Below are 57671 nucleotides of genomic sequence, written 5' to 3'. Positions count from 1 at the left end.
CGGCTGCTCTGCGGCTGCGGTCGCGACGGTCCGGGCTGAGAGTCGCGGCCCGGGTGAGCGCGGCGACGGCACCGGTGAGGTCGCCACGTTCTCGTGTCCGGTGGGCCAGCCGTTCCAGCAGGGAGGCGACGTGCTCGTTCGGCTCGATCGCCGCTTCCGCGAAATGCCAGATGCGGCGGTCCTCGTCTCCGTCGGGCCGAGTGGCGAGCATCTCGTGAGCTTTGCGTTGTTCTGCGGCCGTGGACAGCTCCAGGACGGCGGAGCGGATGAGCGGATGGCGGAAGGTCAGGCGCACCGTCGCTGGATCCAGGTTGATCAGTCCGGCTTCGCGCGCGTCCCGCAGGGCTTCGGTCACCACTTGGCCGGGTAGCAGCGACTGAAATGCCGCGATTTCTCCGCTGCCGTCCAGGGCCGCCAACAGCAGTATTTGTCGACTGGTCTGAGGGAGGTCGGCGACTCTGGAAGCGAAGATCGCCTGGAGGCGCTGGCTGAGGGGAAGGAAGCGGGGCAGCGGTGCGTATCCGGAGATCTGGTCCGCGGAGAGGGCGGTCGGCAGTTCCCAGAGGATCAAGGGGTTGCCGCGGGCCTCGGCCAGAAGGCGTCGGCGCACCGGGGAGGGCAGGTCGGGGAAGCGGTCCGTAAGCAGCGCGGAGGCCGACTGGTCGTCCAACGGGGCGAGGTCGTGGACGCGCGGAGCTCTCGGTTGGTGAGTGTCCCTCGTGACGGCCAGCATCCCGATCCGGGTGCCCGCCAGATCGAGCGAGCGCAGCACCATGGCGCTTCCGGAGTCCAGCCAAGGAAGGTCGTCAATCGCCAGCAAGAGGGGCCGGGGGCGCGAGGCGTGCCGGAGCATGGCCAGGGTGGCGTCGGCGATGGCGCGCTGCCGCGGCGCCGGCCCGGAGGCCAGGCCCAAGGCGGTCGTGAGAGCGCCCTGGTGCCGCTCGGGAAGGCGGGTGAGTTCGTCGAGCAGGGAATGGAGAAGCTGATGGAGCCCCGCGAAGGGCAGGTCCCCTTCGAAGGGCGTTCCGCAGGCCCGGAGAACTCGGAATCCGCCGGCCGCCGCTCGGGTCGCCGCGGCGTGCAGGACCGCGCTCTTGCCGACTCCCGTCTCTCCGGTGATCATGAGGGATGCGCCGCCCTGGTCGGCGGCGGCCTCGACGAATCCGCCGATGGCAGACAGATCGCCGTCCCGGCCGTACAGCACGCTCGCCTCCTCCCGCGCCCTGTCGCCAGGGTAGGCCCGACGGCGACCCCGCCGATTCCGTCAAATGACGCAGATCGCGGTAGGCATGCCTCACCCTGTCCGGGGTTCGTCCCCGTTCAGCGCGTCCCGCAGTCCGGCTCTGGTCGTCACGCCGAGCTTGGGATAGATCTGGTAGAGGTGCGTGCTGACCGTGCGGGGCGACAAGAGAAGCCGCTCGGCGATCTGTTTGTTCGTCAGACCCGCTGCCGCCAGCATCGCGATCTCCCGCTGCTGCGGTGTCAGCGCGTCGGGGCCGCCGGCGTCGAACCTCCCTGGCGTGCCGCCGACCGCCCGCAGTTCCCTGCCCGCCAGGGCGGACCACGGCGCGGCACCCAGCCGTTGGAAGCCGTCGAAGGCATCGCTCAGCTGCCTGCGCGCCTCCACGGTGGCGCGGCTGTTGCGGAGGCGTCGTCCGTAGGACAGCTGGATCCGGGCCTGCTCGAAGGGCCACTGCTCCGCTCCGGCGACGGCGAGCGCTTCTTCGAAATGTTCGGCGAACCGGCTCTCGCGGGCCACCATGCCCGCGGCTCCCGAGGTGACGAGCGCCAGGCGTGGGGAGAACGCGGGGATGTCCAGTTCTTGGAGGGCGGCGACATGCCGGGCGGCCTCGGTGAGTGAGCCGGACCGCTCCGCCGCCTCGACCAGATCGAGAGCGGTCCACAGGGTGTAGGGGACGTAGGGCCGCAGTGTCCCGGCGGGACTGATCGCGGATGCGTGGGCGAAGGCCTGTTGGTACCTTCCTCTGCCCAGCTCACGGAGGGCGTCGATGCCGTGAGCGTAGGCGAGCAGGAGTCCGACCCCGCGCGGCGCGGCCCAGCGGGTCATCGCCTCGGCGGCGGCCTGGGCGTGGTCGAAACGGCCCTGCGCGGCGGCGATCACCGCATCCTGGTGGACGAACAGCCATCGGAAGAGCGCGTAGCCGTGCTCGTCACAGAGCCGCACGCCCTCCTCGCACAACTCCAGTGATTCGTTCCACAGGCCGGCGAAGAAGTCGTCGTTGGCCAGGACGACCTGGGTCTGGAGCTGTGAGGTGATCGCACCGCCTTCCCTGCCGTGCTCGATGACCTTCCGCATGGGCCCGCGGCAGGAACGCGGCCGGTCCACGTAGGCTCCGGCCACGACGACCCTGGCCACGTAGGCTGTATCTGGCTCCTGGTTCAACCCGCTGATCAGGTCGTCGAGTTCGTCGAGCACCGGCAACGCCTGATGGGCGGGATCGCCGAACGTCTTGGCCAGCACGATCAGGTAGCGCGGAGGCGGCGGCTTGAAGCGCTTCAGCAGGTGGTCGAGCGGCTGCCACAGCTCGGCCCGGCCGCTGAAGACACAGATGGCGATGAAGAACCACAACGCTTCGATCAGCCCGTGATCATCGCCGTCCAGGATCTCGCGGATAGCGATGGCGCCGAGGACCATCCTGTGCGCGGCGTCGACGTCTCCCTCACTGTTCATCAGGTACGCGGCCGTCGCGACGGCCGCCGCCAGCGTGGCGGCGCCGCCGGGGTCGGCATCCTGGGCGTCGGCCAGTAGGCGGGGCACGCTGGCGATGTCGCCCGTCATCTCTGCCCCGACATAGGCAGCACGCGCCAGTCTGCGACCGCGATCCGCGCCCGAGGGGGCGAGATCCGCCGCGCGGAGCAAGGCGGAGACCGCACCGACGGCGTCGCCTCGACGCAGGGCCCGGTCGGCGGTCTGTTCCAGGAGCGCCGCGATCGACTCGTCCGGAGCCTCGGCCGCCTCGGCCAGATGCCAGGCACGCCGGTCCGGCTGGTCCGGCATCTGGGTCGCGATCGCCGCGTGCAGGCCGCGCCGCTCCCGGTCAGTGGACATCGCGATCACCGCGGATCGCATCAGCGGATGCCGGAACGTGAGGCGGCCACGCTCGGCCTCCACCCGGATCAGTTGGGCGCGCTCCGCGGGGGCGAGATCGTCGATGGCGCCCGCTCCGAAGGCCGCGACGAGGATGCCCAAGTCACCGGTCGCGTCGAGCGCCGCGAGGAGCAGGGCGTTTCTGGTCGCGGCGGGGAGCGGATCTACCCTGGCCGCGAAGAGGTGCTCCAGCCGCTGGCTCAGCGTCGGTATCGGGGCCGTCGGGCGTTCATGGCGCCGATCCACGACGCGCGCGGGCAGCTCGAGCAGCGCCAGTGGATTTCCCGCCGCTTCCTCCAACACTTGCTGGCGAACGCGCGGTGCCAGTCCGGGGAACCGCTGATCGATCAGGTCGGCCGCGGCGGCCCGGCCGATCGGCATCACTTCGAGGGTCGTGACCCCGCCGCCGTCGAAGAAGCTCGACTCGCCTGTGCGGAAGGCCGCGAGAAGGCCGATCCGGGGTCCGTCGAGACGCCGCGCGACGAACGCCAGGACGGCCGCGCTCATGCGGTCCAGCCACGGCAGGTCGTCCACGATGACCAGGAGTGTGCCCTCTCCTCGGGCGAGCATGAGCAGTGACAGCACGGCGTTGGACACGGCCAGCCGGTCGGGAGGCGGCCCGTCGTCGAGTCCAAGCGCTGTGGCCAGCGTGCCGCGCTGGGCAGGGCTCAACTCATCAAGCCGTGGGAGGAACGGCGTCAGCAGGCGATGCAGGGCCGCATAGGCCAGATCCGTGTCACCTTCGACTCCGGCGGTCCGGATGACCGGGATCCCTCGCGTCACGGCCGCCTCTTCGGCGGCTTCCAGCAGCGCGGTCTTGCCTACACCCGCCTCGCCGTAGAGCACGAGGGCATCGCCGTTCGCCGCGACTCGCCGTACGAACTCCCCGACGACCTTCAGTTCGTGCTCGCGGCCCAGCAAGGTGCCGTCCCCATACGACCGGTCCGCATTCCCTCCGGCGAGCGTCACAGCCGGCACGCTACCGGCCTCCGGACCGTCGCACCACGGGTGGGATCGGGCGGTCCGAGGGGCTCGTCCTTCACGGCATGACTTCGCGGCGCCTGGTCATTCGTCTGCCGTGTCGGTGAGGGCGTCGCGGAGGGCGGCTCGGGAGGTGATGCCGAGTTTGGGGAAGACCTGGTAGAGGTGGGTCGAGACGGTGCGTGGGGACAGGAAGAGGCGGGCGGCGATCTCCTTGTTGCTGTGGCCGGCGGCGGCGAGCAGGGCGATCTGGTGCTGCTGCGGAGTGAGGGCAGCCAGGCCGGTGGCGTTCTTGGGGACGGTGGCGCCGGTGGCGCGGAGCTCGCGATCGGCTCGGTTCGCCCAGGGAGTGGCGCCGAGACGGCGGAAGGCCTGGGTGGCCGCGGTGAGGTGGCGGCGGGCGTCGACGGCGCGCTTCGCGCGGCGCAGGTGGGTGCCGTAGCCGAGTTGGACACGGGCGAGGTCGAAGGGCCAGCGATCGTTCCCTGGGTCGGTGATGGCGGTTTCGAGGGCCGCGGTGTCGGGGTCGGCGTCGGTGATGGCCGCACCGGCGAGGATGACCAGGCGGAGCCGTGGGGACAGCCGGCCGAGGTCGAGTTCATGGGCTGCGGCGATGTGCGCCGCGGCTTGGCCGGGACGTCCGCTGTGGAGGGCGGCTTCGACGAGGTCGCCGAGTACCCAGAGGGCGTGTGGGTTGTAGGGGCTGAGGGTGCCGGGCGGGCTGATGGCTGCGGCGTGATGGAAGGCGGCGTCGAAGTCGCCTTGGCCGAGGGCGGTCAGGCCACGGATGTGGGAGGCGTAGGCGCCGATGATTCCGGCGCGGCGGGGCCCGGCCCAGGCGTCCATGTGATCCGCGGTGTCGGCGGCGCGCTGGAAGTCGCCGCGGGCGGCGGCCAGGAGGGCGTCGATGAGTCGGCCGGGCCAGGTCAGCAGGCCATAACCGTGGGTGTCGCAGAGTTTGAGTCCTTCGTTGATGTGCTGCTGGGCCTCGTCCCAGCGGCCGGTGTGGAAGGCGTCCTGCCCGAGGAGGAAGAGTGCTTCGATGGCCGAGGTGACGGCTCCGCCCTCGCGGCCGTGCTGGATGACGCGCTGGAGCGGTTCGCGGCAGGCCGACAGCCGGTCGAGGTAGGCGACGGCGGTGCCGGTGCGGATGATGCGGGCGTGGCTGACTTCGTGGTCGAGGCTCTCGACGGCGGCGTCGGCGCGGTCGAGGAAGTCCGAGGTGAGGCGGGCGGGGTCGCTGAAGGTGCGAGAGAGGATCGCCAGAAGTTCGGGCGGGCGCGGCCGAAGCCGGTCGACGGCCTCGATGAGGGGCGGCCACAGCTCGGCTCGACCGCCGAAGAAGCAGACCATGAGCAGGGTGTAGAGCACCTCGATGACGACGATGTCATCTCCTCGGCAGGGGTCGAGGTGTTCGCTGACGGCGGTGGTGAGGAGGCGGTGGGCGGTGTCGACGTCGCCGTCCCCGTGCAGGAGCTGGTAGGCGCGGGCGCCCGCGACCGAGAGCATGTCGTCCGGGCCCGGCTGGGCTTGGCGGGCCTGGTCGAGGAGGCGGGGGGCGTCGTGGAGGTCGCCGGTGACGATGATGCCGAGATAGGCCGCTTCGGCCAGGCGTCCGCTTCGGCCCTTGCCGACAGGGCTGAGGTCGGCGGAGCGCAGCAACTGGGTGACGGCGCCGACGGAATCGCCGCGCCGCAGGCTGGCGATGGCGACCCGTTTGAGGAGGGCGGCCACCTTCTCGTCGGGCTCCTGGGCGGCCTCGGACAGGTGCCAGGCGTGCCGTTCGGGCCGGTCGGCGAGGCGGACGGCGAGTTCGGCGTGGGCGAGACGGCGCTGCTCGCTGGTCGACAGGTCGACGACGGCCGATTGGAGGAGGGGGTGGCGGAAGGTGAGCCGGCCGGTCGGTTCGTCGGCGTGGACGAGTCCGGCGCGTTCTGCCGGGCCCAGGCCGTCCTCGGACCGGGCCGCGGCGATCGCGCGGATCAGTCGCAGGTCGCCGGTTCCGTCCAGTGCCGCCATGAGGAGGAGGTCGAAGGCCTGCGCCGGAAGCGCCAGGACCCGGGAGGCGAAGACGTCCTGGAGGCGCCTGCTCAGCGGGAGCGCGGTGGGGAGGGTTCCCGCGACGGCGTGAGTGAGGTCGCCGAGGGAGACGGGGAGTTCGAGCAGGGCCAGCGGGTTACCCAGGGCCGCCTCCAGCAGGCGGCGCCGCACGCGGGGCGTCATCACCGGGTAGCGGTCGGCCAGCAGCTCCGCCGCGGCCTCGTCCGACAGCGGCTCCACCAGGAGGATGGGGAGGTCGCCCTGGTCGAAGAAGTGGGCTTCGCCTGTACGGTGAGCCGCGACCATGCCCACCCGCTGTCCTGCCAGACGGCGGGCTACCATGCCGAGCACGCTGGCACTCGCCCGGTCCAGCCACGGCAGATCATCGATGATGATCAACAGCGGACGTCGCGCGGACGCCTGGTCCAGCAGAGCCAGGACGGCGTTGGCCACGAGGAGCTGGGCCGGGGCCGGCCCGGCGGCCAGTCCGAGCGCGATGTTGAGGGCGTCGCCGAACAGGGGGCTCAGCCGGACAAGCTCGTCGAGACACGGGTGCAGGAGCTGGTTCAGAGCGGCGTAGGAGATCTCGACCTCGAACTGCGAGCCGGCCGCCCGCAGCACCCTGCCGCCGGCCTCGTCCGCGTGAGCGGCGGCATGATCCAGCAGCGCTGTCTTTCCCACACCGGGATCGCCTGCCAGCAGCAGCGCGCTCCCTGCTTGATTGCCGATTCCCGCGATCAACTCCTCCAGCCGGCGGGTCTCAGCCGCTCGGCCGACCAGCGGCCTCGGCCCTGCGGCGGCCCGATCCTGCCCCGCGCCGAACCTGTCCATCTTGCGACCTTCCGTCATCGGCTGAAACCTGTCCAGCCTCCGGTCACGAAGGAGACGACACCTTCGGCGAAAGCGGCCGGTTCCTCGATATGGCCGAAATGGCCACTGCCGTGGAGGGTGAGGAGCCGGGAGTCCGGGAGGAGCCGGTGGAGCTCGGCCGCCCAGCGGGGACCGCAGATGAAGTCGTGGGCTCCGACGATGACGAGCGCCGGGATCGTGACACTCTTCAGGTCGTGTCGGTCGTCGAACGGTTCAGGCCGCTGGTCGGTGTCCAGCCCGGAGATGTAGGTGCCGGTGATCGCGTCCCGGAACGGCCGGTACTCCTCCTCCCGGGCACGGTGGTCGGCGACGTAGGCGGGAAACAGCGCACGCGCGGCATGGGTGAAGGCCGCGTCGTCACCGATCGTGGGGACCGACTCCCAGACGTCCAAAATCTCCGGGCGGGCGTCGGGACGCTCGGCGAGGAGCGCGCGCAGACTCCGGTCAGCCTCGGCGAAGTGCTCCGAGCCCGCTGACGGAGCGCTCTCGTACAGGACGATCCCGGCGAGGCCGCCGGGCCGGTGGACGGCGTGGTACTGGGCGACGAAGCCGCCGTGGGAGTGGCCGAGCAGGTGGACCGGGCCGCGGCCGAGGTGGCGGAGGAGGCGTTCGAGGACGGTCGAATAGCGGTCGCGGGTGTAGCCGTGCGGGTGGGCGGGCAGCCGGTCCGATCGCCCGGTGCCGATCGGCTCCAGGTAGACCATGGTCAGGTGTCTCTCCAGCTCCGGCATCCGCAGGTAGTCCCACGTGAAGCCGGGCCCTCCCGGATGCGCCACGCAGATCGGGCCGGTGCCGTGCACGTGGAAGGCGACCGTCAGGCCTTCGGCCGTGAAGGAGTGGAGGCCCTGGGACAGAGGCTCTGGGGTGGATGCGGTCATCAGGACTCCCGACTCGAAATCTGGGGGCAGGGACACCGGCAAGATGTCGGCGCGACCTCAAAGTTCGATCGGCAGGAGGTGATCTACATCACACTCGCTCCTCATGGGGCCAGATGCCCAGGAGCTCCGCGGGAACGGCCGCGGGCCGGAGCGGGCGCGGGTGGTGCAGCCGCAGCTGAGTCACTCTGCCGCCGTCCAGGTGCATGATCCAGGCGACCGACGGCGGGCAGTGCGCGGGATCGTCCGCAGGATTGTCGATGACCATCTCCCAGACCGCCAGCGTCCGGCACGCGGCCACGTTGACCGGCCGTTGCCGCACCCCGGCGGACAGGTCGCGGTCCATCGCCCGTTCCAGCAGCGCAGCACCCCCGATCCGCGCGGCTCCACTCATCAGAGCGACCTCGGCGGACCACTCACCTCGCAGGAGCGCGCCGAACCGCCCGCTCTCTGCGGCGGTCAGGGTGTCGCGCGCCTCCGCCCAGCTCGCCTCCGTCCGTGATCGAAGACCGCTGTACGCGCTCTGCGCCGTGCCGGCGAGAGCGTCGAGGAGCTTGGCGCGGGCTTGGCTCAGCCGGCTGCGTACCGTGCCCACCGGCACGCCGCACACCTGGGCGATGGCCTCATAACCGGTCACGCCCTCGCTGAAGTGACGCAGGATCAGCGGCAGCCGCAACGTGGGAGAGAGCGCCTCGATCGCCTCCCACACCCAGGTCCGCGTGGCGTGGTCGTCCAACGCCCGGCCCAGATCGGCGTCGTGGCCCGCCAACGGCGGCTCAGCCACGGGCTCGACCCGCCGCGCCTCGCGCAGCAGGCCGCGGCACCGGTTCCGCACGATCATCCGCAACCAGGGGCCCACCGCCTCCGGGTCACGGATGTCCCCGATCCGCCGCAACGCGGTGAGCGCCGCGTCCTGCACCACGTCCTCAGCGTCGGGACCTGACCCCAGAAGACTCAACGCCACCGCCCGCATGCCCGCCCGGTGCCGATCCAGGAGCACACCCACCGCGGCGGCCTCTCCGGCCTGGGCGGCCAGTACCAGCGCCGCGTCACGCTCTCGAAGGTCCGTCATGTTCGACATCCTCGCGTTCCTGTCCCGCTCCCGGAGGCGGGCCCCGCTCCGGCGCGAGGCCCGCAGCCGTCGATCAGTCCGTCGCCTTGGCCGCGGCTTCGATCTGCTTCGCGGTGATGTCGGGGTGGCTCATCATCGGGACGTGCGAGGCGCCCTTGACCTCGATGACGTGAGACTTGGCGCGCTTGTAGAACCAGCGCTCCAGCGCGGGCGGGATCGCCTTGTCCTCGGTCGCGACGATCGCCCACGACGGGATCGTCCGCCAGGCGGCGGCCGTGGTGACGTCGGTGAGGGCCTGCTGGGCGAACGGCCGCTGCGTGATCTGCATCAGGTCGGTGGTGGCCTTGGGCAGATCGGCGGCGAACGCGGCCCGGAACTTGTCGGCCCGCAGGTACAGGTCGACACCGGCCCCGCCGTCGGCGAGCGGATAGGGAACCCCCTGGACGGAGTCGCCGATCAGGCTGCCGGGGAACTTCCCGAGCAGGTCTCCGAGCTGCTCCCCCTCGTCCGGCGCGAACGCCGCGACAAAGACCAGCGCCTTGACCGCGCTGTTCCCGGCGGCGGCGTTGGTGATGACCGCCCCGCCGTACGAGTGACCGACCAGCACGATCGGCCCCTCGATCGACTTCAGGACGGACGCGAGGTACGGCGCGTCCGTCGGGAGGCCACGCAGCGGATTCGCCGGAGCGATGATCTTCGTGTAGCCGTCCTTGCGGAGCCGGTCGATGACGCCGTTCCAGCCGGACGCGTCGGCGAAGCCGCCATGGACGAGCACGACGGTCGGCTTCACCTTCGTGTTGCCGGTGGCCGACGCGGTCGAAGCGGGCAGCGCGAGGAGCGCCGCCGCGGTGGTCACCGCGGCCCCGGACGCGAGAATCCGGCGACGGGTGAACAAGAGACGAGAAAGCATGACGGGACTCCTTGCAAGGGGAATTGCGTGATCCCGTCCCGCCTGGAGCCAGCAGGCAGGACGGGCAATCGGGTGGTGCCGGAGGAAACGGCGGGCTCAGACTGTGATGCTGGTCGCGGCCTGAGCGATGACGGCCGCGACGGCGGCGGGGTTGGACACGTAGACCGCGTGGCTGCCCGCCACCTCGGTGACCGTCGACCCGGCCCTCTCCGACATCGCCCGCTGGGCGGGCGGCGGGATCATCCGGTCATCCGCGGCGACCAGGTACCACGACGGCTTGATCCGCCAGGCCGGCTCCGACACCGCGCCCGCGAGCGCGTCCACGCCCCACGGCACCTGCGAGTCGGCCATGAACGCCGCCAGGCTGTCCGGGACGTCCGCGGCGAACGACCCGGCGAACTTCTCCCTGTCCAGGAACAGGAAGCCGTCCTGCGGCGGCAGGATCGGCGGCACCGGCGCACCGGGCGGAGGGTCGGCGATCAAGGTGTTCACCGACTCGCCCTTGTCCGGCGCGAATGCCGCAATGTAGGCCAGGGCGGCGACGTTCGGGTGGGTGCCGGCCTCGGTGATCACGACACCACCGTAGGAGTGCCCGACCAGCACGGCCGGTCCGTCCAGAGCGTCCAGGGTCCGCTGGGTGACGGCCACGTCGTCGGCCAGGGACAGGGTGGGGTTCTGCACGACATACACCCGGTAGCCATCGGCGGTCAGGTGTTCGTACACCCCCTGCCAGCCTGATCCGTCGACGAAACCACCGTGCACCAGCACGATGTTCTTCACTTCGCTCACGACACTGCCTCCGATCCCCCGGGATTCCGACCCGGCTCGATGGGGAGATGACCGGAACGCTAAACCTCCTGCTGCCTCCACCGAATGCGCCAAATGACGTAGACCGCGCAATAGCCGCAGCAGCTACGTCAACTGACGTAGCCCGCGCAGAACGGGACTGCGGGTCAGCTCAAGCTTCACCCCGTCAGTCAGCGGTGAACGCTGAACAGACTTCTGCAGACTCGCCCCCTGAAGCACTCGAACCACCTGCATGGGCTACGGTGCCCCTTGCGGTGCTTGCCCGCCGCCAGACATCGGCCGTGCCTCTGCGGGTGCTTGTGGGCCTAACGAGGCTTCGCATGGGCCTTGCGCGTGATCGCCGGATGGGCAACCGGCTGAGACATCACATCCGTCCGCTCGATGACTAGCGGAGAACCGACAGGGGCGAGGGGCAGGAGAGGCTGGGAGCTCTCCCCCAGCTCCCAGCGACATCACCGCTACGCGCGGCGCTGACCCTTGTTGAGGCTGCCGGAGTGCACCGTTGGTGACACCCGTACGCGCTCCACACGATGAGGAATGACATACAGTCCCAGCACTACGGTGGCTCAGAGCCATCGCGGGCCGTCAGGGGTGCACCTGACTCCCGGAAACTGGCACCGCCCGTGGCTCCTGCCTCATGTCTGGCCGCTCTCACGTCATGATCTTTCCCAATAACTTCCCAGACAGCAGCCGCATCGCGCCGCGCGATAGCATCATGCCTGGTCAGGGCCGCAAGGGGACGCTCGTGATCATCCGACTCCTAAGGCGGGTGCCGCAGGTTCGGATAAGGCTCGAGGCGCCAAAAGCAAAGCGTTCTTGGCCAGTGGAAACAATGGTCAAGGGCTTCGGCGCTGTAGGGCTGTCGTCGATCGTCTGCGGGCAGTCCCTTCTGATGCCTTCTCATGGGGGCACCCGTTGGCGTGAGCCTGGTGATCAAATTTCCGAGGCAATCTCGGGCATTGCTCCGTGCGGGAGTATGGGTGAGCCAGTGCTTCGGAGCGGCCGTGGCGGCTGAGGACAGGTGGTCAACGCTTGGCGTTGGAGGATGGGCGGTCCTACTTGTCGCTCGATTGCCAGCCCAATTTGTCGTGGCTCACGATGCAATTGGCGTAGATGCGCAGACGCATGCCGATGCTGTGTCCGACCCGTTCCTCCGCGTGGGCACCGGGACGCCGGCGTTGAGCCACGCGGAGACGCAGGAGTGGCCCAGGTGGCGGGGGCGGGCCGCGAAGCAGGCTCGTTCGTGCTCATTTGGAGGCGGGCGCAGCGAGATGGACAGCGATGAAGGGATTGTGCGCTGGGTCCCGTGGCTCGGGAGATGTCGTACGGGCAGCGCTTCCGACGGCATCGACGGCGTCACAGGCCGCATCAGATCTGCACGCATCGGTAGGCGGTGTCGGCTGCCCGTACATGGACCATGCCGGCGGATCGCGATCGCGTTCCGCAGGTACTCGTCCGCTGCGCCGCGGTTCTCCATCGATTCCACGAATGGGTGCAAGACGTCACCGCCGGGCGGGAGCGGGCCCGGGGTTCACATGGCGCGAGCGGTCGCTCCGGAAGGTGGCGGCGAGGTGGTGGGGTGGTCACTCGGTGGGGTGGGCCGCGTCCAGGAGGCGGCGCAGGTGCAGGCTGTCCGGGGCCAGGGCGGTGATCAGGCTGGCGGGGCCGGCCAGCGGGGTCAGTACGGCTTGACCCGCTGCGGGGTCGTCGCCGAACAGCCGGACCTGGGGCGGTTGGCATTCCAGGTCGGGGTCGACGATGAGGATCTGGCCGGCGGCGCGGTGACTGGCCAGGATCGCCGGACCGTCCCAGCCGGGGGCGTCCGGGCCGTAGGCGGTCTGCTGGTCCAGCAGGAGGTGTCCATCGCGGTGGACGATGAGGCGGATGGCCAGCCGGCCCGGAGGCTCGCCGAAGCGCCCGAGGACCTGTTCCTCGCGCAGGACGAGGCGCGCGGTGGCGGCCAGGTCGATGGTGCAGGTCTGGCGCAGGTTGCTGCCGGCGGCGGAGATCAGCGGCTGGGGCAGCCAGTGCAGGCTGGCTCGGTCGGCCACGGTCAGGTGCACGTCGTAGGTGGCGGGCTCAGGGGTGGGGCCGCGCAGGGCGATCGCGGCTGAGGCGGTGGTGACGTGAAGGTGGGCGCCGGGTTCGGCGGTGGCCTCGACGCGCAGCCGGTCGCCGCCGAGAGGGGCGTTCATGGCGCCGAGCACGCACACCCGCGCCTGGTCACCGTGCGAGTGAAGGCGGCGCAGGTGGAACGGGCCGTCACCGGCCAGGGCGGACAGTACGGTGCCCTCCCCGGCGCGGGTCGCCGTGACGCGGGCGGTGGCGCGCACGCCCGGCACAGCCGGCACGGCGGCCACACCTCGCACGCCAGGCACGCCCGGCACAGCCGGCACGGCCGCCACACCTCGCACGCCCGGCGCGCCCGGCACGGCGTGGGACGCGAGGGTCATGCGGGGCCCGGGACGCGGGCCGCCAGGCGGTGCAGGACCCAGTCCACCACGGGCCGGACGCCGTCTTCGGTCTTCAGGGCGGTGAAGGCGACGGGCAGCTCCCCGCGCTGCGTCCTGGCGTCGCGGGCCATGGCTTCCAGGTCGGCGCCGACGTACGGTGCGAGGTCGGTCTTGTTGATGACGAGCAGGTCGGAGGTGGTCAGGCCGGGCCCGCCCTTGCGGGGGATGTCGTCGCCGCCGGCGACGTCGATGACGAAGATCTGCGCATCGACCAGGCCCTTGGAGAAGGTCGCGGTGAGGTTGTCGCCGCCCGACTCGATGAGGATCAGGTCGAGCGGGCCGAGCAGTTCTTCCAGGTCCTCGACGGCTTGGAGGTTGGCGGAGATGTCGTCACGGATGGCGGTGTGCGGACAGGCGCCGGTCTGCACCGCCTTGATGCGCTCGGCGGGCAGTACGGCCTCACGCAGCAGGAACTCGGCGTCCTCGCGGGTGTAGATGTCGTTGGTGACGACCGCGATGGACAGTTCCTGGCGCAGTGCGCGGCACAGGGCGGCGACGGTCGCGGTCTTGCCGGAGCCCACCGGGCCGCCCAGGCCGATGCGCAGCGCGCCGTGGCGGCCGCCGGGGTCATGGCCCTGGCCTGCGGAGACGTCGTGGTCATGGTGGAGGTGCATGGCGCTCCCGTGGTCGGACGACAGGCGTTCGTACAGGTGGGTCAGGAGGCGAACAGGCGGGCTGAGCGGGTCACGTGCTGTTCGGCGGTGATGTCGAGCAGCGGCGCCGAGGCGGCCGGCAGCGCCGCGACACCGTCGGCGTGGACGCGGCCCGCCGCCTCGGCGGCCTGCCGCGCGACGTGGTCGAGGTCGGCGGCGAGACGGGCCAGGACAGCCGTGGCGTCGAAGGGGTCCAGGCTCAGCAGGCGGACGGTCGCGGCGGCCGGGCCGCTGACGCTCTCGTAGGCCGCCACGCAGGCGGCGTCGTACGGGCTCAGCCCTGCGGCGCGGGCGGCCGCTCCGAGCACCACGGGCTGATGGGCGCCGCGCGGACGGGCAGCGGCCAGGGCGTCGAGCTCGGCGCAGGGCCAGACGGCTCGGGCGGCGCGCAGCAGTTGCCGTCCGAGCGTGCGCGCGATCTGCCGCAGGGCCGGAGAAGGCGTGCGGGCGTCGGCGGCCTCCTCCAGCAGCAGCGGGTCCAACCCGGCGGCGGCCGCGGCCGCGAGCCCGGCCGCGGTCAGCCCGCTGGTGTGCAGCCTGCCTCGGCAGAACGCCTCCAGGCCGGCCGCGTCACGCACGCGTCCGGCGGCGACGGCCGCCTCGGCGCCGCCGGAATGAGCGTGCCCGCCGGCCGGGAACCGGCCGTCGGCCAGGACGAGCAGCGTGGCACGGCTCATCGGCGTGACTCACCTTCCTTCAGTGAGATGACGGGTCAGAACAGGAAGTAGAGCTGCGCCATCGGCAGTTCGGTGGGGGGCTCGTGGTAGTCGATGCGCCGGCCGTCGATCCGTACCTCATAGCCGTTGGGGTCGACGTCGATGACGGGGGTGGCGTCGTTTCGGCGCATGTCCTGCTTGAACACCCTGCGGGTGTTGCGGATGGGCGTGAACGACTTGTCCACCTCGACCCGGCCGGGCAGGCCGGCCGCGATCGCCTGTTCGCTGACGAAGTTGACGGAGTTGGCGCCGGGGGCTCGGCCCGTCGCGCCCCACATCGGGCGGGGCAGGATCGGCTGTGGGGTGGTGATGGCGCCGTTGGCGTCGCCGACCTGTGCGTACGCGATCTGGCCGCCCTTGATCACCCGGTGCGGCTTGACGCCGAAGAACTTCGGCTCCCACAGCACCAGGTCGGCCAGCTTGCCCACCTCGACCGAGCCGATCTCGTGGTCGATGCCGTGCGCGACGGCCGGGTTGATGGTGTATTTGGCGACGTAGCGGCGGGCGCGGTGGTTGTCGGTCTCGTCGGCGCCGCCCCGGTCGCCGTCCAGCGGTCCGCGCCGCTGCTTCATCACGTGCGCGGTCTGCCAGGTTCTCGTGATCATCTCTCCGATGCGTCCCATCGCCTGGGCGTCGGACGACATGATCGAAATGGCGCCCAGGTCGTGCAGGAGGTCTTCGGCGGCCATGGTGGCGGGCCGGATGCGCGACTCGGCGAAGGCCCGGTCCTCGGGCACCTGCGGGTTGAGGTGGTGGGCGATCAGCACCATGTCCAGGTGCTCCGGGACCGTGTTGTGCGTGTAGGGGCGGGTGGGGTTCGTGGAGGCGGGCAGCACGTTGGGCAGGCCCGCCATTCTGATCATGTCGGGGGCGTGGCCGCCGCCGGCGCCCTCGATGTGGAAGACGTGGAGCGGTTGATCGCCGATGGCCGCGATGGTGTCCTCGACGGTGCCGGCCTCGTTCAGGGTGTCGGCGTGCAGGGCCAGCTGTACGCCGGTCGCCCGGCACACCTCCAGGCAGCGGCGCAGGACCGCCGGGGTGGCACCCCAGTCTTCGTGGATCTTGAAGCCGAGGATGCCGGCCTTGACCTGGTTGTGAAGGGATTCGGTGGACATCGTGCTGCCCTTGCCGAGCAGCCCGATGTTGACCGGGAAGGCGTCCAGCGCCTTGAACAGCCGGTCGAGGTGCCAGGCGCCGGGCGTGACGGTGGTGGCGGTCGTGCCGTCGGCGGGGCCGGTCCCGCCGCCGATCAGCGTGGTGACGCCGGAGGCGAGCGCCTCCTGGATCTGCTCCGGGCAGATGAAGTGCACGTGGGTGTCGACGCCGCCCGCGGTGAGGATCTTGCCGTTGCCCGAGATGACCTCGGTCTCGGGGCCGATCAGGAAGTCGGTCGCGACGGGATGCCCGTCGTGCAGCCGATCCATCGTCTCGTCGTTGTAGGCCTTGCCCAGCGCGGCGATGCGGCCGTCGCGAAGAGCGACGTCGGCCTTGACCACGCCCCAGTGGTCCAGGATGAGAGCACCGGTGATGACGGTGTCGGGCGGTTTCGGGGCGCCGGGAGTCGCGCTGTCGCGTGGCGCGAGTGACTGCCCCATCGACTCCCGGACCACCTTGCCACCGCCGAAGAGGATCTCGTTGCCGCTGCGGCCAGGACCGCCGGCCCAGTCCTCGGTGATCTCGATCCACAGATCGGTGTCGGCCAGGCGGACACAATCCCCCGTCGTCGGGCCGAACCGGTCGGCGTACTGTTCGCGCGTGAGGGGCTCGGACATCAGAGGTTGCCTCCGACCTTGCCGTTCAGGCCCGCGACGTGGCGCCGGCCCTCGATGGGCACCAGCTCCACGTCCTGGGGCATGTTGGGGGCGAAGCGCACCGAGCCGCCGGCGGGGATGTTCAGCCGTTTGCCGTAGGCGGCGTCACGGTCGGGGTGGATGTCGAGGCGGGAGTTGACCTCGTAGAAGTGGTAGTGGGAGCCGACCTGGATGTGACGGTCGTCGGTGTTGGTGACCCGTACGGTCGTGATCGGGCGGCCGTCGTTGAAGCTCACACCCCCCTCGGAGGAGAAGTCGATCGCGCCGGGAGGGCCCTGCCTGCCTGGCCCGGCCACGAGGGCCGACGGCCCGGCGGCGGGTGGGCACGGCGGGGGCTCGGGGTCGGGTGGGCACGGCTGCGGCAGAGCCCCGCACGGCGACGGGTCCGGGTCGGATGGGCACGGCAGAGTGGTCGCCAACGGGATCGGCTCGCGGAGGGTGACCATTTTGGTGCCGTCGGGGAAGGTGGCCTCGATCTGGAGGTCGGCGATCATCTCGGCGACGCCTGGCATGACTTCGTGCGGCATGAGCACCGGCGGCTGCTGCTTCGCCATGAGGTCCGCGACGGTTCTGCCGGCGCGCGCCTCTTCGAGGACCCAGGAGGTCAGGATGGCAACCGCCTCCGGGTAGTTGAGCTTCACTCGCCCTCTGCGCTTGTGGGCCACGTCCGCGGCCACGTGGATCATCAGCCGTTCTTGTTCATGCAGGGTCAGGTGCACCCTCTCACCTCGGTTTCACTTCTGCCCCCAGGCCCTTGCCTTCGGGGCCGACGGTGCGGATCGACCGGTATGGCCGGTGCTGGGCCCATATCGCTGTCCGCTCTTGCGCCGAGAGGTTGCCCCTTTCGCGGATGCGCCCGAAACAGGCGCCGTGAAGGGGTTCTATGGTCACCGCCCGGTTGCGTGCCGAGCGTAACCAATTCGACACTCTGCGCGATATGGCCTGAAGGGGAAGGGTGCCTCGCGCCGAAGCCACACCGACACCTCGCCCTGCTGACCGACATGACCAGCTCCGTCCCGGCCACCACACCGCGTTCGCACCGCGACCGAACACGAGCCCGCCCGAGCGAGCGCCACCGTCACGGTGGAGCCGACGTAGTGATCGACGAGGCCGGCACAGACGGCGAAAGGAAAGCGATGCCGTCGCATCGGGCCTGACAGGACCGAGAATGCCACCGACTGCCGGTCAGTTCGCGCGGAACAGCCAGCCCATGCGCGGGCCCGAAATATCAGCGATGTCGATTTCTCTTGCAGAAGAGAGACGCGCACTGACCCGTGGCGCCGCCCAGCAAGAAGCCAACACATCCATTCCATCGATTCCCCGAGCCATTCTCATGGCCAATGACGTGGAGGAACCTCACCGAGGAGCGTTCCACCGCCACAACCCAGCGCAACGGCCTCATGACGTCAATATGACATAGATCACATGGGGCGACAGGGCGCCCTGCCGAGAGGCAGGCCAAGCATGTTGATCAGCTCAAATGTCGCTTCTTCTCCCACCCTCGTCACTCTCGGTTCGAAAATGACGTCGGCTTTACGGGTTGACCCTTTCTGTAGATCTCTTCAACATCATCCGTGAACCTTATATCCGCCTTATGACGTAACGGCCCGCCCATCGGAACGGGCCCGCGTCAGCGTGCCTGAAAGGTGTCAGGATGCAGGGTTGGCGTTTTTGGAAGCGGGCGATCGTCGCATTACTGGTCGCCCTGACCATGGTGGCCTTCGATGTCAGGGTGCCGCTCGTATTGAGCCAGGAGGCATCGGCGGCCGTCTCGGGCCCCGAATCCGAACCGTCGGTCAAGGGTCACCCGGTGCCCGTCCCGAAGACGGCCGAAGGCGCGGAGAAGGATCAGCCGAGAGTCAAACGATCCGATCCCGTCTGGCCACGCCCCGGCCACGGCGAGGCAGCGCTCACCGGCAAGGCGGTCCAGGTCGGAGACCTGCCGGTCGCCGTGGCCGCGACGAAGAAGACGACCTCGGGCAAGGTGCGCGTCGAGACGCTGCCCGCCGACGCCGTCAACCGACTTGGCGGCGTCGGCATAGCTGCCAGGGTGACGCGCGTCGAGGGATCAGGGGCCGTACGGGCGGAATTCTCCTACGCGAGCTTCCGCGACGCCTTCGGCGGCAACTTCGACAGCAGGCTCGGCCTGCTCAGGCTGCCGGCGTGCGCGGTGACCGTCCCGCGTCCCCGCGACTGCGTCGTGCGCCCGCAGCCGGTGACGGCGCACAACGACCTGGCCGCCGGCAAGCTGATCGCCGATGTCCAGCCCGACCCGGCCACCGGGGAGGGCCTGCCCGTCGCGGTGGCGCCGAGCAGCCGTCCCAAGGCAGCCGAACTGGCCGGGAAAGCGTTCCGGACGGGCTCCGTGTACGTGCTCGCCGCTGGAGTCGCGGGCGCGGACGGCAACTTCGGCGCAACCGACCTCAAGCCGTCGGGCAGTTGGCAGGCCGGCACCTCTGGCGGCGGCTTCGACTACAGCCTGCCGTTGCCCGAAGCCCCCTCCCCCGCGGGCAACGGCCCTGAGCTGTCCCTCCGCTACGACTCCTCCTCCGTGGACGGGCAGGGCCGCTGGACCAACAACCAGTCAGGCACGGTCGGCGTGGGCTGGGACCTGAACGCCGGATTCATCGAGCGCAAGTACCGTCGCTGCTACGTCGACAACTTCTACCATCCGGAAACGGCCGAGCTGATCTGGACCGCCGACGAGATGGGCGTGGGCGGCAGGGCGGTGTGCTGGGAATCGCCCGACGCCAACGACAATGACCCCACGACCACCGACATGAGCGGATCCGAGCTGGTCATCAACGTCGGCGGGCGGTCCGCCGCCATCGTCAAGGACACCTCGGGCGGCTGGAAGACCGTTCCCGAGCTGGGCTTCAAGATCGAGCAGCTGACGGGTGGCGCGGACAGCCAGCCCTATTGGCAGGTGACGAGTCAGGACGGCACGGTCTCCAGATTCGGCTACCGCAAGGACGCCCAATGGCAGCTCCCGTACGTGGGCAACGACGTCGGCGAGCCCTGCTACGACCGCTACTACAACGACGCCATCCCACCGACCTGCACCGGGGTGTGGCGCTGGAATCTCGACAGAGAGACCGACCGCAACGAGAACGTGGTCGACTACTCCTACACCCGCGAGACCAACTACTTCTGCCTGCCCTCCTGCGCTCACGAGACCTACCGGGTGCTGCCGTACGACAGCGGCGGCGTGCTGGCCAAGGTCGAGTGGGGACACAACTCCCAGCTGGCCGGTACGACGCCGACCTCCCGGACGGTCTTCACCACGGCGGCGAGAGACGGCGGCGACGTGCCGACCGACCTGCAGTGCGCCGCCCCCACGCCCTGCGACAACGGCGCGATCGCCTTCTTCTCCACCCGCAAGCTCACCTCCGTGACGGCCGAGTCGGCCAACCCCGCGACCGGCGGATGGGATCCGGTCGAACGGCTGGACCTGCGCCACACCTGGATGTACACGAGGACGGACTTCGGTCCGCCACGCGATCCCGTCATGTGGCTGGACACCGCGCAGCAGACCGGGCTGGCCGCGAGCCCCACGATCACGCTGCCGCCCTTGGACTTCGACGCCGCCATGCTGGCCGGCCGCATGGATTACGACGACATGTCGGACTGGACGGACCTGCTGTCGTGGCGGATGGTCCCCCACATGAGCGGTTTCGCCAACGGCATGGGCGGCCGCACCGAGGTCACGTACGGCCAGGCCGACCCCTGCTCCGGCGGGAAGGGCCGGGACGGCACCGACTACTTCGCCGACAAGACGGGTGACTGCTTCCAGGTCGACTACAGCATCGAGGGCAACGAGAGCTGGGCCCGCTTCTACAAGCACCTGGCGACCAAGGTCGTCGAGCGCGACCTGGTCGGCGGCTCACCCGACATCACCCACTCCTACGAATACCTGGGCGGCCCGGGCTGGGTGGGCCCCACCGAGTACGCGGAGCCGGGGCTCAAGCCAGCCTCCTCCGACTGGCGCGGATACGGCCAGGTACGCACGATCACCGGATCGGGCTCCGACCCTGACGGCTACACGGTCACGTCCGAGACGTTCCTGCGGGGTATGGGCACGCTCGTCCCCGACTTCGACGGCGGGACCATCCTGGACGCCTGGCCGCTGATGGGGCAGACGCTCCAGCGGCAGACCTGGAAGATGACCGCGACCAGCCCGCGAGCCTACGCCGAGGTCGAGTCGACACGCTGGGAGTACCAGCTCAAGGCCAACGGTGACGTCCCAGGCGCGCTGGACCCGTACTTCGTCCTGCGGGTGCGCGAGCGCACCAGGGAGAAGGCGGCCGGCGGAAGCTGGCGCTACAGCGACACCAAGACTCTGCACAACGCCGACGGCCTGCCCATCAAGATCAACTCTTACGGGCAGGACGGCGTGTCGACCGACAACTCATGCACGTCCATCTCGTATGCGCGCAACACCGACGGCGGCCAGTGGTTGATCGGGTTCGTCTCGGTCGTCGAGAAGCGCACGGGAGACGACTGCGCCGCGGGCACCCTCGTCGGGAAGACCGTCACCCTGTACGACAACGGCACCGACCCGGCGACGAACAAGCCCAGCGACGGCAACGCCACCGAGACCCGCGCCTACGCCGACACGAGCACGGTCTCGGCAGGCAAGGCTTCCTTCGACGAGTACGGCAGGCAGACCGAGGTGGTGGACCCGCTGGGCAAGCGCACCACCACCACCTACAACCCCACGACGGGCTGGCCCTCGAACGGCGTCGTCACCACGAACCCGCTCAACCATCAGGTCCAGGCCACGACCTCGCGTCTGCACGGCGAAATCGTCTCGATCGTCGACGCCAACGGCAAGAAGTCCGAGCTCGACTACGACGCCCTCGGCCGCGCTGTCGCGATGTGGGCCCCTGGCCAGCCGCGCTCGGGAGGGACTCCGACGGCGACCGCGGCCTACGACATCCCCTCCAGCGGCGGACTGAGCCAGCCGACCGCACCGATCAGGACCACGCTCAAGCGGCTGCTCACGGGGACGGGTTCGGCCGCGAAGACGGTGACCACCTACAGCTATGAGGACGGACTCGGGCGCACCCGGGAGGCGCAGGCCACCTCCCCCTCCGGCGGCCGGGCCGTGGTCGTCACCACCTACGACGCCAGGGGCCTGCCACTGGCCAAGACCGAGCCGGTGCACAACACCGCTGCACCCGGCTCCGGCCTGCTCAACCCCACCCTGACGAACGCGGCCCAGTGGACCAAGACCCTCTACGACGGGCTTGAGCGCCCGGTCGCGATCATCTCGTACCACCTCGCCCAGGAGTTACGCCGTACCACCACCGCCTATCCCGGTGCGGACAGGACCGAGACCGTTCCCCCGGTCGGCGGCAAGACCGTTACCGTCACCGACGTCTTCGACCGGACCACGAAGATCGAGGAGTGGAAGGACGGCTCCTCCCACCAGGACACCGTCTACACCTACGACGTCAACGACAACCTGCTGACGATGACGGACGCCAAGGGAAGCGTCCGCACGTTCACCTACGACTGGCTCAAGCGGCAGACCGTCGCCGCGGACCCGGACGCGGGGCGCACGACCACCGGATACGACCTGGCAGGCAGAGTCGCGTGGAAGACCGACGCGACGGGTCAGAAGATCTCCATCGGCTACGACGACCTGGGCCGGGTCACCACCCAATGGAGCGGCGAGGCGGGCACGGGCGCCAAGCTCGCCGAGTGGAGTTACGACTCCGTCGCCAAGGGCCAGCCCGCCTCCTCCACCCGCTACGTCGGCGGCCAGCCCTACACCCAGAGCGTCACCGCCTACGACGACAACTACCGCCCCACCGGCAACAAGATCAGTATCCCCGCCGTCGAGGGCACGCTGGCCGGAGACTACGCGTTCACCTCGGTCTACGACGCCGCGGGCAACCTGCGCCAGCAGGGCATGCCGGCCGCAGGCGGACTGCCGGCGGAGACCCTCACCTACACGTACACCGACTACGGCCTGTCCAAGGGCCTCAGCTCCGACCTCGGCGGGTTCACCTACGTCAAGGACACCCTCTACTCGGCAACCGGGAAGCTCGCCGAGCGTCAGTTCGGCACGACCGGCAAGATCAGGCGCACGCTCGAACACGACGCCACAACCGGGTGGCTCAGCCGGGTGACCACCACAGCCAAGGCGGACACGGCAACGCCCGAGACCGTTCAGGACGACAGGTTCGGCTACAACGTCGCCGGCCAGCTCAACCGCATCCAGGATGCCCGGCAGGGCCAGTCGGAGTGCTTCGCCTACGATGAGTTGCTCCGTCTGTCGGCGGCCTTCACCACGACCGCGGCCGACTGCAGCGGCGGGGGCGACGGCCTGGGGCCTGATCCGTACGACCAGAGCTACACCTACGACGCCGCCGGCAACCTCGCCACGCTGACCAGCAACGGGCAGGCGGCCACCTACACCTACCCGGCCGCGGGCGCCGGTGCGACGCGGCCGAACGCGGTCACCTCCATCAGCCGCCCAAGCGGCACGGACACCTACACCTACGACGCCGCCGGCCGGCTGTCCTCCAGAACGGTGGGCGGCAAGCAGGGCACATTCGATTGGGACGAGCTCGGCCACCTGTCCAAGGTGACCGTCGACGGCCAGCAGACCTCGATGGTCTACGACGCCGACGGTGAGCGGCTGATCCGGCGCGATGCAGGCGGCGCCGCGACGCTCTACCTCGGCGTCATGGAGCTCAAGCTGTCGGGCGGGCAGGTGACCGGCACGCGGTACTACGCCACCGCCGACGGCACGACGGTCGCACTGCGCACGGGCAGCACGGTCACCTGGCTGATGGCCGGGCTGAACAACAGTCAGCAGCTTGCCGTCGGCGACGCCGACGGCGCGGTCGCACGCCAGCGCTACCTGCCGTTCGGCGGACGGCGCGGTGGTGACGCCCTGCCCTTCACCGACCGCGGCTTCCTCGGCAAGACCGAGGACGCCAGCGGGCTGGTCTACCTGTCGGCCCGCTACTACGACCCCGGAATCGCCAAGTTCATCAGCACCGACCCGGTGCTGAGCCTGCAGGCGCCGGACTGGGCGAACCCCTACAGCTATGCCGCCAACAACCCCATCACGCTGTCCGACCCCGACGGGCTCAAGCCGCGGCGCGCCGCGAAGACGGCGGACGGCGACAAGCCGTGGAAGTACAACGCCTCAAGGCACAACCGCGCGGTCGACGTGGCGGCGCTGCTGATCAAGTGGATGGCGCTGCTCGGCTACCCGTCCGGGAAGATCGTGCTGGAGTACCACATTCCCGGCGCCAAGAAGCTCGGCACCGACGGCAAGGCCGACATCGCCCTGATCACGGAGGACGCGATCTACCTGTGGGAGGTGAAGCGCAACACGGTCGCCGCCCAGGGCAAGAACGAACTCGCGATCTACATCAAGGCGCTCAAGGCACTGCCGAACCAGACCGGCGGACGCAATGTCCTGCCCGGCTTCGACCTCCTGCTCCCCGTGCCCAACTACGTCAAGGAGACCAACGAGATCGTCATCGCCTACTCCAACGCCGCGAAGTGGGGCAAGAACTCGGGAGTGATCGAATACTGGGTGACCAAGAGCCGCGGACCCCAGCAGGTGCCCGTGGTGTCTCCCAAGACGCAGCCGCAGCCTGTGCCGTTCCCGACGCCGCACTTGATGCCGCACGTGGGCGATCCGGGCTACACGCTCGAGGACCTGCGTCGTAACGCGGAGAACAGGCCCAAGGGCCTGCCCGCTCTGCCGCCGCAGTTGCAGGGCACGCTCACGGGGGCAGCCATCCTCGGAGGCATCGCCCTGTCCATCCTGAGCTTCGGCCTCTACCAGCCGCCGGGACTGGCCTACTGAGATGACGCGGCCCGCCGGAACCTCCGGCGGGCCGCTAGGCTGAATGGCTCCGAAGGAGGGACAGTGTCGCTCGGTTCCAACAGGTTGTCGGCTGAACTCGTCGTCCGTGCGAAGTCGGACGACCACCGTGCCGGCCTGGCATCGGACTGGCTGTCGGGCGCGCTGGCGGATTTCGCCCCGGACCTGGCGTCGCTGCTGGCCCGCAGCCCCCGGATGAACCCCGCCGCCCTCGACGACGAGACGGGCCGCACGCCCTCCGGAGAGCCGGGCGGGTTGTGGGCGCAGTTCCGCGTCAAACCCGCGCTCTCACGCCCGTTCTCCAAGACCATGCCGTACTCCGAGCAGAGCCTGCGCGCGGTCGCCCGTGCGCTTCAACGACGCCCCCACATGGTCGAGTACATCCTCACCCCACTCGACGAGCGAGGGTTCCCCGGCAACGGCACTGTTTGGATCAACGTGTCCGCTCCTGCCGGGGAGGCCGAGCCGTGGCTCAAACTCAGGGTGGAGCAGGTGCCGCGTTCCGGTGACCGGCATCCGCCTGACGTCCAGCAGCGCTGGGCGGAGGCGCTGAAGCGGCGGGCCGCCGTCACCGGCGCCTGCTACGGCCATGTCACTGACGACTGCCTCACCGACGAGACGCCCTTGGAGACCGCGCTCGGCGCCCTGGACTCCGTCACCGTCCCCCGCTGCGAACTCGAACTGCGCGGCTATTCCTGGGTCACGGTGTGCGCGGGCGCGCCGGCAGCGCGGCTGGGCGGACCGACGGCTCTGGCAGCGACGGGCGCCTTCGACGAGGTCGACGAGTTGCCTGGCGGCGCACTGTTCCTGCGGGCCACCCCGACACTGGACGACTATGACGAGGCTGCGATCGAGCGGGTGTTCCACGTGCTCCGGCCCGTCCTCATCAAGGGGAAGATACGGCGCGTGTTCGGGATGGACCATCTCAGGCTGCACTTTCCCGCCGGCCAGGAGTGAGCTCATCAGGAGCACAAGTCGAGCGGACAAGACATACCCCTCCGACGCCAACCGCCTTTACCTGCGCCGCCGCACGACCCGCCGCGCCATCCCCGAACCCGCGCGACCAGCGTGCCGACCGCCGCCGGCGCGGCTCTGCCGGGCGCCGATGTCGCCGGGTCGTGAGGGTCACGCGTTCCGTGACCTTGGCTCAGGGCTTCGCCACGTCCGCCACTCGGCAGTGATGTCCGCGTGGCGATCAAACTCCCTCTGGCGGAAGCCTGAGGTATTGATCGACTTCAACGTCCGCCCGCGCCGCCGCCAGCCAGCGGATGAGGTCCGCGTCCATCGAGATGCCCTTCTCCCGGGGCTCCTCAGCGTCGCGGAACTCCTGCACCACGATCAACGTCGTCTCCCAGCGTCCCCCTCCTCGCGAGCTTCTCATCGCTTGCCGTTATCGACCCAAGCGTCCGCCCGAATGGCCCGTGGTCGTGCACTCTTGTACGAATCATCATGCGGAGATCTTCTCTCGTAAACTGAGCCACTCATCAAGGACGCCAAATGGCCGATACACCGGACTACGCGCAGGTTCAACCCAACCGCCGCACCGCGCTTACCGCAGCGGTCGCGAGCGGAGTAGCCGTCGCGGCAATAGTCACCGTCACAACCTCTGTTCTGTCCACGCCGGAAACCTCCCCAGCCGGCAGCGGAACCGCCTCCGTCAGCTCAGCACGAGCCTCGGCCCCCGAGCCCATCGAGAAACTGTGGCCCGCAGCAGTGCACGAAGTGCCGGCCAAATTACCCGACGGCAGAAAAGTCCGGCCGCGACTGATGGTGGACACCACCAAAGTTCTCCTGACCGCCGAAGCCGGCTTCGAGAAGGCGAACGGCCTCTACACCTACGACGTGAACAGCGGCGAGGTGGCCGAACTCGCCGACATCACCCTCCCCGCCGGCACCACCCTCTTCCCCGACGGCTTCACCGCAGGCCAAGGCCGGGTCGCCTGGTGGACCGCCCGCGGCGCCGCCGACAAGCGAACCGCCGACATCTGGACCGTCCCGACGACCGGCGGCAGACCGCAGCTCGTCACCTCCGCTCCCCTGCGCCCGCCTCATCGGCCGGCTTCGTCACCGGGATCGCCATCACCCCTGACCGCCTCGCCTGGTCAGCCGGGAACGAGGGCGTCTTCACCGTCGACGTCAACGGCGGGCAACCGCAGCGCGTAGACGGCACGCAGGGACAGCACATCCTGAACTGGCCCTGGGTCGGATCACCGGGGACGTTCGGCGGCAACGAATCCCCCTTCCAGTCCGTCATGAACATCGAGACCGGCGAGAAGCGCGCCCGGACCGCCTTGCAGCCAGGCAGCCCTGTGGCCTGCGGCATCACCCTCTGCGTCACACACCCCGGCCGATCCGCGGCGGCGCAGGTCCAGGACCGTGACGGGCGAGCACGGCACGACATGGACGTGACGGGAGTCGCGCCACAGCCTCTCCAGCAGGACCGGTTCCTGTCCGCCCAGCTGCCCGACCGTGCGATCGTCCACGACGTGCGGTCAGGCGTGTCCGCCGAGATCCGCGGCCTCGACACCCGGACCCGCTACCGCGCCCCGGCCGGCAGCAACATCGCCCTCTTCACCCGCGGCGACAAGTTCGTGGTCGTCGACCTCACTGCCATTCACTGACCACTTTTCCGCTGCTGGTGGCCTGTGCCCCTTCAAGGGACACTCTCCGACCGCCGTGCTGAGATTCCGCTCGGCGCGTGCAACCGATTCGCTGCAGTGAGAAGCCTCGTGTGATGCGAGGGCGTCCGGCAGCCCGCTACCGGCCAACGACAGCCGCTGATCACACTGAATACACGCGTAACCCCGCCTTTGCGGTAGAGCGGCCCCTGTCGTGCGATCAGCCGGAGGCGCACAACCTATTGAACTCCGCGACGTCCGTATTGATATCCGCGATCACCTGGTTGGGGTCGCCGCCGGTCATGCCCGTCAGGCGGAAGCTCAGTTCCTGGAACTCCGCCGCCAGCCGCCTGATCTTCGCCCCCACCGCGCCCTGCGCGTTGAGGGCTGCGCCCATCAAGTCGCTGTACGTCTGCTGAGCCGCGGCCGCCTGGCCGCTTGGGCTGGTTCCGGCATCCCTGCGGTAGGCGGTCAGGGCCGCCGCCGTCTCGTCGCAGCCGACAGCCCGGACCTTCAGCGGCGCTGGAGGGGAATCCTGGACGGCTTGCGTGTGACTCGGTGTTTGGGACGTGCTGGACTCAGGTGATGAGTCCACCGGCGATGGTGAGTGCGGGGTGACGACCTGACCCGGTGGGGATGAAGTCGGGGACGGACTGGAATCCACTGTGCCGGACGGGGTCTTGGGCGGCATCAGGTAGGCGACGAGCGCGACCACGGCTGCGATCGAACCCGCCAGAGCGCTCACCGCCGTCCAGTTCAGGCGCGAGCCTGCTCCCCCGCCGCCCGCCCCCGCTGATCCGCCTCCGGTCATGTTCTGATGGTGGCCGAGCCGCCGCACTCGGTCCAGGACGACTCCCGCAGATGTTCTTGATCTGCAGACAGCACCGGCACCGGCTGCGCTCGTGCCGCGGACCATCCCGGCCGGACGGCCACTAACCGCCACTCCTTCCCTGTTGGAGGGCCGGGCTCAGCCGACCGGGGTGATGCCGTCAACAGGGCCGGCTCGTACACCACTCCCGCGGACGCAACCGTCGATGTGGTCCTGTCCGGCTTCGTCCAGGCCAGGCTGGGGACGTCGAGCGGGCCGGCGATCGTGAGTGGTGAGGCTGCTCGGCGAATGGCTGCCCAGCTGACCTGCGCGCACTGAACGACGGGCTTCCCTGGATGCGGCTGTTGCCTCGCTCGCGCGTCGTTGACATTCGCCGCATAGGCGACAGAATACACATATGAACAGTTCTTCAGCTGAGAATGTGTTGATGGTGGACGGTTGTGCCGTCAAGGTGGTGGATGCCGACCGGGTGTCCGCGGTGTGCGAGCGCATGCCCGCCGCCGAGGACCTCACCGACACGGCGGACATCTTCGGCCTGCTGTCCGACCCCAACCGGCTGAAGCTGCTGGTCGCGCTGCTGGACGGCGAGCTGTGCGTGTGCGACCTGGCGGCGGTGACCGGGCAGAGCGAGTCGGCGGTCTCCCACGCGCTGCGCCTGCTGCGTGCCCATCGCATCGTGGCCGCCCGTCGCTCGGGCCGGATGGCGTACTACCGGCTGGAGGATCCGCACGTACGGATGCTGCTGGACCTGGCGCTGGCCCATACCGAGCACACCGAGGCCATCCACCCGGAGCGGGAGGGCGAGGGCTGATGGGCGTGGGTCACGGGCACGGGCACGCCGGGGCCCGGCACCGCTGGCGGCTGGCGGTCTCGTTCGTCCTGATCGGCGCGTTCTTCCTGGTCGAGCTGGGCTACGGCCTCTTCTCGGGGTCGCTGGCCCTGATGTCGGACGCCGGGCACATGGCCGCCGACGTCGTCACGCTCGGCGCGGCGCTGGTCGCCACCAGGATCGCCGCTCGCCCCGACACCACCGGCCGGCGCAGCTACGGCTCCTACCGGGCCGAGGTGTTCGCGTCGCTGCTGGCCGTGGTCCTCATGCTGGGCGTCGCCGTCTATGTGGTCGCCGAGGCGATCGGCAGGATCGGCGCCCCGGCCGAGGTGTCCACAGGGCCGATGCTCGTGGTGGGCGCGCTCGGGCTGGTGGTCAACCTGATCGCGCTGTTCCTGCTGCGGTCCGGCGCCAGTGAGAGCCTCAACGTCAAGGGCGCGTACCTGGAGGTGGTGGCCGACACGGCGGGCTCGGTCGGCGTCATCGCGGCGGGGTGGCTGATCACGGCGACCGGTCAGGTGTTCTGGGACACGGTCATCGCGCTGGCCATCGGCGTGTTCGTCGCCGTGCGTGCGATCTCGCTCGGCCGGCAGGTGTTCGCGGTGCTCGGCCAGCACGTGCCCGAGGGCATGGACGCATCCGTCGTGGCGGCCGACCTGGCGGCCATCGAGGGCGTGCGCGACGTGCACGACCTGCACCTGTGGACGCTGACCTCCGGCATGAACGTCGCCACCGCCCACCTCGTCACGGGCGACCAGAGCGACAATCACTCCGTCCTCGATCAGGCCCGTGACCTGTTGCGCACCCGTCATGGCGTCGCGCACGCGACCCTGCAGGTGGAGCCGGACGGCCACACCGGCTGCGACGAGGTCGGCTGGTAGCCGGCGGCCTGAGGCGGCGTTCCGGTCGTGCCGCGGGCGGCGAGCATGCCGCGCATCAGCTCGATCTCCGCCTTCTGGGCGGCGAGTATCGACCTCGCCATGCGCCTCACCTGCGGCTGGCCGCTTCCCTGCGCCGCCTGAGCCATCTGCACGCCGCCCTGGTGATGCGGGATCATCAGGCGCAGGAAGAGGGTCTCCGCCTCCTTGCCGCTCGCCTGTTCCAGCTGCTTGAGCTGGTCGCGGGTGGCCATGCCGGGCATCTGGGCGGACTGCGGTCCCATGCCGGGCATGTTCTGGTGGCCCTGACGCATCCAGGCCATGCGGGGTTCCAGCGACGCCTGGGGCAGGCCCCACAGGTCCAGCCAGGTGTACATCTGCCCGATCTGCTGCTGCTGGGTGGTCGCGATGTCGTAGGCGAGCGTCCTGACCTCGCGGTCGGCGGTGCGGTCGCGGACGATCAGTGCCATCTGTACGGCCTGCGCGTGGTGGGCCTGCATGTCACGGGCGAAGCCGGCCTCCAGCGACGCGTCCCCGGGCGGGCCCGCGTACCAGAGGCGGAGGCCGAGGGCGGACAGCGCGAGCGTCAGCACGGCGGTCACCGCCACCAGGACCCCGCGCCGCCGCGGGAACGCCGGGAGCCTCATGCCGACGGCTCCCCGATCCCGCCGCTGCAGGACGCGCCCGGCTCGGGCGTCCCGGGGCCGTTGATGTTGGCGCGCAGGAACGCCGTCAGCCGCGGGTCGTCGGCGCTGTCCAGCTTGAGCTGCTTGCCCCAGGCGCTGAGCACGACCGGCGCGGACAACCCCGTGTACGGCGACAGGACGACGAAGTCGCGTCCCTGGGCCTGCTGGTAGAGGATGTCCAGTTGGTCCTTCGGCAGCCCCGGCTGGAAGGCGATCCAGACGGCTCCGTGCTCCTGGCTGTGGACGACGTTCTCGTTGCGCAGGGGCTTGCTGTAGATGCCGCAGTTCTGCCACTCCGGCGCGTGGTCGCCGCCGACCGGCGGGGCCTGCGGGTAGCTGACGACCTTGTCGGTGTGGTTGCGGCTGCTCACGTTGATCGTCTGGACCGCGTCCAGCGACCGTCCTGCCCGGTCGTCCAGGACGAACGCCGTGGCCGCCGCGGCCATCCCGGCGGCCGTGATCACCGTGGCGCTGATCATGACGACCCGTCGCCGGCGCTCCGCGCGCCGCTGCTCGGCCTGCAGCGCGGAGAGCCGCTCCTTCAGCGTGCCCTCTGCGTTCTTGCCCATCCGCCACCTCCGAACCCACATGCTTCTACTATTCGTAGAACTTCTACAGCACGTAGAATATGGATGCCGTAAGCGGATTCCGTCTCACTCATCCGAGGGGGCGCGCGTAGAGGGAGAAGGACTTGTCCCCTACGGGCCCTTGGGTCAGGCCCATGCACAGCAGCGGCCCGGTGTCGGACGACGCGAGAACGGCAAGTCCTTCGGGTTCGCGGGGGACGAGGTTCCTGGCCGTGCGGTCCAGGATCTGCTGCTCCACCTTTCCGCTGGGCAGGTGGATGCGGTAGAGGCGGATGTTCCCCGGCGAGGAGACGGGGTTGGCTGGGCCGTAAGCGCTGCCGAGCAGTTGGTAGGCATGGTCGGCGTGCAGCGCCATGCCCTGGAACGGCAGCCCGAGGGCGGCGCCGGGCTGCGGCAGGTCGGCGAGCGGGCGTAGGCCGCCGGGGGCCGTACAACGCAGGTCCACGAGCCGGAGGCGCGGCTCGCCGGCCACCTTGTAGCGCAGCAGCAACAGTCCGGAGTCGGGGTCGAGGGCCGGGGCGTTGCTCGTCGAGCCGGGCAGCGGCCGCCAGGTGGTCAGGCACCGGCTGCCCGAGGTCAGGACGGCGCCGTCGATGAAGGGGAAACGGCAGATGCCGCGGCCGTAGCCGGAGGCCGGGCTGGCGTCCCACTCGGTCCACAGCACGGGGTCGCGGCCCGCGGGCCGCTGCACGCCCAGGGCGCCGCCGTGTCCGAAACCCAGCAGGTACATCGCTCCGGTGAGGGTGCCGTCCAGGGACAGGCGGTTGAGGCACAGATCGCCGCGCCGGGCGCGTTCGGCCTGGGTGCGAGCGTGGCGTTCTCCGTCCAGGCGGACGCCGCCTTGCATGAGCTGGAGGGCGTACAGGTGCCTGTCGCGTTCGTCGAAGGCGAAGGACTGCAGCACGGTGCCGTGCAGCAGGCGTCCGCCGCGCAGCAGGATCCGGCCGGTCGAGGCGAGGCTTCGCGAGTCGGCCGTCGAGGGGGACGCCAGGGCGGCAGGCGGTCCGGCGAGTGCGAGATCCATCGCGGCGGCCAGCGCGACGATCGCGCCCGTACGCAGCGCCTCGCGACGGGTCGGCGGGCGCGGCCGAGGAGTCATCGGGTCATCCCGGGGCGGAGGTGGCGGGCGGGACGGCCGCGACGAGGGCCACGGCCGTGTCGTCGATCATGTGACGTGGTCGCCGTCGTGGCAGGTGACGGCCCAGTTCGCGGCCGTGCGGTCGGCAGCGGCGGAGGCGGTTGCCGCGACTGCGGCGCCGTCAGGCCGTGGTGAGTGATGGGTGGGGCCGTGCGGGTCGGGGCAGTGCGGTGTCAGGCGTCGCGGGGCGCCGTTCTCGTCGAAGGCGTGGCCGCCGTCCGTGACGTGGTCGACCTGCAGCGTGGTGTGCCCGATGTCGTGGCGTTCGCGCAGCAGCCGTTCGACGGCCAGGCGGGCGGCGTGGCAGTCTGCGCCCGGAACGACCAGCACGTGCGCCGACAGCGCGGGATAGCCGGAGGTGACCTCCCAGATGTGCAGGTCATGCACCTCGACCACGGTGTCGATCGCGGCGATCTGGCGGCCCACCTCGGCCGGGTCCAGCCGGGCGGGAGCGGCCTCCATGAACACCCGTCCGGCGTCGCGGACCAGACCCCAGCCGGCCTTCAGCATCAGGGCGGCGACCACGAGGGCGGCGATGGCGTCGGCGCGGTTCCAGCCGGTCAGCCAGACGACCAGGCCGGCGATGGTGGTGCCGATGAAGGCGTACAGGTCGTTGAGTATGTGCTGGAAGGCGCCCTCGACGTTGAGGCTCGAACGGTTGGCCTTCGACAGCAGCCAGGCGGCGGCCACGTTCACGACGATGCCGGCCAGCCCGGTCGCCACCACGTACAGGCCCTCGACCGCGGGCGGCTCGACCAGGCGGCGCACGCCCTCGAAGGTGAAGTACGCCGCGAGCAGCAGCAGGGTGATGCCGTTGACCTGGGCGGAGACGATCTCGGCGCGCTTGAGGCCATAGGTGAAGCCGCCGCGCGGCGGCCGGGCCGCGATCCGCATCGCGACCAGCGCCAGCACGATCGCCATGGCGTCGGTGAGCATGTGCCCGGCGTCGGAGATCAAGGCCAGCGAACCCGCGATCACGCCGATCACCACCTCGACGACCATGAAGCCGGCGATCAGCGCGAGCGCGCCGCGCAGGTGACGCCGGTCGGCGTCCGCGCTCACCCCGTGTCCGTGTCCGTGTCCATGACCGTGTCCGCGGGGGCCGTCGTCGTGACGGTGGTCGTGACCCTGCTGCTCAGACATGCCTGGGGCTCCTCGGAGGGTGGGCGACGTGGGCGACGGCCAGATGCAGCGGGGGCTCGCAGTCCGCAACATCTGACTGGATGTTCATATGTACAGATGTTGGACGCTGTAGCCCCAGAGGTCAAGGACCTTGGTGGAGATCGAGGCTTTACTCATGAACATCTGATCAGATGTTTAAACTTTCGGTAATGCGTCAACTACACAACGTAGAAGTTCGCCGGTCAGGACTCCCAGGACCTGGTCGCGCTCTACAGGTTCCCCTGCACCGGTGCAGCCACACGCACCCACCGAGTGAAAGGAACACCGATGACCGACCCCCACGACCACCCCACGGCTCCCTGCCTCCCCGGCACTGAGCACGACTGCGCCGACGATCACACCGCGACGACCGTGCAGGACCAGGGCTGCGACGCCGGTCACTGCCACGACGACCACGGCACGACCGCGTCCTAGCCGCCCCGGCGGCCCGCCCCTCGGCGGTCGGGCCGTCACCTCGCCCGCGCGGCCGATCCCGCTCCGGCTCGCCCATGGAGCGACGCCGGAGCGCCCCGCGCCCGCCGAGTCACGACATCGAGACGACGGTGAAAGGCTGGACCAGTTCCTCATGCACGCCGAGCACGAAGACCACGACCATGACCACGACCATGACCACGACCGCGGCCTCCACCTCCCCCACAGCCACGCCGCCCTCGACGGCGCCACCACACCGCCGCTCCAGGCGGGGACGCCCGGCCGGCTCGCCCTGCTGACCGCCTCCGCGGTGCACCATCAGGTCTTCACGGTCGTCCGCCTGCGCTCCGGCTACGACCTGGCCGAGGTGGACGCCTTCCTCGCCCAGGTGGAGACCACGCTCAGCCTGCTCTGGCAGGACAACACCCAGCTTCGCGAACGCCTCGGCGCCGCCCCTCCCGTGAGCATGCCCACCGACGCCGGCGTGCTCGCGGCGGCACACCGCAGCGCCCAGGAAGCCCTTGAGTCCGCCCAGCAGGAAGCCCACCAGATCCTCGCCGACGCCCGTACCGACGCCGAACGACTGCGGCGCGAGGCCGCGTCGGCCGCCGACGCGCTGACCCGGGCCGCCCACCAGGCCCTTGACGAACAGCTCGACCGGCTCGAACGCGCCATCACCGACCAGGGCCGGAACCTGCAGCACAACCTGCACACCCAACTCGGCCACCTGCGCGCCGCCCTGGCCGACCTGGACGCCCACGGCCCCACGCCCGCCCACGGCGCCCATGACGCGGCCTCGCAGCGGCCGATCACCGTACATTCGCCCCCCTTCACCCGCGACCCGGCCGCCGGTCACTGACGGACGGTCCGGCTCGTCGGCTCGTGCCGTCCGTCGTCGCGGTGTCCCGACGCGACGACCGCCCACCAACCCCGCACCCTCGCCGGAAAGGCCGTGTCATGCTCGTGCCGCTCGGGGGATCGACGCCGCCATCAGTGCCCCTGCACACCCTGTCCGCCCTGAACGTGGAAGCCTCCGCCCCCGACACTGCCCTGCCCGCCTGGACGACCTGGGCCGCCGTCGTGCTGGTGGCACTGTCCACGCTGGTCGGCGCCTCCCTTGCCCGCCGCAGGAACGCCACGATCAGCGTCTGGCTGGCCGTCGCCTCGGCGCTGATGCTCATCACCGCCCTGGTCGACCTGCTGCCCGACGCCTGGCGCGAAGCCGACGCCACCGGCGTGCCGCTGTGGGTCGTGGGTGTGGCCGGCGCGTTCGGCTTCCTGGTCATCACGTTCTTCACCCGTAAGGGCTGCGGGCACAGTCACGGCGACAAGGCCGGCGGCGGGCGGCACGCGCCCGGCCTGCACCGCCGGGTCCAGCAGGCGGTCAGCGCCGCCGTCTACGGCGGTGTGGGCACCGCGGCCGCCCTGTCGCTGCACCGCATGATCGAGGGGGCGACCCTGGCCCTGGCCGCGTCCGCCGTCGTGGTGGCCGCCCTGGTAATCCACTCGGCCAGCGAAGGGCTGGCCCTGACCGCCATGCTCGACCTGGCGCGCAGACCGGCCGCCCCCTGGCTCACCCTGTCCTGTCTGGCTCCCGCGGCCGGCGTCGTCCTGGCGACGGTGGCGCCGCTGCCCGCCCAGAGCGTGCCGGTGCTGCTCGGCATGGTGACCGGCGTACTGCTGCGTACCGGTCTCATCGGACTCACCATCGCCCGCGACAGCCGCCGCCTGACCCGCCGCCACCTCGTCCTGGCCGCCACCGCCGTGGCCGCCATCGGCGGCCTGCTGGTCACCACCCAGACCCTGCTCGCCGACGGTCCGCCGGCATCCTCCGCACCGGTCGCCGCCGCCCGTGGCCTCGCCACCGCGCCGAACCCTCGAACGGCCGAAGCCGCACCGCTCCGCGATCCGTTGCCTCGGCAGATGTCCGAGGCCCAGCTACGCGCCGCCGTCACCGCCAGGCGGCTCACCCTCGAACAACTCCTGGCGCGCAGGGACGCCACCACCATCACCGCCGACGCCACCGCCCTCCTGCGCGCCCTGCCCGAGCACACCCCCGACCAGATCACGCAGACCCTGCGCCAGGCCAAGATCGATCCCGGCACCAGTGTCGGTGACCTCACCCTGCTGCAGCGCCACCTCCTGCTCACCTCACTCAGCGACGCGCTCCCCACCCCGCGCCCCTGAGACGACGCCTCGGCTCACCGGTCCGGCCGGTCAGTTCGACAACATGTAGAAAGCAATATCGGCGACTCACCCCCGTCCCGACCTGGATCGATAAGGCCGTCATGAGGAGCGGGCCCGGTTCCGGGATCAAGGGCTTAGCCGGGTCTTACGCCGGAGTTGGCACCGTGAGGCAGCAGAACTTGAGGGAGATGACAGATGAACGCGCACGAGCCTCACGAGCAGGACCCTGGAGCGCAGGGAAACGGCGGGTGGAGCCAGTTCGGCACCACGCCACCGACCGCCGGAGGCTTCCCCCGCCGTGACCCGATCGTCACGGAGCAGCCGCCGCCCCTGCCTCCGCCGGCACCTACCTTGAAGGCCCGTTTCACCGCCGGCCAGAAGGCGGTGGCCGGGCTCGCGCTGGCAGCGATGGCGATCGTCGGCGGGGTGGTCGGCGCCGTCGCGGTGAACTCCTTCCGGCCCGCGCCCGTCGCCACCACCAGCCACGCGCCCAGTCCCGTCCTCAAGCCGGCCTCCGGGTCGCTCACCGTGGCGGACGTCGCGGCCAAGGTTCAGCCGACCGTCGTGATGATCCAGGGGCAGAGCGGCGAGGGCTCGGGCGTCGTGCTGTCGGCGGACGGCCTCATCCTCACCAACAACCACGTGGTCGAGGGTGCGAGCCAGGGCGGCGGGCAGATGAGCGTGAAGTTCAGCGACGGCAAGACGGCCAAGGCGAGCATCGTCGGCACCGATCCAGCCACCGACCTGGCCGTCATCAAGGCCGCGGACGTGTCCGGGCTGACCAAGGCGACGCTCGGCGACAGCGACGCACTCAAGGTCGGTGACGCCGTGCTGGCCATCGGCAGCCCCCTCGGCCTGGACGGATCCGTGACGGCGGGGATCGTCAGCGCGCTCGACCGTACCCTCACCACCGGCCCTGACCAGCGGCAGCAGCTCCCTCCCGGCTGGGGACAGGAGCAGAGCCGGCAGAGCGCCGGCACGACGATCGGCGGCGCCATCCAGACCGACGCCTCGATCAACCCGGGCAACTCCGGCGGCGCGCTCGTCAACGCCGCTGGGGAACTGGTCGGCATCAACACCGCCATCGCCTCGAACGCCGCCGGCGGCGGTGTGGGCTTCGCCATCCCGGTCAACACCGCCAAGCAGGTCTCCGACCAGCTCATCGCCACCGGCAAGGTCCGCCACGCGGTCCTCGGGGTGAGCGTCACCGACGCGACCGGCGATGTGCCCGGCGCCCTGATCAGCCAGGTCATAGCGGGAAGCCCGGCGGAGAAGGCCGGACTGAAGCAGGGCGACCTGATCACGAAGATCGGCAACACGCCGGTCGACGCGGGCGAGACCGTCGTCGGACAGGTCAGAGGCGCCAAGCCGGGCCAACAGGTCAAGATCACTTACCTGCGGGACGGCCAGGCGCACGAGGTCAACGTCACCCTCCAGGAGAAGACCTGACCCGACGTCCACGCCAGCCATTCAACGGCCACGCCCCCGGGACCCGGATTCGGATGACGGCACAACCGGGTCTCACGGCATCCGTCGGCCGAGACGGTGGGGCGGTGGAGGCGACCAAGCAGCCGACAGCAGGAATCGGATCTGGATCGGTCAGGCCACCGCCAGGTCCGGTGATTCCTGACCCTGCAGGTTACGTCCGCTACGAACTGTGGGACCCCGGGCCGGGGCCGCTCCCTGCCTGGGATCGTCTGTGGGAAGGCCGCTTCCACCTGGGAACCGGCCCCATCGGCATTGCCCAGCATTTCGCGGAGGAGTGGGATGAGTACGTCGAGTTCGACACGGGCGAGCGTGACAGCGCCTGGTCGGCTCGCGTGCTGAACAGGGTTCTGTCCAACACCGAGGAGCCCGACTTTCCCGCCGACATCGTCGAGGTCGATCTCTACCGAGTGCAACTCTGGCCGCTCGTCACGGCGTGAAGCGGTCGCGACAGAACCGCCGATTGAACACGTAGAAGGCGCCGGCGCTCGGCGAGTCCTCCGAGCGCTGCGCCTGCCCCGGCGGGAAGCCTCTACGTCAGAGAGGCGAGGAGCCGGCCAAACGCTGTGAGATCCGCGCAGGTGATCGGATAGCCGTAGGTGGACGGCCGCTTGCCTTTGTTGACCTTCTTGGGAAAGTGACGCATGCCATCGGAGTGCTTGGGCGCGTCAGGAATCCCCAATCCCGCCTCCGCCGGAAGCCGTGACAGGTCGGTCTCGGGGTGCAGGAAGACAGCGATGACGTTTCTCCCGCTCCGCTGCCGATCGAGATAGATGATGACGTGGTCGCGTTTCAACTCGCAGTAGTACTGCACGGGCTCGCGGAGCAGGATGAATCCGTGCTCGTGCGCGATGGCCAACAGGCGCTGTTCGAGATCCGTGAGCGGGTGCTCGTGTGCGGCCATTGTGCTCCTTCTGACAGGCGCAGCCTCGGACGTACCTCGCCAGAAGCGGATCTTAACGGCCGACCACGCCCACCGCAGGAGCCGCCTGGGCCCGTGATCCGGACTTTCCTGGGTACGTCGAGCGGGCCCAGCTGAGGCACGGCTGACCCAGGCGTGCTGCGAGCTCTGCCTGGCACGGGGTGAATGCGGCAAAGTGTGGATGTCTGCGGTGCGGGGTTCTCAGTACAGTGTCGGGGTGGTGGGTGAGCAGCTGAGTGTGCGGGTGGACAGCTGGATCTGGTCGGTACGGCTCACCAAGACCCGTTCGACCGCGGCCGACGCCTGCCGGGGCGGTCACGTCCGGGTCAACGGGGTGCGGGTCAAGCCTGCGCACGCCGTACGGGTCGGAGACGAGATCCGGCTGCGGCACGACGGGCGCGAACGCATCGTGGTGGTCTCCCGTGCCATCACCAAGCGCGTCGGCGCCGCCGTGGCCGCCGAGTGCTACGTCGACAAGAGCCCTCCGCCTCCTCCCCGCGAGGAGACCGTGACGGTGGCCGTCCGGTCTCGTGGCGCGGGGCGTCCCACCAAACGCGAACGCCGCAGCCTCGACAAGCTGCTCGCACGCCCGGTGGTGGAGGAGCGACGGGGCGGCCGGGCACGCCCGGACTGACCAAACAGATCCCGCCGCACCGGATGCACGGAGGCAACCGCGCCTGCGCGGCGTCCCGACAACGCGGCGGTGCGCTCGCGGACGCGGCGAGGTCTTCACATAGCCGCTGGACGCCGCCCCCGAGATCCGGCCGATGTCTGCAACGGCCGGCTCGTCAGGGCCGCCGGCTGGGTCGCCGGACCCGGAGCCTGGCCTGAGCGACCCGTCCGCTGAGCGCCGCGGTGCCCTCGGCGCGCCGAAAATCGGTTGCCTGGGATGGCGGGGGTTCGAGAGCGTGATCCCCATGAGGCTCTGACGGAAGACACCCCGCCCTTGGTGATGCCGCGACGCCGGTTCGCGTCGTGATGCCGCCTGTCCATGCCCTTCTGCAGGGAAGAGAACGTCTTTGTCTCAGCAACAGTCTCAGCGACACCCGGCCCCGTCCACTCCGGTCACGGGGGCCACCGTCACCGTGTTCGCCTCGCCCACCAGCTGGATCGAGTCCGACGCCGTCGCGCAGTGCCGTCAGGTGGCCGCTCTCGACGGCATGACGCACGTCGCGGCCATGCCTGACCTGCACCCCGGCAAGGGCGCGCCCATCGGGGCCGCCATGGCGTCGGCCGTCCTGTACCCGTTCCTGGTGGGCTCCGACATCGGGTGCGGCATCGCCGTGTTCCCGGTGAGGCTCAAGCGCGCCGTGCCCGAGAGGCTCGCCGCCCGCTTTCCCGACCTCGATCGTGCGCTGCATCCCGAACGTGATGCCGACGACCCCGCCTGGGCCGTCATGAAGGACGACATCCCCGCCGGTCACGTCGAGGGCCTCGGGACGGTCGGCCGCGGCAACCACTTCGTCGAGCTGGCCCGGATCGGGACCGTCTTCGAACCTGACCACGCCGCTCGGCTCGGCCTCGACGCCGGTGACCTGGTCCTCGTCGTCCACAGCGGTTCACGGGGGCTGGGCGAACGGATCCTGCGCGAGCACACCGAGGTCCACGGCGCGGGCCCCGCCCCCGATCCCGCCGCCTACCTGGCCAGGCACGACCAGGCCGTACGGTGGGGGTCGCTCAACCGGCGGCTGCTGGCCGCCCGGGTCGCGCACGCGCTGGGGTTCGAGCCTGCCGAGCCGATCCTCGACCAGTGCCACAACCTGGTCGAACTCCGCGACGGCGGCTACCTGCACCGCAAGGGAGCGGCGCCGGGCGACGGCCGCGACGTGCTCATCGCCGGCACCCGCGGCACCCCGTCCTACCTCGTGGCCGCCCACGCCGGTCCGGACGCCGGCCACTCCGTGGCGCACGGCGCGGGCCGCAAGATGTCGCGCGCGGACGCCCTGCGCCGCGGCCGGGCCAAGCACACCGTCGAAGAGCTGCGCCGCACGCCGGTGGGGTCGGTGGTGGTGTGCGGCGACCGCCAGCTTCTCTTCGAGGAGGCGCCCACGGCCTACAAGCGCATCGAGCAGGTGATCAGCGACCTCGTCGACCACGGACTGGCCACGCCCGTGGCCACCACGATCCCCCTGGTCACCTACAAGACACCCGACCTCGGACCGGACTCCCGAAAGGACCGCCGCAAGCGGGGGCGGCCGTGAACGTCGCCCGCCTGCCGCACCGGCTCGAAGGCGGCGTCCCTGTGCCGGCGGCTTTCGGTGAGCGCGTCCGGCTGCGGGAGTTCGAGTGTGGTCGGTGCGCGATCGGGAGGCGTCAGACGCTGGAAGTGCGCCCCGTGCAGCGCAGCGTGTCGCCCTTCCTCACGAACGTGGCGTCCACGGCGAAGTAGAGCTTCTTCCTGGCCGGGACCTTGAGGTCGAGGATGACGTCGTAGGAGACGTCGTAGAGTGCCTTCTTCTCGCGAAACGTCTTCCCGTAGACCTTTCCGTCCTTGCCGCGGCGTTCGACCATCAGGTTGAGGTGTGCGGTCTTCAGGCGGGTCGGCGTCTCGGAGCTCCAGCGGTAGATGATGTCGGAAACGCGGTGGTAGCCGCCGGTCGTCCGGTACTTCAGCTCGAAGTACGCCTTCTCCCCATCGCTCATCGTGCAGCTGGATTTGACGCTTTGCGCCGGAGCGGCCGCGGTGGCGTGCGCGGCGGAGGTCAGCAGGGCGAGTGCCAGGCCGGCCCCGGCGAGCGTGGCCGCGGCGTTCCCGAAGATGTGCGTCATTTGCGCGTCTCCCTTCGCATGGCTCGGATCTGTGGTCGAGGTTGACGGCGGCGGTGTTGAGGATCTGTTGAGTATCTGTTCAGGCGGGCGGGGACGAAGGGGTTGGCTCCGGTGCCGACCTGTGGAAATACGCGGCTAGCGACCGATCAGGGTCGCGCCGGGGAGTGACTGCTCGACCGCCTCCGGCGTGCCCACCACGACCGTCAGTTTTTCCTCGGTCTTCTTTGCCGCCGCGTTTCCGTAGAGCTGCACCTTTCCGAGCTTTTTTGCCTGGACGGTGACGAACATCCGGGTGGGGGTGCACCACAGGGTCACGGTGCTCTCCGAACTGGTGCCGACCATGGGTTCCTTGGGCCCGGCGAAGCCCTCTTCCGCGGTGACGACGTTGCCCTCGGACTTGGTCAGATCCTGGCTCATGTTGAAAAGCACGCTGGAGGATCCCTGGTCGGCGAGCCCGCACACGCCCTTGTTGCTGATCCAGGGGACCATGTCGTATTTGCCGACCTGGATCCGCGCCAGCACTTTGTCCGCCCCGTCCGGCATGCCCGATTTGGAGGCCGCGGCCGGCAATGACGCCAGCGGCCAGCGGCCCGGATCCTTGAGCAGCCAGTCCTTCGGCTCGTTCGTCGAACAGCCCGTCAACAATAAGACCGCAAGCATCACGATTTTTCCCCGCATAGGTCGATCATCATAAGGTCGAAGCTTCGTGCCGTACGGGCGTATGCGGTGACATTCCAGGGGCGGGTTACCGTTGGAGTAGGTGTCGAATCGGCGTTGGGGGTACGCATGAAGCGACGCTCCGCGAAGACAGCGATGGCCGCAGGGGCATTCCTGGCCGCCATCACCACCGGATCAGCCGCGACGGCCATGGCATCTTCGCCGATGCCGTCCCCGAGCCCTGAAGGAACGCAGCCCACGTGCCCCGGCATGGGGCAGATGCATGCCGTGACCAGCGAGTACGACTACCTGGCGCAGATGGTCCCGCACCACGAGGACGCCATCGCCGCGGCCCGGCAGCTGCAGCGGTCCAGCAGGCCGGAGATGCGGCGGCTCGGGCAGTCGATCGTCGCGACGCAGACCGCCGAGGTCGCCCGGATGAAGGGCTGGCTGCTGCAGTGGTACCCGCAGAGCCCGGCGCCGAGCCCGACCGGGACCACGATGCCCGACCTGGCGGGGCTCTCGGGGAATCAGCTCGACAAGGCCTTCCTGCAGCACATGATCCCGCACCACATGATGGCGATCATGATGTCGCAGCAGCTCCTCGTGCACGGTGAGGCCGTACATCCCGAGGTCGCCGCCTTCGCCCGCAAGGTGCGCGACGACCAGCGGGCCGAGGTCGCCACGATGCGGCGGTACCTGGTCCAGTGGTTCGGGGAGCAGAGCATGCCCTGCATCCCGCAAATGCCCGGCATGCCCGACATGACGCCAGAGCCGCACATGTCCGAGATGACACCAGGGCCGCACATGTCCGGCATGACGCCCACCACCGGCACGTCCTGACGGCACCCCGACCGCTCGGCCAGCGAGGGGAAGGGACGGCGCGGGCCGCGACGAAGGCGGGGACCGTCCCGCCGGAGGGGGCGGAGGGGGCGCGAACCGTCAGAAGGCGGGGAAGGCCCAGCCCGATGGGTGGAAGGGCGCGCGCTCCCCGCGGAAGGCGAGCGAGGCGGCGGTGACCGCGCCCGGCCGCAGTTCCTCGACCCGGCCCGCCGCCGCCAGCGACGACAGCGTGGTGCCGCCCAGGTAGGCCGCCCCCAGCTCGGCGGACGTCAGCCGCAGGTCGGCCTGGGCCCGGGTGCGTTCGCAGGTGACGGAGTCGCCGTCGGCCCGCAGGCGGTGGCGTCCGGCGTTCCAGGGGCAGACCGGGTCCTGGACCTCCAGGACCAGGTCCAGGGGGGTCGAGTAGCGGCGGGCCGCCAGCGCCCGGTCGACGTCCACCAGGCGGACCCAGAGGTTGTCGATCGTGGTGGCGCGGGCCGCGCGCGGGTCGGTCAGCAGGTGCGTCAGCGGTTCGTCGACGGCGCCGTCGTAGGTGAGGCCGGCGTGCGCGTCGAGGTCGATGAGGAAGCGCCACAGAGCGGCGTAGGACTGCCTGGTGGTGGCCGCGACCTCGATGACCTGCACCAACCCGGGCTTGGAGCGGTAGAGGACGTACCCGGTGGCCTCGCCGCCCGGCTCGGTGTGCACGGCGAAGCGCAGCTCCGTCCCGCCGCCGCGGACGCGTTCGCCGTCCGCCAGGCGGGCCTGCCAGAACTTCTCCGTACGGTCCACCCAGCCGACCGCGCCGCGGCGGGCGGTGTCGTAGACCTTCTCCAGCAGCGGCCGGGCGTCCTGACGGGCGAGCAGGCGGATCGTGCCGTCGCCGAGGTCGGTGCCGGGCCGCAGGGCCATGAGTCTCTTGTCCGCCTGGATCTCGGCCACGTGGCTGGCGACGCCGTACCCGAACCGGCCGTAGATGGTGGCCTCGGCGGCGTTGAGCGCGGTGATCGGCTCGCCGCTCGACTCGTGCAGGTCGGTGAGCTGCTTGCGCATCATCGCGGTGAGGATGCCGCGACGCCGGTGCGTGGGCAGGACCGCGACGAGCGTGATGCCGGCGACAGGGACGGCCGCGCCGGGGACCGTCATGACCCGGCCGTAGATCGAGGCGCCGCCGACGATCTCCGGGCCGTCGTAGGCGGCGATCGTGCGTTCGGGCTCGATGGAGGTGGCCGCGTTGCGGAGGCCGCCCTCGTACCAGTCCTGGCCGTACGTGGTGGTGATCATGCGGGCCCAGGCGTCGAGTTCGTGGGCGTGGATGGTCCGCAGGGGGTAGGTGGTCGTCATGCTTCGAGCCTGGCCGGGTAAACATGGGCCGCACATCGGGTGATACGGGTATTTATATGCTGACGCCGTGGTGGCGGAGCGCGTGGTCAGTCCCGTGTTCGTCGGCCGGGGTGAGGAGCTGTCGGTCCTGGCCGATGCCCTCGACCGCGCTGTCGCTGAGGGGCCGGCGGTGGCGCTGGTGGCCGGGGAGGCCGGGATCGGCAAGTCGCGGCTGCTGGCGGAGTTCGCGCGGTCGCTGGGCCCTCGGGTTCGGGTGGTCGAGGGCGCCTGTGCCGAGCTGGGCAGCGACGGCCTGCCGTACGCGCCGTTCGTGACGGTGCTGCGCCGGCTGATCCGCGTCGAAGGGGTGCTGCCCGGGCCGTACCGCCAGCTGGCCCGCTGGTTCCCCGAGCTCGGCGGGACGGACGAGGCCGAAGGCGGCAGGCACCGGCTGTACGAGGAGGTCCTGACGCTGGTCGAGCGGGCGGCCGCGGACCAGCCGGTGGTCGTCGCGATCGAGGATCTGCACTGGGCCGACGCCGCCACCCGCGAGCTGCTCGGTTTCCTGGCCAGGAACCTGACCCAGCCCGGCGTGCTGCTGCTGATCACGTACCGGCCGCACCAGACCGGCGACGGGCTGCTGCTGTCCGAGCTCGCCCGCCGCCCGCGCGCCACCGCGTTGCGCCTGGACCGCCTGGATCGGCAGGACGTGGGCCGCCAGCTGACCGCGATCCTCGGCACGGAACCGGACGCGGCCGCCGTGCTGCGCGTGCACGAACGCAGCGACGGCAACCCGCTGTTCGTCGAGGCGCTCGCCCGCGCGGACGAGCGGACCCCGGACAGCCTGCGTGACCTGCTGCTGCACGGCCCGCGCTCGCTGCCCGGCCCGGCTCGTGAGCTGCTGCGCCTGGCCTCGGTGGCGGGCGGACGGGTCGCCCACCGGCTGCTGGCGAAGGTGGCCGGGCAGGACGGGGCCGCCCTGGACGCCCTCCTGCGCGAGCTAGTCGACCGCAGCCTGCTCGTCACGGCAGGGGACGGCTACGACTTCCGCCACGCGCTGATCCGGCACGCCGTCTACGAGGACCTGCTGCCCGGCGAGCGGGCCCGCCTGCACGCGCGCTACGCCGAGGCTCTGCGCGACGGCGACGCCCATGCGCAGCTGGCCGCGCACGCCTACGCCGCCGGGCAGCGCGGGCCGGCCCTGACCGCCGCCTACCTGGCCGCGGCGCAGGCCCGCCGGTCCTACGCCTACGAGGAGCAGGTCCGCCTGCTCGACCAGGTCCTCGAACTGTGGGATCCGCAGGCGGGGCTGGGGGCCGACAGGATCGACGTCCTGACCGAAGCGGCCGAGGCCGCCATGCTCAGCGGCGACTACGCCCGCGGCGTCGACCACGCCACGACGGGGTTGGCCGAGGTGGACGAGCGGCGCGAACCCGAGCGGGCCGCCCAGCTGCTGGAGCACCGGGGCAGGCTGCGGCACCGGCTGGACGGCACGGGCGTCTCCGACTGGGAACACGCCCTCGGCCTGCTGGCCGCCGCTCCCGACAGCGTCCGGCGGGGGCGGCTGCTCGGGGTGCTGGCCATGGGCCTGCTGCCGGAGGTGGAGCGGGCCCGTGACCTGTTCGTGGAGGCGCTGGCCGTCGGCCGGCGCACCGGCGACGCCACGGTCACGATCCGCGGGCTGCTGGGCGTCGGGTCCATGACGAGCGACCTCGCGATGCTGGCCGAGGCGCGCACGCTGGCCGAGCGGCTGGACAGCCACGACCTGCTCATGACCGTCCCGATGTACGAGGCCACGCTGCACACCAAGGCCGGCGACCAGCACCGCGCGGTGGAGGCGGCCCGCGGCGGCATCCGTCACGCCCGCCGGTACGGGCTGGGCCGCAGCCGTGGCGCCGAGCTGGCCCGCTACGCCGCGCGCGGCCTGATCCTGGCCGGGCGATGGGACGAGGCCGCCGCCCTGCTGGAGGAGAGCCTCCAGCAGGATCCGCCGCCGCTGTCGCGCCTGGCCCTGCGCGTCCTGGCCGGCTACCTGGCGCTGCTGCGCGGGGACCTGGCCGCCGCCGCCGATGCCGCCGACGCCGCGGCCGGGCATGCCGGGAGCGGCGACCTGTTCCCCCGCCACCAGTTGTTCTGCCTGCTCGCCGTCGCCCAGGGCGACCCGGAGCGGGCTGACCTGCTGCTGGAGCGGGCGCTGGCCGATCCGGCGCTCAACCGGATCTACAGCAGCGACGCCCGGCCGGTCCTGGTCGCCGGCGCCCTGGTGCAGCAGGTGCGGCTGGCCCGCGGCGCGCCCCGCGAGCGGGTCGCGGCCCGCCGGGCCGAGCTCGCCGCGGCCGATGCGATGCTCGGCGTGGACGGGCCGTTCGACCGGGCCTGGCAGGCCATGCTGCGCGCGCTGGTCGAGGACGCCGACGGGGACGCCGGCTGGGACGGCGTGGCGGCTGCCTGGCGGGATCTGGGGCAGCCGTACGAGCTGGCGCTGAGCCTGTTCCACGGCGCGCGGGCCGCGCTGACGGCGGGCGACCGGCCCGGCGGGACCGCCCGCCTCAGGGAGGCCGCGCGGCTGGCCGACGAGCTGGGCGCCGCGCCGCTCGCCAGGGAGATCGCCCTGCTCGGACGGCCCCGACCGGCGCAGGACGGGCTCACCGAGCGCGAGCGCGACGTGCTCGTCCTGATCGCCGACGGGTTGAGCAACCGGCAGATCGCCGCCCGGCTGCACATCTCGCCCAGCACGGCGGGCGTGCACGTCTCCCACATCCTGGCGAAGCTGGGCGCGGCCACCCGTACCGAGGCGGCGGCCATCGCGTTCCGCGAGGGACTGGCGGGATCCTCCACGACCCGGCCGTGACCTGGAAGCAGCCCCGGGGTCAGGTCAGGGTGTCCTCGACCTTGATCTGGCCGCCCTGGACGACCCACTTCTGGTTGGGGTGGTTCAGGCACGTCCACAACCGCACCACGGTGTTGTTGGCGCGGCTGTTGGTGGCGTCCAGGCAGACCTCCCGGCCGCTGCCGACGGTGTCCTCGACCTTGATCTGGCCGCCCTGGACGACCCACTTCTGGTTGGGATGGTTCAGGCACGTCCACAGGCGCACGTTGGTGTTGTTGGCGCGGCTGTTGGTGGCGTCCAGGCAGACCTCCCGGCCGCTGCCGACGGTGTCCTCGACCTTGATCTGGCCGCCCTGGATCACCCACTTCTGGTTGGGATGGTCGAGACACGTCCACAGGCGCACGTTGGTGTTGTCGGCGCGGCTGTTGGTGGCGTCCAGGCACGCCGGCGGGCCGGCCTGGGCGGCGTGGGCCGTCGAGGCGGGGGCGACGGCGGCGGCCACCAGGGCGACGGCGGACGCGGCCATCAGGCGGGCGACGGGGCTGGCGGGCATGGGTTACCTCCACTGATGCGGTGGGTGGGCCGGCACGGGCCTCGGACGGCGGGCGAGCCCCCACGGGCCGTGACGACCATGAGCAATGCATACAGAAAGTAATCGCACGACAGCAGAAAGTGATCTGGCGGCAAGGTGACGCATCACTGGCCGGTGTCGAAAGCCTCCGAATCCGCCCGGGAGGTCAGAGGCGCACCCGCCGGAAGCAGGTCAGGAGGGTCGCTGCGGAGCGGCGGGGCTGGAGATGGAACCCTCCAGGGAGAAGAATCGATCGTCCACGTGGTCCAGCGCCAGACAGGCTCCGCCCAGGGCGACGCACTCCTCGCCGAGCGTCGAGGGCCGGATGTCGGGAACGCGTACACAGTGAGGTTCGAGCGCCCGGCGCAGCGCGGGCAGCAGGACGTCGGCCGAGCGGGAGAACCCGCCGCCGAGCACGACCAGTTCGGGGTCGAGCGTCAGCACCATCGCGGCGGTGCCGAGCGCGAGATGGCGGGCGTACGCGTCGACCGCGGCCTGGGCCTCCAGGTCGCCGGCCCGGGCCGCGCCGAAGACGTGCCGGGCGGCCTCCTCGGGCGCGGCGCCCGTGGCCGCCGGGCCGCTCTCCAGCCGCCCGGCCATGGTGCTCCAGCCCGTGATCTCCATGAGCCCGACCTCGCCGGTGGCCCCGCTGAACCCGTGGTACAGGCGCCCGTCGATGATCAGCGCGGCGCCGGGCCGGCGGCCGACGTGCAGGTAGACGAGGTGCTGGACGCCCGCGGCCACCCCGAGCCGCTGCTCGGCGAGCGCGGCCAGCTTGCTGTCGTTCTCGATGGTGATCGGGCAGGCCAGCCGCTGCCCGAGGTGACCGACGAGGTCGACGCCGGGCCAGTCGGGCAGGTCGTTGACCATGGTGACGAGCCCCTCGCGGTTGACGACGCCGGTGCTGCCCGCGGTGACGCCCCACATGTCGGACGCGCTCAGCCCGGCGGCGACGAGCGCGGCGTCGACGGCCCGCCACACCGCCTCCAGCCGCTCCCGCTGGGCGGTGTGCCGGTCGACGGCGACCCGCCCGCTGGCCACGATCCGGCCGGCCAGGTCGGTGATCACGGCCAGCACCTTGTGCACGCCCACGTCGATGCCGAGCACGTGCCCCGCGTCGCTGCGGAACCGGTAGCGCTTGGCGGGCCGGCCCATGGCGCCCGGCGCGGGCGGCACCTCGGCGATCCAGCCGCGCTGCTCCAGATCCGTGACGACGTCCACGACGGAGGCCCGTGACAACCCGGTGCGGGCGGACAGCTCGGTGAGCGTCAGCGGCTCGCGCGCCTCCCGCAGGGCGCGGATGCTGCTCAGGGAGTTCAGCTGGCGTAGCCGCTGAAGGTCGCCACCACTGACCTGCACGGTCACACTCCTCACTATCACTGGTCTCTGAACTATATCCCTTTGGCCCATCCCCACTTCTAGCTGCATGTGCCCGGCGGTAAGAGGCTTGACGGCAAGGTCATTCTCGTGACTATCTATGGAGACCTTCATAAAGGAGTTTGCGAAATGACAGTGACCATAGCCATCGTCGGGGCCGGATCGCGCGGCCAGATCTACGCCAGGGCCGCCGCCGCGGACGGCCGGGCCCGCATCGTGGCAGTCGCCGACCCGGACCCGGCCCGGCGGGCCAAGGTGGCCGCCGACCACGACCTGCCGGACAGCGCCTGCTTCGCCGGATGGGACGAGCTGGCCGCCGTGCCGAAGCTCGCGGACGCCGTGGTCATCGCGACCCAGGACCGCTTGCACGTCGAGCCGGCCGTGGCCTTCGCCGACCTCGGCTACGCCATCCTGCTGGAGAAGCCCATGGCGCCGACGGAGCCGGAGGCCCGCCGCATCGTCGAGGCGGTCGAGCGCAACGGCGTGCTGTTCGCGGTCTGTCACGTGCTCCGCTACACGGCCTACACCAGGGCGTTCAAGGAGCTGCTGGACAGCGGCAGGCTGGGCACGATCTCCAGCGTGCAGCACCTGGAGCCGGTGGGCTGGTGGCACATGGCCCATTCCTTCGTGCGGGGCGCCTGGCGGAACGCGGCCGAATCGGGGCCGATGCTGCTGACCAAGTCCTGTCATGACATCGACTGGTTGCTCCACATCCTCGGCGAGCAGCCGGTCGCGGTGTCGTCCTTCGGCTCGCTGACCCACTTCCGGCCGGAGAACAGGCCCGAGGGCGCGAGCACGCGTTGCGTGAGCTGCGCCGTCGAGCCGGACTGCGCCTACTCCGCCAAGCGTCTCTACCTGAGCTGCCTGGGCGACCCGCGCCGGGAGTTCTGGCCGCTCGGCGCCGTCACGTCCGACGCCACCGTGGCGGGCGTCACGCACGCGCTGGAGACCGGCCCGTACGGCCGCTGCGTCTACGACTGCGACAACGACGTGGTCGACCAGCAGGTCGTCACGCTGGAGTTCGCGAAGGGCGCGACCGTGTCGTTCACCATGACGGCGTTCACGCCGCTGGAGCACCGCAGGACCCGGATCTTCGGCACCCGCGGGTACGCCGAGGGCGACGGGCGCGAGATCAGGGTCGTCGACTTCGTGACCGGCGCCGAGGAGCGGATCGACACCCAGACGACGGCGGGCGCGTCGCTCGCCGACGGCCACGGCGGCGGCGACGGGGGTCTCACCAAGGCGTTCATCGACGCCGTCGCCGCCGGGGACCAGGCGCCGCTGGGCGCCGGCCCGGCCGAGGCCCTGGCCGGGCACCTGGTCGTCTGGGCCGCCGAGCGCGCCCGCGAGACCCGCACCGTGCAGGCCCTGTGAACGCGACGATCCCGGCGCCCGCCCGCCACACGCCCGGCGAGGGCCGGTTCACCTTCACCGCCACGACCCCGCTGTCCGCCGACCCGGCGCTGGCCAGGGCCGCGGAATGGCTTCGCGAGGCCCTCACCCCGGCCACCGGCCTGCCGCTCCCCGAGGGGCCCGGCGGGGTGGAGATCCGGCTCGTCGCGGGCCTCGGGCCCGAGGAGTACCGGCTCACCGCCACGACCGAGTCGGTGCTGATCGAGGCGACGGGCCCGGCCGGCGCCTTCTACGGGGCGCAGACCCTGCGCCAGCTGCTCGACCCCGCCGCCTTCCGGGCCGGACGCACCGGGGACAGGACGTGGAGCATCCCCGCGACGGAGATCGCCGACGCCCCGCGATACGGCTGGCGCGGCTGCCTCATCGACGTGGCCAGGCACTTCCTGCCGAAGAACGACCTGCTGCGGTACATCGACCTGCTGGCCGCGCACAAGCTCAACGTCCTGCACCTGCACCTGACCGACGACCAGGGCTGGCGGCTGGAGATCAGGAAGTACCCCAGGCTCACGGAGGTCGGCGCCTGGCGGCACGAGTCACCGGTGGGCGCCGCGCGGCACCAGCGCTTCGACGGGCGCCCGCACGGCGGCTTCTACAGCCAGGACGACATCCGCGAGATCGTCTCCTACGCCGCCGACCGGTTCGTCACGGTCGTGCCGGAGATCGACCTGCCCGGCCACACGCAGGCCGCCATCGCCGCCTACCCCGAGCTCGGCAACCTCGACGACCGCCTGCCGGTCCGCACCGAGTGGGGGGTCGGCGAGAACGTGCTCAACGTCGCCGACGGCACGATCGCCTTCTTCACCGACGTCCTGGACGAGGTCCTGGAGCTCTTCCCCGGCCGGTACGTCTGCGTCGGCGGCGACGAGGTGCCGAAGACCCAGTGGAACGAGAGCGTCCCGGCCAAGGAGCGCATCCGGGAGCTCGGCCTGCACGACGCCGACGAGCTGCAGACCTGGCTCATGCGCCACTTCACCGACTACCTGCTGTCCCGCGGGCGCAGACCGCTCGGCTGGGACGAGCTCCTGGAAGGCGGCCTGCCGCCCGGCGTCACCGTCGCGGCCTGGCGCGGCGACAAGTGCGCGGTGCTGGCCGTGCGGGCCGGTCACGACGTGGTCGTCTCGCCGTTCGGCGAGACGTACCTGGACTTCCGCCAGGCCGACGGCGACCAGGAGCCGGTGCCGATCGGCAGCGTGACGTCCCTGCGGGCGGTGCACGCCTTCGACCCCGTCCCCGGCGGCCTGGGCGAGGGGGAGCGCGACCGGATCCTCGGCGCGCAGGCCGCTCTGTGGACCGAGCACATCGACTCCCCCCGGCTGCTCGACTACATGGCCTTCCCGCGGCTGGCCGCCTTCGCCGAGGCGATGTGGAGCGGCGAGCGCGACTTCGCGGACTTCCTGGCGCGGCTCGCCGTGCACGAGAGACGTCTTGACGCGCTGGGCGTGGAGTACCGGCCGGCGGCCGGGCCGCACCCCTGGCAGCGACGTCCGGACGCCCCCGGTCACCCCCGGACCAGGGCGGAGATCGACGCCCAGCTCGCCCGCTGGACGTCGAGCCTGCGTCTCTGAACCGCGCGTCCCCGCGCCGAGGGCGGCGCCGGTCTCAGAGCAGGGCCAGGAGCTGCGCGGTGTGGGCGGGCAGCTCCACGTCGGCGAGGCCGGTGAGGAGGTCTCTCAGGGGCACGGCCTGATCGACCAGGACCGTGCCGTTGGACAGGAGCAGGGTGGGCACCGGCGTGTCGAGTTCGGCCTCGCTCAGCGCCGGCCCGCCGAGCGCGCAGAGGGCGTCACCCTGGCGGCGGCGTCCAGCAGGGCGCGGTAGGCGTCCCGGAGCGGGATGGTGTCCAGCGCGTTCTCCTCTTTCTGCGGTCGTGTCGCCCGGGGCCGGGGCGTCAGGCGTGTGCCCGGTGCATTTCCCACGGCGCCTGCGGGAGGACCTCGCCGGTCTCCAGCAGCGACTTGAGGTTGGCCAGCACGGCCGGCCATCCCTGCGCGATCCCGTCGTGCATCGCCTGGTTGGGCAGGTCCTCGTGGGTCACGGTGAGCCGGACGATGTCCTGGTGCGGCTCGATGAGGAAGGTGACGACCGACGCCTTCCGCGCCGGTTCCGTGCCGGCGGCGTCGTCGAAGGTGACGACCAGGCGGGCCGGGGGCTCGGCCTCGATCACCTCGCCGACGACGTCGACGACGTCCGACCCGTCGGCGCGCCGGTGCTCCCAGGGTGATCCCGGCCGCCAGTCCGAGACGTTGGCGTGTCCCCAGTAGCGCGCCGTGAGGTCCGCGTCCGTCAGGGCCCGCCAGACCTGCTCGGCGCTCGCGCGGATGTAGGTGACGTAGACGTAGGTCGGCACGGACGTGGGTGCGTCGCTCATGGCGTACTCCTCTGCCTGGTTCTTGATGGCGTTGATCGCTCGCAGCCGGGGCCGGTCGAACTCCGAGATCCAGCGCTCCTGGATCTCGTGGATGGGCGCCGGGTTGAGGTAGTGGAGCCGTTCCCGTCCGCGCCGGACGACGGTGACGAGGGCGGCCTGCTCAAGCACGTTCAGATGCTGGGTCGCCGACTGGCGGGCCATGTCCAGGCGTTCGCACAGTTCGCGCAGCGTCTGGCCGTTGTGCTCGCGCAGTCGGTCGAGCAGGAGGCGCCGGGTGGGGTCGGCCAGCGCCTTGAAGACGAGATCCACGGCTGTCGCTTCGGGGCTCACGCCGTCCATTATGCAGGTATTTACCTGCCTATTGTCAAAGCCCCGCGCGGACCAGGCCGAACGCGCTGCCACCGCGACCCGGAATCCCTGTAGTCATTCGTGGTTGATCATTTGCTATGTCGATCGAGCTGTTCACAAGTGCGCATGGTTACCTTCAGTATTCGTGAAGATACGATCTGGCCCTGCGGGGCCGGGAAACAGCTCATCTGGCCCTAAACGTGCGGCCATTTCCACCATGCTCCTGCTGAGCGCGGTGTCTGTCGCGCTTCAACCTGCCCGTCCAGCAGCCGCGCAGCCGGTTCCGCTGGTCGAGGAGGACTTCACCGGAGCCACCGCGATCCCGCAGTTCATCGGCGTGGGATCGGCCTGCCTGACCGGCGCGCCGGCGGCTCCGCCCGCCGGGCCCGGCGACCATCCGCTCGGGGGCTGCCCCGCCAACGCGGCGGGTCCCGTCCCGCCGACCGGAGCAGCCCCGTACGGCTACCTCCAGCTCACCAGCGCCGATCTGGACCAGACGGCGGCCGCCCTCTACAACGAGCCGATCCCGGCCGAAGAGGGCCTGGACGTGACGTTCGAGCAGTGGCAGTACGGCAACACCACGGCGGTGCCCGCTGACGGCATCTCCTTCTTCCTGATCGACGGCGCGGCCACGCTGGACCGTCCCGGCGCGTTCGGCGGCAGCCTCGGCTACGCCCAGAAGCTGCCCGACGACGATCCGGCGAACCCGTTCGAGCCCGGGGTCAACCAGGGCTACATCGGCATCGGCCTGGACGTCCTCGGCAACTACTTCGGGGACTGGGAGCAGCGGGGCCGCACCTGCGCCGAGCGCTCACCGGCCGGCACCGGGTTCCGCGTCCCGGCTCCCGGGCCGAACATGGTGACGGTGCGCGGGCCCGGCAACGGAACCGCGGGCTACTGCTTCGTGACCGCCACCACCAGCAACTTCACCACGACCGGGCCGTGGCCCTCGACGCTGCCGGGCAACCTGCAGGGGCCCACGCGGACCGTGCCCAGCGACCCGCGGGCGGCGCAGGCCGTGCTGGAGGAGTCGAAGCGCACGGTCAACGTCCGGATCACTCCGGCGCCGAACCCCGAGGTCACCATCTCCATCGACTTCAACGACGGCGACGGGATGCAGGAGGTGCTGTCCCTGCCCGCGCCGCAGCCGGTCCCGGAGACCTACAAGTTCGGTTTCGGTGCGTCCACCGGTCTGTTCACCGATGTGCACCTGATCCGGAACGTGGTCGTCCGTCCGGTGGCCGAGCGGCCCGAGCTGTCGCTCACCAAGCGCGTCGCCGAGGACGCCGACCTGCCCGACCCGGTGCCGGTGGGCACGGAGGTGCCCTACGAGTACGTGGTCACCAACACCGGCAACATGAACATCGCCGACCTGATGGTGGACGACGACGTCGTCGAAGAGGTCACCTGCCCGCAGACCACCTTGAACGTGGGCGAGCGGGTCATCTGCCGCGGCTCGTACACGGTCACGGAGGAGGACGCCGAGCGCGGCTCGGTCACCAACACCGCCACCGCGATGGGCCGGGCGGACGGTGAGGAGGTCAGCTCGCCGCCGTCCGAGGTCACCGTCGGCGTCACGGACGAGCGCGGGATGCTGGAGCTGGACAAGCGCGTCGACGACTCCCGCACGTACCGCCCCGGCGACCGGGTCACCTACCGCTACGTCGTGCGGAACACGTTCGACGAGATCGTGACCGACCTGCGGATCGACGACAACCGGGTGTCGGACATCGTCTGCGAGACCACCACCCTGGAGCCCGGCGAGTCCACGTCCTGCACGGGCACCTACACGGTCACCGAGGAGGACGCCGCCCACGGCTCGGTCACCAACACCGCCACCGCGGTGGGCCTGATCGACGACACGGAGGTGAGCTCGCCGCCGTCGGAGGCCACCATCGACGTCATGGGCGAGCGCGGGACGCTGCTGCTGGACAAGAGCGTGGACGACACCCGCACGTACCGGCCCGGCGATCGGGTCACCTACCGCTACGAGGTCAGGAACAACTCCGACGAGACGCTGCGGAACCTCCGGATCGAGGACGACCGGGTGACGAACATCGTCTGCCGGACCACCACCCTGGAGCCGGGCGAGACCACCACGTGCACGGGCGTCTTCGTCGTGCCGAGCCGTCCCGGCGGCAAGAAGGACTGCCGCAAGGGCTGCCGCTTCACCGTCACCAACACCGCGGTGGCCAGGGCGGGCGACCTGACCTCCGGTCCGGCCAGGGCGACGATCCGGGTCGTGCAGAAGTCGAAGAACCCGCACCACCCGTGCCGGCCGGGCAAGGACCGCCACTGCCGGCCCGGCAAGAAGCCGCACCACCACGGCCACGGCCGTCACCACGGTCACGACCACGGTCACGACCACGGGTACGACCAGCGGTACGACCACGGCTACGACCACCAGTGCCCGCCGGGCAAGAGGCCGTACGACGGCAGGACCGCCGAATCGGGATGTGTCTCCGAGGACGCGGACAAGAACGAGCGGGACATGGGCCAGTCCATGGACGAGTCCTACGAGCCTCAGCCTGAGGACATGATGGACGACCCGTACATGGAACGTTCCTACCGGGAGATGGGCGACATGCCGATGCCCTGGGAGACCTCCGAGTAGGTCGTCCCTCTTCCCGTCCGCGTCAACCTGATGGTCCCTCCCCGCGGGGAGGGACCATCGTGCTGTCCGCCCCCGGACGGTCACCCCCAGGCGCCGACCTGCTTGAGGAAGACGACGCCGTCGATCGTGCCGAGGTGGGACGGGTCCAGCGGGAAGTAGGCGAAATCCTGGGACACGCGCCGCGCCGGGTCGGCGACGATCCCGGCCAGGCGGCGGGCGTCGATCACCGAGTGGTCCCACGGAAGCGCGGACAACACGCCCTCGACGGTGTCCGGCGGCGGGGTGTCGTCGCCGGTCGTGCCGAAGGCGGAGGCCAGGTAGGCGTACCGGTCGCCCAGGTGGGCGGCGGCGATCGCCCCGGCGCTCCACCACTCCAGCCGCTGGTCGCCGAACGGCATGAACGTCTTGTCGCGCTGGAGGTGCAGGTTGGAGGAGAAGACCAGGGCCGGGCCGTGCTCGGCGACGGCACGCAGGTTGGCCGCCATCATCGCGTCCCGCAGGGCCGACAGCCGGGTCCAGCGTGCCGGGGAGGCGTCGGCCATCCAGTGGTGGTAGCGCAGCAGGCCGGTGGCGGTGCGCGCGTACAGGTGCGCGCGTTCCCTGTCCCGCGCGCCGAGTTGCGGCGTCTGCGTGTCGAGCAGCGCCGCCAGGTCGTCGGCGATCACCCGCAGCCGCTGGGCGTCGGCGGACTGGCCGATCGACTTCGCCGGGTCCATGGCCGTGGCCTCGTCGGACCAGCGGTCGTCCGGGCCCAGCAGCGTGTCGAGGGCCTCCCTGGTCACCACCGCGGCGGGGAGCGGGCCGTCGAGCAGGTCGTAGAGGCCGGTGAGCGCCTCGCGCGGGCTCGCCGCCCAGTACTCCAGCGGGCCGTCCACCCCGAAGAAGCGCAGCTTCTCGTCGTGCTCCTCGTTGTGGGCGCGCATCCAGCGGACGAGCTCGCGGTTGGCCGGCAGGGCGCCGAAACCGTGGCTGAAGCCGCGGTCCATGACGTCGTCGAGGGTGCCGGCGCCGGTCGTGACGTAGTCGTCCACCAGGAGGCCCTTGAGGCAGTCGCTCTCGACGGCGAACGACCGGTAGCCCTCCTGCTCGACGAGGTGCCGGAAGATCTCGTTGCGCAGCTCGCCCAGTTCTCCCACGAAGTGCCGGGCCTCACCGAGGCCGAGCAACAGCGGCCGGGCGGGGAGCGTCCCCAGGAACGCTGAGACACCCGCGCCGTCGACCGGCCAGGCGATGTCCTTGATATCCATGCCTTCAACGCTATCGTTGAACTTTCGGTGTAACCCTTGCCATTGAAATCCCTGCACAGCCCCCTAGAACCTTCAAACGACACTTCATGCGTTGAACAGTTCGTTCAAAACAAGCTGTTGACATCAATCGGTTCCCGCGCCATCGTTGCCTCCATGTCGATCGAACACCCCTTCTCCCCGCCGGACCCCGAGCAGGCGCGCGCCCGGCGGGTGCACGCGTCCCTGTTCCGGATCGCCGAGCGGCACGCGGCCACCGACGAGCAGCGACTCAGGCAGGCGCACCCGTCGGTCATCGGGCCGCATGAGGCCGTCAGGCTGGTGTCGTTCCTGCTCAGCGGGGCCGCGCGGCTCGACGACGACGAGCCGGAGGTGGACCAGGCCGACATCACCGCGGCGTTGAGCCTCGTCCCGCTGGTTCGCGGAGAGCTGGACGCGCTGGAGGCCGGGCTGCTGGCGATGGCCCGTGGCCGCGGCATGACCTGGCAGGAGATCGCCTTCGGGCTCGGTCTGGGCACCGCGCAGGCCGCCCGGCAACGCCACGAACGGCTCGCCGAACGGTCGGCGGCGGCCCTCGACTAGGCCGCCCGCCGCAGGTCAGGCGCGGCGCGGGCGGTTCCACCAGAGGGAGAGCGACAGCGCCGCGACCACCAGCAGGGCGCCGGCCCCGGCGAAGGCGGCGGCCGTGTCCACCCGTTCGCGGACGACCGTGAACGTGCCGGGCAGGGCGTCGAGAGCGGTCGCGAGCTGGTCGGCGTTCTCGGCCCGGTGGTAGGAGCCGCCGGTCGTACGGGCGATCTGCCGGAGTGCCGGCTCGTCGATGACCCGGGGGTTGCGGCCCCGGTCGAAGCCCCCGCCGGACCCGCCGCCCCAGTCGCCGAAGCCGCGGCCGTCGAACTGCGAGTTGTCGCACACCATCGGCACCACCTTCGTGGTGCCGAAGCCGATGGTGAACACGCGTACGCGGCGCGACGCCGCCTCCTGGGCGGCCCGCTGCGGGTCGACGCCGTGGGTGTTGGCGCCGTCGGTGAGCACCACGATCGCGGCGCCGGCGTACCCGGAGGCCGCGGCGGGCGGCGTGGCGGCGGTGGCGGCGACCGAGGGATCCACCTCGGCGATCGCGTCGATCGAGGTGAGCATGGCCTGGCCGATCGCGGTGCCGCGAGCGACGGCGAGCCCGTCCAGGGCCTCGATCAGGGCGTCGGTGTCGTCGGTGGGCGGGACGAGCAGGCCCGCGGTGCCGGCGAAGGTGACCAGGCCGATGCGCGGCCCGCCGCGCTGCGACTCGATGAAGCCGGCGGCGGCCTTCCTGGCGGCGGTGAGGCGGTTGGGATCGACGTCGGTGGAGCACATGGAGAGGGAGGTGTCGAG

Annotated in this window: 48 protein-coding genes (1 of these 48 running past the window's edge); 19 read left to right on the top strand and 29 right to left on the bottom strand. The window is 70.8% G+C overall.

The window, feature by feature from the left end:
• From ACWCSD_RS04960 to ACWCSD_RS04905, 12 genes are all read right to left on the bottom strand, one after another.
• The coding region annotated (locus ACWCSD_RS04960) for an AAA family ATPase (protein ID WP_449913145.1) crosses the window boundary (this coding region is incomplete at its 3' end): on the bottom strand, positions 1–1204 show 1204 of its 1420 nt. The annotated region extends 216 nt beyond the left edge of the window.
• A gap of 90 nt (positions 1205–1294) precedes the next feature.
• Entirely contained in the window at positions 1295–4078 is a 2784-nt protein-coding gene (locus ACWCSD_RS04955; protein WP_449913144.1) for an ATP-binding protein, read from the bottom strand.
• Between the two features lie 96 nt (positions 4079–4174).
• Positions 4175–6961: an ATP-binding protein gene (locus tag ACWCSD_RS04950; RefSeq protein ID WP_449913143.1), complete on the bottom strand. Its 2787-nt coding sequence runs from the start codon at positions 6959–6961 to the stop codon at positions 4175–4177.
• Between the two features lie 14 nt (positions 6962–6975).
• On the bottom strand, positions 6976–7878 hold the full coding sequence (locus ACWCSD_RS04945) for an alpha/beta fold hydrolase (protein ID WP_449913141.1): 903 nt from the start codon (positions 7876–7878) through the stop codon (positions 6976–6978).
• Between the two features lie 88 nt (positions 7879–7966).
• Entirely contained in the window at positions 7967–8947 is a 981-nt protein-coding gene (locus ACWCSD_RS04940; RefSeq protein ID WP_449913139.1) for an RNA polymerase sigma factor, read from the bottom strand.
• 73 nt (positions 8948–9020) lie between these two features.
• On the bottom strand, positions 9021–9857 hold the full coding sequence (locus tag ACWCSD_RS04935) for an alpha/beta fold hydrolase (protein WP_387661179.1): 837 nt from the start codon (positions 9855–9857) through the stop codon (positions 9021–9023).
• A gap of 96 nt (positions 9858–9953) precedes the next feature.
• The gene (locus ACWCSD_RS04930) at positions 9954–10646 is read right to left on the bottom strand and encodes an alpha/beta fold hydrolase (RefSeq protein WP_387661177.1); all 693 of its coding nucleotides are present in this window, start codon (positions 10644–10646) and stop codon (positions 9954–9956) included.
• A gap of 1601 nt (positions 10647–12247) precedes the next feature.
• The gene (locus ACWCSD_RS04925; RefSeq protein ID WP_449913137.1) at positions 12248–13015 is read right to left on the bottom strand and encodes an urease accessory protein UreD; all 768 of its coding nucleotides are present in this window, start codon (positions 13013–13015) and stop codon (positions 12248–12250) included.
• 98 nt (positions 13016–13113) lie between these two features.
• On the bottom strand, positions 13114–13791 hold the full coding sequence (gene ureG / locus ACWCSD_RS04920; protein ID WP_397161572.1) for an urease accessory protein UreG: 678 nt from the start codon (positions 13789–13791) through the stop codon (positions 13114–13116).
• Positions 13792–13832: 41 nt separating this feature from the next.
• Positions 13833–14507 carry an urease accessory protein UreF gene (locus ACWCSD_RS04915; RefSeq protein WP_449913136.1) on the bottom strand — a complete coding sequence of 225 codons (675 nt, stop codon included), beginning with the start codon at positions 14505–14507 and terminating at the stop codon, positions 13833–13835.
• Between the two features lie 35 nt (positions 14508–14542).
• The gene (locus ACWCSD_RS04910; protein ID WP_449913135.1) at positions 14543–16318 is read right to left on the bottom strand and encodes an urease subunit alpha; all 1776 of its coding nucleotides are present in this window, start codon (positions 16316–16318) and stop codon (positions 14543–14545) included.
• Positions 16318–17076 (bottom strand): urease subunit gamma, encoded by a 759-nt coding sequence (locus ACWCSD_RS04905; protein ID WP_449913134.1) that lies wholly within the window; start codon positions 17074–17076, stop codon positions 16318–16320. Before ACWCSD_RS04905 ends, ACWCSD_RS04910 begins: the two co-directional genes overlap by 1 nt.
• Before the next feature lie 935 nt (positions 17077–18011).
• On the opposite strand from ACWCSD_RS04905, the gene ACWCSD_RS04900 reads away from it, so the two are divergent.
• Both ACWCSD_RS04900 and ACWCSD_RS04895 read left to right on the top strand, forming a co-directional pair.
• Positions 18012–24194, top strand: coding sequence for an RHS repeat-associated core domain-containing protein (locus tag ACWCSD_RS04900; protein WP_449913133.1), 6183 nt, complete (start codon positions 18012–18014; stop codon positions 24192–24194).
• 63 nt (positions 24195–24257) lie between these two features.
• A complete protein-coding gene (locus ACWCSD_RS04895) occupies positions 24258–25169 on the top strand; it encodes a hypothetical protein (RefSeq protein WP_449913132.1) in 912 nt (303 codons plus the stop codon).
• A gap of 238 nt (positions 25170–25407) precedes the next feature.
• On the opposite strand, the gene ACWCSD_RS04890 is transcribed toward ACWCSD_RS04895, so the two are convergent.
• The gene (locus tag ACWCSD_RS04890; protein WP_449913130.1) at positions 25408–25554 is read right to left on the bottom strand and encodes a hypothetical protein; all 147 of its coding nucleotides are present in this window, start codon (positions 25552–25554) and stop codon (positions 25408–25410) included.
• Between the two features lie 155 nt (positions 25555–25709).
• Between ACWCSD_RS04890 and ACWCSD_RS04885 the strand changes: the two genes are divergently transcribed.
• Together ACWCSD_RS04885 and ACWCSD_RS04880 are read left to right on the top strand one after the other, a co-directional pair.
• The gene (locus tag ACWCSD_RS04885) at positions 25710–26375 is read left to right on the top strand and encodes a hypothetical protein (protein ID WP_449913128.1); all 666 of its coding nucleotides are present in this window, start codon (positions 25710–25712) and stop codon (positions 26373–26375) included.
• Between the two features lie 89 nt (positions 26376–26464).
• Complete coding sequence (locus ACWCSD_RS04880) at positions 26465–26833, top strand: hypothetical protein (protein WP_449913127.1); 369 nt, start codon at positions 26465–26467, stop codon at positions 26831–26833.
• Between the two features lie 217 nt (positions 26834–27050).
• Here ACWCSD_RS04880 and ACWCSD_RS04875 read toward each other — a convergent pair whose 3' ends face one another.
• On the bottom strand, positions 27051–27545 hold the full coding sequence (locus tag ACWCSD_RS04875; RefSeq protein ID WP_397161580.1) for a hypothetical protein: 495 nt from the start codon (positions 27543–27545) through the stop codon (positions 27051–27053).
• 541 nt (positions 27546–28086) lie between these two features.
• On the opposite strand from ACWCSD_RS04875, the gene ACWCSD_RS04870 reads away from it, so the two are divergent.
• Both ACWCSD_RS04870 and ACWCSD_RS04865 read left to right on the top strand, forming a co-directional pair.
• Complete coding sequence (locus ACWCSD_RS04870) at positions 28087–28470, top strand: ArsR/SmtB family transcription factor (protein ID WP_387681054.1); 384 nt, start codon at positions 28087–28089, stop codon at positions 28468–28470.
• Entirely contained in the window at positions 28470–29369 is a 900-nt protein-coding gene (locus ACWCSD_RS04865) for a cation diffusion facilitator family transporter (RefSeq protein WP_449913125.1), read from the top strand. The genes ACWCSD_RS04870 and ACWCSD_RS04865 overlap by 1 nt, the downstream gene beginning before the upstream one ends.
• Here the strand turns inward: ACWCSD_RS04865 and ACWCSD_RS04860 are convergent.
• The 4 genes from ACWCSD_RS04860 to ACWCSD_RS04845 form a co-directional block, all read right to left on the bottom strand.
• A complete protein-coding gene (locus ACWCSD_RS04860) occupies positions 29297–30013 on the bottom strand; it encodes a DUF305 domain-containing protein (RefSeq protein ID WP_449913123.1) in 717 nt (238 codons plus the stop codon). The genes ACWCSD_RS04865 and ACWCSD_RS04860 overlap by 73 nt on opposite strands.
• Entirely contained in the window at positions 30010–30621 is a 612-nt protein-coding gene (locus ACWCSD_RS04855; protein WP_397161583.1) for a DUF3105 domain-containing protein, read from the bottom strand. The genes ACWCSD_RS04860 and ACWCSD_RS04855 overlap by 4 nt, the downstream gene beginning before the upstream one ends.
• Positions 30622–30709: 88 nt before the next feature.
• Positions 30710–31738, bottom strand: coding sequence for a hypothetical protein (locus ACWCSD_RS04850; RefSeq protein ID WP_449913121.1), 1029 nt, complete (start codon positions 31736–31738; stop codon positions 30710–30712).
• A gap of 66 nt (positions 31739–31804) precedes the next feature.
• Positions 31805–32920, bottom strand: coding sequence for a cation diffusion facilitator family transporter (locus tag ACWCSD_RS04845; RefSeq protein WP_449913119.1), 1116 nt, complete (start codon positions 32918–32920; stop codon positions 31805–31807).
• Between the two features lie 306 nt (positions 32921–33226).
• Here ACWCSD_RS04845 and ACWCSD_RS04840 point away from each other — a divergent pair, with 306 nt between their 5' ends.
• Complete coding sequence (locus tag ACWCSD_RS04840; protein ID WP_397161586.1) at positions 33227–33373, top strand: hypothetical protein; 147 nt, start codon at positions 33227–33229, stop codon at positions 33371–33373.
• Positions 33374–33482: 109 nt separating this feature from the next.
• Here ACWCSD_RS04840 and ACWCSD_RS04835 read toward each other — a convergent pair whose 3' ends face one another.
• Positions 33483–33689, bottom strand: a complete 207-nt coding sequence (locus ACWCSD_RS04835) for a hypothetical protein (RefSeq protein WP_449913116.1) — start codon at positions 33687–33689, stop codon at positions 33483–33485.
• Between ACWCSD_RS04835 and ACWCSD_RS04830 the strand changes: the two genes are divergently transcribed.
• From ACWCSD_RS04830 to ACWCSD_RS04815, 4 genes are all read left to right on the top strand, one after another.
• Positions 33681–34229 (top strand): DivIVA domain-containing protein, encoded by a 549-nt coding sequence (locus ACWCSD_RS04830; RefSeq protein WP_449913114.1) that lies wholly within the window; start codon positions 33681–33683, stop codon positions 34227–34229. The two genes, ACWCSD_RS04835 and ACWCSD_RS04830, sit on opposite strands and share 9 nt — an antisense overlap.
• A gap of 134 nt (positions 34230–34363) precedes the next feature.
• Entirely contained in the window at positions 34364–35557 is a 1194-nt protein-coding gene (locus ACWCSD_RS04825; RefSeq protein ID WP_397161588.1) for a hypothetical protein, read from the top strand.
• A 195-nt stretch (positions 35558–35752) separates the two neighbouring features.
• Positions 35753–37006 carry a S1C family serine protease gene (locus tag ACWCSD_RS04820; protein ID WP_397161589.1) on the top strand — a complete coding sequence of 418 codons (1254 nt, stop codon included), beginning with the start codon at positions 35753–35755 and terminating at the stop codon, positions 37004–37006.
• A gap of 104 nt (positions 37007–37110) precedes the next feature.
• The gene (locus ACWCSD_RS04815; RefSeq protein WP_449913112.1) at positions 37111–37482 is read left to right on the top strand and encodes a hypothetical protein; all 372 of its coding nucleotides are present in this window, start codon (positions 37111–37113) and stop codon (positions 37480–37482) included.
• Between the two features lie 92 nt (positions 37483–37574).
• Here the strand turns inward: ACWCSD_RS04815 and ACWCSD_RS04810 are convergent, their stop codons facing one another.
• Complete coding sequence (locus ACWCSD_RS04810) at positions 37575–37946, bottom strand: hypothetical protein (RefSeq protein ID WP_449913110.1); 372 nt, start codon at positions 37944–37946, stop codon at positions 37575–37577.
• Between the two features lie 238 nt (positions 37947–38184).
• On the opposite strand from ACWCSD_RS04810, the gene ACWCSD_RS04805 reads away from it, so the two are divergent.
• Positions 38185–38598 carry an RNA-binding S4 domain-containing protein gene (locus ACWCSD_RS04805; RefSeq protein WP_449913108.1) on the top strand — a complete coding sequence of 138 codons (414 nt, stop codon included), beginning with the start codon at positions 38185–38187 and terminating at the stop codon, positions 38596–38598.
• A 385-nt stretch (positions 38599–38983) separates the two neighbouring features.
• Positions 38984–40165, top strand: a complete 1182-nt coding sequence (locus tag ACWCSD_RS04800) for an RNA ligase RtcB family protein (RefSeq protein ID WP_449913106.1) — start codon at positions 38984–38986, stop codon at positions 40163–40165.
• A 112-nt stretch (positions 40166–40277) separates the two neighbouring features.
• On the opposite strand, the gene ACWCSD_RS04795 is transcribed toward ACWCSD_RS04800, so the two are convergent.
• Both ACWCSD_RS04795 and ACWCSD_RS04790 read right to left on the bottom strand, forming a co-directional pair.
• Positions 40278–40733 (bottom strand): hypothetical protein, encoded by a 456-nt coding sequence (locus tag ACWCSD_RS04795; protein WP_397161594.1) that lies wholly within the window; start codon positions 40731–40733, stop codon positions 40278–40280.
• Between the two features lie 135 nt (positions 40734–40868).
• On the bottom strand, positions 40869–41411 hold the full coding sequence (locus ACWCSD_RS04790; RefSeq protein ID WP_449913103.1) for a hypothetical protein: 543 nt from the start codon (positions 41409–41411) through the stop codon (positions 40869–40871).
• A 249-nt stretch (positions 41412–41660) separates the two neighbouring features.
• On the opposite strand from ACWCSD_RS04790, the gene ACWCSD_RS04785 reads away from it, so the two are divergent.
• The gene (locus tag ACWCSD_RS04785) at positions 41661–42233 is read left to right on the top strand and encodes a DUF305 domain-containing protein (protein WP_449913101.1); all 573 of its coding nucleotides are present in this window, start codon (positions 41661–41663) and stop codon (positions 42231–42233) included.
• A gap of 99 nt (positions 42234–42332) precedes the next feature.
• Here the strand turns inward: ACWCSD_RS04785 and ACWCSD_RS04780 are convergent, their stop codons facing one another.
• Positions 42333–43556: a GNAT family N-acetyltransferase gene (locus ACWCSD_RS04780; protein ID WP_449913100.1), complete on the bottom strand. Its 1224-nt coding sequence runs from the start codon at positions 43554–43556 to the stop codon at positions 42333–42335.
• A 67-nt stretch (positions 43557–43623) separates the two neighbouring features.
• Between ACWCSD_RS04780 and ACWCSD_RS04775 the strand changes: the two genes are divergently transcribed.
• Positions 43624–46386, top strand: a complete 2763-nt coding sequence (locus ACWCSD_RS04775; RefSeq protein ID WP_449913099.1) for an ATP-binding protein — start codon at positions 43624–43626, stop codon at positions 46384–46386.
• Between the two features lie 19 nt (positions 46387–46405).
• Here ACWCSD_RS04775 and ACWCSD_RS04770 read toward each other — a convergent pair whose 3' ends face one another.
• Together ACWCSD_RS04770 and ACWCSD_RS04765 are read right to left on the bottom strand one after the other, a co-directional pair.
• Positions 46406–46918, bottom strand: coding sequence for an RICIN domain-containing protein (locus ACWCSD_RS04770; protein WP_449913097.1), 513 nt, complete (start codon positions 46916–46918; stop codon positions 46406–46408).
• A gap of 210 nt (positions 46919–47128) precedes the next feature.
• Complete coding sequence (locus tag ACWCSD_RS04765) at positions 47129–48295, bottom strand: ROK family transcriptional regulator (RefSeq protein WP_449913095.1); 1167 nt, start codon at positions 48293–48295, stop codon at positions 47129–47131.
• Positions 48296–48442: 147 nt separating this feature from the next.
• On the opposite strand from ACWCSD_RS04765, the gene ACWCSD_RS04760 reads away from it, so the two are divergent.
• Positions 48443–49687, top strand: coding sequence for a Gfo/Idh/MocA family protein (locus ACWCSD_RS04760; RefSeq protein ID WP_358298918.1), 1245 nt, complete (start codon positions 48443–48445; stop codon positions 49685–49687).
• Positions 49684–51291, top strand: coding sequence for a beta-N-acetylhexosaminidase (locus ACWCSD_RS04755; RefSeq protein ID WP_397161601.1), 1608 nt, complete (start codon positions 49684–49686; stop codon positions 51289–51291). The genes ACWCSD_RS04760 and ACWCSD_RS04755 overlap by 4 nt, the downstream gene beginning before the upstream one ends.
• A gap of 34 nt (positions 51292–51325) precedes the next feature.
• Here the strand turns inward: ACWCSD_RS04755 and ACWCSD_RS04750 are convergent, their stop codons facing one another.
• On the bottom strand, positions 51326–51454 hold the full coding sequence (locus ACWCSD_RS04750) for a hypothetical protein (RefSeq protein ID WP_387681103.1): 129 nt from the start codon (positions 51452–51454) through the stop codon (positions 51326–51328).
• 160 nt (positions 51455–51614) lie between these two features.
• Entirely contained in the window at positions 51615–52424 is an 810-nt protein-coding gene (locus tag ACWCSD_RS04745; RefSeq protein ID WP_358298914.1) for an ArsR/SmtB family transcription factor, read from the bottom strand.
• Positions 52425–52677: 253 nt separating this feature from the next.
• Between ACWCSD_RS04745 and ACWCSD_RS04740 the strand changes: the two genes are divergently transcribed.
• Positions 52678–55056, top strand: coding sequence for a DUF7507 domain-containing protein (locus ACWCSD_RS04740; protein WP_449913092.1), 2379 nt, complete (start codon positions 52678–52680; stop codon positions 55054–55056).
• 80 nt (positions 55057–55136) lie between these two features.
• On the opposite strand, the gene ACWCSD_RS04735 is transcribed toward ACWCSD_RS04740, so the two are convergent.
• Positions 55137–56303 (bottom strand): erythromycin esterase family protein, encoded by a 1167-nt coding sequence (locus ACWCSD_RS04735; protein ID WP_449913090.1) that lies wholly within the window; start codon positions 56301–56303, stop codon positions 55137–55139.
• 153 nt (positions 56304–56456) lie between these two features.
• On the opposite strand from ACWCSD_RS04735, the gene ACWCSD_RS04730 reads away from it, so the two are divergent.
• Positions 56457–56882: a DNA-binding protein gene (locus ACWCSD_RS04730; RefSeq protein ID WP_449913089.1), complete on the top strand. Its 426-nt coding sequence runs from the start codon at positions 56457–56459 to the stop codon at positions 56880–56882.
• 15 nt (positions 56883–56897) lie between these two features.
• Here the strand turns inward: ACWCSD_RS04730 and ACWCSD_RS04725 are convergent.
• Positions 56898–57671, bottom strand: a 774-nt coding sequence (locus ACWCSD_RS04725) for a vWA domain-containing protein (protein WP_449913087.1), incomplete at its 5' end; no start/stop codon positions are given.

The sequence above is a fragment of the Nonomuraea sp. NPDC001684 genome (assembly GCF_053596515.1).
Note: the sequence above shows the minus strand (reverse complement) of the source record. Positions and strands in the feature narration are given on the sequence as shown.

What these genes read in the sequence shown, in the direction of transcription:
- ACWCSD_RS04950 (WP_449913143.1), bottom strand. Translation starts at nt 6,961, where the DNA reads ATGGACAGGTTCGGCGCGGGGCAGGATCGGGCCGCCGCAGGGCCGAGG.
- ACWCSD_RS04945 (WP_449913141.1), bottom strand. Translation starts at nt 7,878, where the DNA reads ATGACCGCATCCACCCCAGAGCCTCTGTCCCAGGGCCTCCACTCCTTC.
- ACWCSD_RS04940 (WP_449913139.1), bottom strand. Translation starts at nt 8,947, where the DNA reads ATGACGGACCTTCGAGAGCGTGACGCGGCGCTGGTACTGGCCGCCCAG.
- ACWCSD_RS04935 (WP_387661179.1), bottom strand. Translation starts at nt 9,857, where the DNA reads ATGCTTTCTCGTCTCTTGTTCACCCGTCGCCGGATTCTCGCGTCCGGG.
- ureG (WP_397161572.1), bottom strand. Translation starts at nt 13,791, where the DNA reads ATGCACCTCCACCATGACCACGACGTCTCCGCAGGCCAGGGCCATGAC.
- ACWCSD_RS04915 (WP_449913136.1), bottom strand. Translation starts at nt 14,507, where the DNA reads ATGAGCCGTGCCACGCTGCTCGTCCTGGCCGACGGCCGGTTCCCGGCC.
- ACWCSD_RS04910 (WP_449913135.1), bottom strand. Translation starts at nt 16,318, where the DNA reads ATGTCCGAGCCCCTCACGCGCGAACAGTACGCCGACCGGTTCGGCCCG.
- ACWCSD_RS04900 (WP_449913133.1), top strand. Translation starts at nt 18,012, where the DNA reads ATGCAGGGTTGGCGTTTTTGGAAGCGGGCGATCGTCGCATTACTGGTC.
- ACWCSD_RS04885 (WP_449913128.1), top strand. Translation starts at nt 25,710, where the DNA reads ATGGCCGATACACCGGACTACGCGCAGGTTCAACCCAACCGCCGCACC.
- ACWCSD_RS04880 (WP_449913127.1), top strand. Translation starts at nt 26,465, where the DNA reads ATGAACATCGAGACCGGCGAGAAGCGCGCCCGGACCGCCTTGCAGCCA.
- ACWCSD_RS04870 (WP_387681054.1), top strand. Translation starts at nt 28,087, where the DNA reads ATGGTGGACGGTTGTGCCGTCAAGGTGGTGGATGCCGACCGGGTGTCC.
- ACWCSD_RS04865 (WP_449913125.1), top strand. Translation starts at nt 28,470, where the DNA reads ATGGGCGTGGGTCACGGGCACGGGCACGCCGGGGCCCGGCACCGCTGG.
- ACWCSD_RS04860 (WP_449913123.1), bottom strand. Translation starts at nt 30,013, where the DNA reads ATGAGGCTCCCGGCGTTCCCGCGGCGGCGCGGGGTCCTGGTGGCGGTG.
- ACWCSD_RS04855 (WP_397161583.1), bottom strand. Translation starts at nt 30,621, where the DNA reads ATGGGCAAGAACGCAGAGGGCACGCTGAAGGAGCGGCTCTCCGCGCTG.
- ACWCSD_RS04850 (WP_449913121.1), bottom strand. Translation starts at nt 31,738, where the DNA reads ATGACTCCTCGGCCGCGCCCGCCGACCCGTCGCGAGGCGCTGCGTACG.
- ACWCSD_RS04845 (WP_449913119.1), bottom strand. Translation starts at nt 32,920, where the DNA reads ATGTCTGAGCAGCAGGGTCACGACCACCGTCACGACGACGGCCCCCGC.
- ACWCSD_RS04840 (WP_397161586.1), top strand. Translation starts at nt 33,227, where the DNA reads ATGACCGACCCCCACGACCACCCCACGGCTCCCTGCCTCCCCGGCACT.
- ACWCSD_RS04835 (WP_449913116.1), bottom strand. Translation starts at nt 33,689, where the DNA reads ATGGTGCACCGCGGAGGCGGTCAGCAGGGCGAGCCGGCCGGGCGTCCC.
- ACWCSD_RS04820 (WP_397161589.1), top strand. Translation starts at nt 35,753, where the DNA reads ATGAACGCGCACGAGCCTCACGAGCAGGACCCTGGAGCGCAGGGAAAC.
- ACWCSD_RS04810 (WP_449913110.1), bottom strand. Translation starts at nt 37,946, where the DNA reads ATGGCCGCACACGAGCACCCGCTCACGGATCTCGAACAGCGCCTGTTG.
- ACWCSD_RS04795 (WP_397161594.1), bottom strand. Translation starts at nt 40,733, where the DNA reads ATGACGCACATCTTCGGGAACGCCGCGGCCACGCTCGCCGGGGCCGGC.
- ACWCSD_RS04790 (WP_449913103.1), bottom strand. Translation starts at nt 41,411, where the DNA reads ATGCGGGGAAAAATCGTGATGCTTGCGGTCTTATTGTTGACGGGCTGT.
- ACWCSD_RS04785 (WP_449913101.1), top strand. Translation starts at nt 41,661, where the DNA reads ATGGGGCAGATGCATGCCGTGACCAGCGAGTACGACTACCTGGCGCAG.
- ACWCSD_RS04780 (WP_449913100.1), bottom strand. Translation starts at nt 43,556, where the DNA reads ATGACGACCACCTACCCCCTGCGGACCATCCACGCCCACGAACTCGAC.
- ACWCSD_RS04770 (WP_449913097.1), bottom strand. Translation starts at nt 46,918, where the DNA reads ATGCCCGCCAGCCCCGTCGCCCGCCTGATGGCCGCGTCCGCCGTCGCC.
- ACWCSD_RS04760 (WP_358298918.1), top strand. Translation starts at nt 48,443, where the DNA reads ATGACAGTGACCATAGCCATCGTCGGGGCCGGATCGCGCGGCCAGATC.
- ACWCSD_RS04735 (WP_449913090.1), bottom strand. Translation starts at nt 56,303, where the DNA reads ATGGATATCAAGGACATCGCCTGGCCGGTCGACGGCGCGGGTGTCTCA.
- ACWCSD_RS04730 (WP_449913089.1), top strand. Translation starts at nt 56,457, where the DNA reads ATGTCGATCGAACACCCCTTCTCCCCGCCGGACCCCGAGCAGGCGCGC.